This window comes from Marinococcus luteus (assembly GCF_900106595.1).
Taxonomy (GTDB): Bacteria; Bacillota; Bacilli; order Bacillales; family Marinococcaceae; genus Marinococcus; species Marinococcus luteus.
This window is the reverse complement of sequence record NZ_FNNC01000001.1, coordinates 974,753-1,032,423: the sequence shown is the minus strand read 5'-3', so window position 1 is coordinate 1,032,423 and position 57,671 is coordinate 974,753. Positions and strand designations below refer to the sequence as shown.

Annotated in this window: 57 protein-coding genes, 1 other RNA gene and 1 other annotated feature (2 of these 59 running past the window's edge); of the genes, 44 read left to right on the top strand and 14 right to left on the bottom strand. The window is 48.0% G+C overall.

The window, feature by feature from the left end:
* Positions 1–513, bottom strand: the 5' portion of a protein-coding gene (locus BLV22_RS05195; RefSeq protein WP_091612132.1) for an NAD(P)-dependent oxidoreductase. It extends 111 nt beyond the left edge of the window; only the first 513 of its 624 coding nucleotides appear in the window; it begins with the start codon at positions 511–513; the stop codon falls past the left edge of the window.
* Positions 514–617: 104 nt separating this feature from the next.
* Between BLV22_RS05195 and BLV22_RS05190 the strand changes: the two genes are divergently transcribed.
* From BLV22_RS05190 to BLV22_RS05155, 8 genes are all read left to right on the top strand, one after another.
* The gene (locus BLV22_RS05190) at positions 618–2,417 is read left to right on the top strand and encodes an AMP-binding protein (protein ID WP_091612129.1); all 1,800 of its coding nucleotides are present in this window, start codon (positions 618–620) and stop codon (positions 2,415–2,417) included.
* A 38-nt stretch (positions 2,418–2,455) separates the two neighbouring features.
* Positions 2,456–3,595, top strand: a complete 1,140-nt coding sequence (locus tag BLV22_RS05185) for a DUF445 domain-containing protein (RefSeq protein WP_091612126.1) — start codon at positions 2,456–2,458, stop codon at positions 3,593–3,595.
* Between the two features lie 93 nt (positions 3,596–3,688).
* Complete coding sequence (locus tag BLV22_RS05180; protein ID WP_091612124.1) at positions 3,689–4,054, top strand: YlbF/YmcA family competence regulator; 366 nt, start codon at positions 3,689–3,691, stop codon at positions 4,052–4,054.
* 133 nt (positions 4,055–4,187) lie between these two features.
* Complete coding sequence (locus BLV22_RS05175; RefSeq protein ID WP_091612121.1) at positions 4,188–4,844, top strand: lytic transglycosylase domain-containing protein; 657 nt, start codon at positions 4,188–4,190, stop codon at positions 4,842–4,844.
* A gap of 1 nt (position 4,845) precedes the next feature.
* Complete coding sequence (locus BLV22_RS05170) at positions 4,846–5,115, top strand: hypothetical protein (RefSeq protein WP_091612118.1); 270 nt, start codon at positions 4,846–4,848, stop codon at positions 5,113–5,115.
* A 35-nt stretch (positions 5,116–5,150) separates the two neighbouring features.
* On the top strand, positions 5,151–5,915 hold the full coding sequence (yidC, locus tag BLV22_RS05165) for a membrane protein insertase YidC (RefSeq protein WP_245724009.1): 765 nt from the start codon (positions 5,151–5,153) through the stop codon (positions 5,913–5,915).
* A 159-nt stretch (positions 5,916–6,074) separates the two neighbouring features.
* Positions 6,075–6,764, top strand: coding sequence for a response regulator transcription factor (locus BLV22_RS05160; RefSeq protein WP_091612113.1), 690 nt, complete (start codon positions 6,075–6,077; stop codon positions 6,762–6,764).
* Entirely contained in the window at positions 6,761–8,140 is a 1,380-nt protein-coding gene (locus BLV22_RS05155; RefSeq protein WP_091612110.1) for a sensor histidine kinase, read from the top strand. Before BLV22_RS05160 ends, BLV22_RS05155 begins: the two co-directional genes overlap by 4 nt.
* A gap of 27 nt (positions 8,141–8,167) precedes the next feature.
* On the opposite strand, the gene BLV22_RS05150 is transcribed toward BLV22_RS05155, so the two are convergent.
* Both BLV22_RS05150 and BLV22_RS05145 read right to left on the bottom strand, forming a co-directional pair.
* Entirely contained in the window at positions 8,168–9,091 is a 924-nt protein-coding gene (locus tag BLV22_RS05150; RefSeq protein WP_091612108.1) for a peptidylprolyl isomerase, read from the bottom strand.
* 135 nt (positions 9,092–9,226) lie between these two features.
* On the bottom strand, positions 9,227–9,412 hold the full coding sequence (locus BLV22_RS05145; protein WP_022793771.1) for a hypothetical protein: 186 nt from the start codon (positions 9,410–9,412) through the stop codon (positions 9,227–9,229).
* A 162-nt stretch (positions 9,413–9,574) separates the two neighbouring features.
* Here BLV22_RS05145 and BLV22_RS05140 point away from each other — a divergent pair, with 162 nt between their 5' ends.
* The gene (locus tag BLV22_RS05140) at positions 9,575–10,144 is read left to right on the top strand and encodes a YpmS family protein (protein ID WP_176967655.1); all 570 of its coding nucleotides are present in this window, start codon (positions 9,575–9,577) and stop codon (positions 10,142–10,144) included.
* 40 nt (positions 10,145–10,184) lie between these two features.
* On the opposite strand, the gene BLV22_RS05135 is transcribed toward BLV22_RS05140, so the two are convergent.
* The 5 genes from BLV22_RS05135 to BLV22_RS05115 all read right to left on the bottom strand — a co-directional run bounded on the left by BLV22_RS05135 (position 10,185) and on the right by BLV22_RS05115 (position 13,605).
* The gene (locus BLV22_RS05135) at positions 10,185–10,733 is read right to left on the bottom strand and encodes a DUF3267 domain-containing protein (RefSeq protein WP_091612103.1); all 549 of its coding nucleotides are present in this window, start codon (positions 10,731–10,733) and stop codon (positions 10,185–10,187) included.
* A 184-nt stretch (positions 10,734–10,917) separates the two neighbouring features.
* Positions 10,918–11,481, bottom strand: a complete 564-nt coding sequence (locus tag BLV22_RS05130) for an HTH-type transcriptional regulator Hpr (protein WP_091612100.1) — start codon at positions 11,479–11,481, stop codon at positions 10,918–10,920.
* A gap of 39 nt (positions 11,482–11,520) precedes the next feature.
* Positions 11,521–11,880: a hypothetical protein gene (locus BLV22_RS05125; protein WP_022793775.1), complete on the bottom strand. Its 360-nt coding sequence runs from the start codon at positions 11,878–11,880 to the stop codon at positions 11,521–11,523.
* Positions 11,881–12,056: 176 nt separating this feature from the next.
* Positions 12,057–13,142 (bottom strand): 3-phosphoserine/phosphohydroxythreonine transaminase, encoded by a 1,086-nt coding sequence (gene serC, locus BLV22_RS05120; protein ID WP_091612097.1) that lies wholly within the window; start codon positions 13,140–13,142, stop codon positions 12,057–12,059.
* A 34-nt stretch (positions 13,143–13,176) separates the two neighbouring features.
* Entirely contained in the window at positions 13,177–13,605 is a 429-nt protein-coding gene (locus BLV22_RS05115; RefSeq protein WP_091612094.1) for an HIT family protein, read from the bottom strand.
* Between the two features lie 176 nt (positions 13,606–13,781).
* Here BLV22_RS05115 and BLV22_RS05110 point away from each other — a divergent pair, with 176 nt between their 5' ends.
* Positions 13,782–14,528: an ABC transporter ATP-binding protein gene (locus tag BLV22_RS05110; RefSeq protein WP_091612091.1), complete on the top strand. Its 747-nt coding sequence runs from the start codon at positions 13,782–13,784 to the stop codon at positions 14,526–14,528.
* A complete protein-coding gene (locus BLV22_RS05105) occupies positions 14,525–15,736 on the top strand; it encodes an ABC transporter permease (protein ID WP_091612087.1) in 1,212 nt (403 codons plus the stop codon). Before BLV22_RS05110 ends, BLV22_RS05105 begins: the two co-directional genes overlap by 4 nt.
* A 44-nt stretch (positions 15,737–15,780) precedes the next feature.
* On the opposite strand, the gene BLV22_RS05100 is transcribed toward BLV22_RS05105, so the two are convergent.
* Positions 15,781–16,959, bottom strand: a complete 1,179-nt coding sequence (locus BLV22_RS05100) for a M20 family metallopeptidase (RefSeq protein ID WP_281241094.1) — start codon at positions 16,957–16,959, stop codon at positions 15,781–15,783.
* Positions 16,960–17,170: 211 nt separating this feature from the next.
* On the opposite strand from BLV22_RS05100, the gene liaF reads away from it, so the two are divergent.
* The 4 genes from liaF to hemH all read left to right on the top strand — a co-directional run bounded on the left by liaF (position 17,171) and on the right by hemH (position 22,345).
* Positions 17,171–17,962 (top strand): cell wall-active antibiotics response protein LiaF, encoded by a 792-nt coding sequence (liaF, locus tag BLV22_RS05095; RefSeq protein ID WP_091612085.1) that lies wholly within the window; start codon positions 17,171–17,173, stop codon positions 17,960–17,962.
* 68 nt (positions 17,963–18,030) lie between these two features.
* A complete protein-coding gene (locus tag BLV22_RS05090; RefSeq protein WP_091612082.1) occupies positions 18,031–20,187 on the top strand; it encodes a transglycosylase domain-containing protein in 2,157 nt (718 codons plus the stop codon).
* Positions 20,188–20,363: 176 nt separating this feature from the next.
* Positions 20,364–21,416, top strand: coding sequence for a uroporphyrinogen decarboxylase (gene hemE, locus BLV22_RS05085; RefSeq protein WP_091612080.1), 1,053 nt, complete (start codon positions 20,364–20,366; stop codon positions 21,414–21,416).
* Positions 21,413–22,345, top strand: a complete 933-nt coding sequence (hemH, locus tag BLV22_RS05080) for a ferrochelatase (RefSeq protein ID WP_091612077.1) — start codon at positions 21,413–21,415, stop codon at positions 22,343–22,345. The genes hemE and hemH overlap by 4 nt, the downstream gene beginning before the upstream one ends.
* A 45-nt stretch (positions 22,346–22,390) precedes the next feature.
* Here the strand turns inward: hemH and BLV22_RS05075 are convergent, their stop codons facing one another.
* Positions 22,391–23,344 (bottom strand): agmatinase family protein, encoded by a 954-nt coding sequence (locus tag BLV22_RS05075; RefSeq protein WP_091612075.1) that lies wholly within the window; start codon positions 23,342–23,344, stop codon positions 22,391–22,393.
* A gap of 188 nt (positions 23,345–23,532) precedes the next feature.
* Between BLV22_RS05075 and BLV22_RS05070 the strand changes: the two genes are divergently transcribed.
* From BLV22_RS05070 to pheA, 4 genes are read left to right on the top strand one after another with little or no spacing between them, the layout of a single operon-like run.
* Complete coding sequence (locus tag BLV22_RS05070; RefSeq protein ID WP_091612072.1) at positions 23,533–24,075, top strand: Spo0B C-terminal domain-containing protein; 543 nt, start codon at positions 23,533–23,535, stop codon at positions 24,073–24,075.
* 22 nt (positions 24,076–24,097) lie between these two features.
* Positions 24,098–25,387 carry a GTPase ObgE gene (gene obgE / locus BLV22_RS05065; RefSeq protein ID WP_022793787.1) on the top strand — a complete coding sequence of 430 codons (1,290 nt, stop codon included), beginning with the start codon at positions 24,098–24,100 and terminating at the stop codon, positions 25,385–25,387.
* 55 nt (positions 25,388–25,442) lie between these two features.
* Positions 25,443–25,883 carry an ACT domain-containing protein gene (locus BLV22_RS05060; RefSeq protein WP_269845155.1) on the top strand — a complete coding sequence of 147 codons (441 nt, stop codon included), beginning with the start codon at positions 25,443–25,445 and terminating at the stop codon, positions 25,881–25,883.
* A gap of 28 nt (positions 25,884–25,911) precedes the next feature.
* Positions 25,912–26,802, top strand: a complete 891-nt coding sequence (gene pheA / locus BLV22_RS05055) for a prephenate dehydratase (protein ID WP_091612070.1) — start codon at positions 25,912–25,914, stop codon at positions 26,800–26,802.
* Here the strand turns inward: pheA and BLV22_RS05050 are convergent.
* Positions 26,799–27,356, bottom strand: a complete 558-nt coding sequence (locus tag BLV22_RS05050; RefSeq protein WP_091612068.1) for a transcription repressor NadR — start codon at positions 27,354–27,356, stop codon at positions 26,799–26,801. The genes pheA and BLV22_RS05050 overlap by 4 nt on opposite strands.
* 122 nt (positions 27,357–27,478) lie before the next feature.
* Between BLV22_RS05050 and BLV22_RS05045 the strand changes: the two genes are divergently transcribed.
* The 16 genes from BLV22_RS05045 (at position 27,479) to aspS (ending at position 45,145) form a co-directional block, all read left to right on the top strand.
* Entirely contained in the window at positions 27,479–28,237 is a 759-nt protein-coding gene (locus tag BLV22_RS05045; RefSeq protein WP_091612065.1) for a YebC/PmpR family DNA-binding transcriptional regulator, read from the top strand.
* 141 nt (positions 28,238–28,378) lie between these two features.
* Positions 28,379–28,987 (top strand): Holliday junction branch migration protein RuvA, encoded by a 609-nt coding sequence (ruvA, locus tag BLV22_RS05040; protein WP_091612063.1) that lies wholly within the window; start codon positions 28,379–28,381, stop codon positions 28,985–28,987.
* Positions 28,988–29,011: 24 nt separating this feature from the next.
* Complete coding sequence (gene ruvB / locus BLV22_RS05035; RefSeq protein ID WP_091612060.1) at positions 29,012–30,019, top strand: Holliday junction branch migration DNA helicase RuvB; 1,008 nt, start codon at positions 29,012–29,014, stop codon at positions 30,017–30,019.
* A 116-nt stretch (positions 30,020–30,135) separates the two neighbouring features.
* Positions 30,136–31,179: a tRNA preQ1(34) S-adenosylmethionine ribosyltransferase-isomerase QueA gene (queA, locus tag BLV22_RS05030; protein ID WP_091612058.1), complete on the top strand. Its 1,044-nt coding sequence runs from the start codon at positions 30,136–30,138 to the stop codon at positions 31,177–31,179.
* Entirely contained in the window at positions 31,176–32,315 is a 1,140-nt protein-coding gene (gene tgt / locus BLV22_RS05025) for a tRNA guanosine(34) transglycosylase Tgt (protein ID WP_091612055.1), read from the top strand. The genes queA and tgt overlap by 4 nt, the downstream gene beginning before the upstream one ends.
* A 32-nt stretch (positions 32,316–32,347) precedes the next feature.
* Positions 32,348–32,599: a preprotein translocase subunit YajC gene (gene yajC, locus BLV22_RS05020; protein ID WP_261763944.1), complete on the top strand. Its 252-nt coding sequence runs from the start codon at positions 32,348–32,350 to the stop codon at positions 32,597–32,599.
* 110 nt (positions 32,600–32,709) lie between these two features.
* The gene (locus BLV22_RS05015; RefSeq protein ID WP_091612053.1) at positions 32,710–33,030 is read left to right on the top strand and encodes a post-transcriptional regulator; all 321 of its coding nucleotides are present in this window, start codon (positions 32,710–32,712) and stop codon (positions 33,028–33,030) included.
* Between the two features lie 155 nt (positions 33,031–33,185).
* Positions 33,186–34,487: a protein translocase subunit SecD gene (secD, locus tag BLV22_RS15010; protein WP_176967654.1), complete on the top strand. Its 1,302-nt coding sequence runs from the start codon at positions 33,186–33,188 to the stop codon at positions 34,485–34,487.
* Complete coding sequence (gene secF, locus BLV22_RS15005) at positions 34,477–35,427, top strand: protein translocase subunit SecF (RefSeq protein ID WP_176967653.1); 951 nt, start codon at positions 34,477–34,479, stop codon at positions 35,425–35,427. Before secD ends, secF begins: the two co-directional genes overlap by 11 nt.
* A 100-nt stretch (positions 35,428–35,527) precedes the next feature.
* A complete protein-coding gene (locus tag BLV22_RS05005; RefSeq protein WP_091612050.1) occupies positions 35,528–35,848 on the top strand; it encodes a LapA family protein in 321 nt (106 codons plus the stop codon).
* A gap of 162 nt (positions 35,849–36,010) precedes the next feature.
* Positions 36,011–38,368, top strand: a complete 2,358-nt coding sequence (recJ, locus tag BLV22_RS05000; RefSeq protein ID WP_091612047.1) for a single-stranded-DNA-specific exonuclease RecJ — start codon at positions 36,011–36,013, stop codon at positions 38,366–38,368.
* Positions 38,358–38,879, top strand: coding sequence for an adenine phosphoribosyltransferase (locus BLV22_RS04995; RefSeq protein ID WP_091612044.1), 522 nt, complete (start codon positions 38,358–38,360; stop codon positions 38,877–38,879). Before recJ ends, BLV22_RS04995 begins: the two co-directional genes overlap by 11 nt.
* 200 nt (positions 38,880–39,079) lie before the next feature.
* Entirely contained in the window at positions 39,080–41,260 is a 2,181-nt protein-coding gene (locus BLV22_RS04990; RefSeq protein WP_091612041.1) for a RelA/SpoT family protein, read from the top strand.
* A gap of 29 nt (positions 41,261–41,289) precedes the next feature.
* Positions 41,290–41,748: a D-aminoacyl-tRNA deacylase gene (gene dtd, locus BLV22_RS04985; RefSeq protein ID WP_091612038.1), complete on the top strand. Its 459-nt coding sequence runs from the start codon at positions 41,290–41,292 to the stop codon at positions 41,746–41,748.
* 43 nt (positions 41,749–41,791) lie between these two features.
* Positions 41,792–42,017: a binding site (T-box leader), on the top strand.
* Between the two features lie 60 nt (positions 42,018–42,077).
* Positions 42,078–43,361: a histidine--tRNA ligase gene (hisS, locus tag BLV22_RS04980; protein ID WP_091612036.1), complete on the top strand. Its 1,284-nt coding sequence runs from the start codon at positions 42,078–42,080 to the stop codon at positions 43,359–43,361.
* Complete coding sequence (aspS, locus tag BLV22_RS04975; protein ID WP_091612033.1) at positions 43,358–45,145, top strand: aspartate--tRNA ligase; 1,788 nt, start codon at positions 43,358–43,360, stop codon at positions 45,143–45,145. The genes hisS and aspS overlap by 4 nt, the downstream gene beginning before the upstream one ends.
* 4 nt (positions 45,146–45,149) lie before the next feature.
* Here the strand turns inward: aspS and BLV22_RS04970 are convergent, their stop codons facing one another.
* Positions 45,150–45,446, bottom strand: a complete 297-nt coding sequence (locus tag BLV22_RS04970) for a hypothetical protein (protein ID WP_091612030.1) — start codon at positions 45,444–45,446, stop codon at positions 45,150–45,152.
* 97 nt (positions 45,447–45,543) lie between these two features.
* On the opposite strand from BLV22_RS04970, the gene ssrS reads away from it, so the two are divergent.
* Positions 45,544–45,726, top strand: a non-coding RNA gene (gene ssrS / locus BLV22_RS04965) — 6S RNA.
* A 122-nt stretch (positions 45,727–45,848) separates the two neighbouring features.
* Entirely contained in the window at positions 45,849–48,032 is a 2,184-nt protein-coding gene (locus BLV22_RS04960) for an ATP-binding protein (RefSeq protein ID WP_176967652.1), read from the top strand.
* Positions 48,033–48,098: 66 nt separating this feature from the next.
* Here the strand turns inward: BLV22_RS04960 and BLV22_RS04955 are convergent, their stop codons facing one another.
* Positions 48,099–49,382 (bottom strand): replication-associated recombination protein A, encoded by a 1,284-nt coding sequence (locus BLV22_RS04955; protein ID WP_091612025.1) that lies wholly within the window; start codon positions 49,380–49,382, stop codon positions 48,099–48,101.
* 220 nt (positions 49,383–49,602) lie between these two features.
* Here BLV22_RS04955 and cymR point away from each other — a divergent pair, with 220 nt between their 5' ends.
* Positions 49,603–50,022, top strand: coding sequence for a cysteine metabolism transcriptional regulator CymR (gene cymR / locus BLV22_RS04950; protein WP_027847299.1), 420 nt, complete (start codon positions 49,603–49,605; stop codon positions 50,020–50,022).
* Between the two features lie 93 nt (positions 50,023–50,115).
* The gene (locus BLV22_RS04945; RefSeq protein ID WP_091612022.1) at positions 50,116–50,838 is read left to right on the top strand and encodes a hypothetical protein; all 723 of its coding nucleotides are present in this window, start codon (positions 50,116–50,118) and stop codon (positions 50,836–50,838) included.
* A 34-nt stretch (positions 50,839–50,872) separates the two neighbouring features.
* On the opposite strand, the gene BLV22_RS04940 is transcribed toward BLV22_RS04945, so the two are convergent.
* Positions 50,873–51,472, bottom strand: coding sequence for a hypothetical protein (locus BLV22_RS04940; RefSeq protein ID WP_091612019.1), 600 nt, complete (start codon positions 51,470–51,472; stop codon positions 50,873–50,875).
* Positions 51,473–51,634: 162 nt separating this feature from the next.
* On the opposite strand from BLV22_RS04940, the gene BLV22_RS04935 reads away from it, so the two are divergent.
* The 5 genes from BLV22_RS04935 to alaS form a co-directional block, all read left to right on the top strand.
* Positions 51,635–52,789, top strand: a complete 1,155-nt coding sequence (locus tag BLV22_RS04935) for a cysteine desulfurase family protein (RefSeq protein WP_091612016.1) — start codon at positions 51,635–51,637, stop codon at positions 52,787–52,789.
* Entirely contained in the window at positions 52,786–53,883 is a 1,098-nt protein-coding gene (mnmA, locus tag BLV22_RS04930) for a tRNA 2-thiouridine(34) synthase MnmA (RefSeq protein ID WP_091612013.1), read from the top strand. Before BLV22_RS04935 ends, mnmA begins: the two co-directional genes overlap by 4 nt.
* A 100-nt stretch (positions 53,884–53,983) precedes the next feature.
* Complete coding sequence (locus BLV22_RS04925; RefSeq protein ID WP_091612010.1) at positions 53,984–54,646, top strand: tetratricopeptide repeat protein; 663 nt, start codon at positions 53,984–53,986, stop codon at positions 54,644–54,646.
* Positions 54,647–54,655: 9 nt separating this feature from the next.
* Positions 54,656–56,950, top strand: a complete 2,295-nt coding sequence (gene recD2 / locus BLV22_RS04920) for an SF1B family DNA helicase RecD2 (protein ID WP_091612006.1) — start codon at positions 54,656–54,658, stop codon at positions 56,948–56,950.
* A 305-nt stretch (positions 56,951–57,255) separates the two neighbouring features.
* Positions 57,256–57,671 carry the beginning of an alanine--tRNA ligase gene (gene alaS, locus BLV22_RS04915; RefSeq protein ID WP_091612002.1) on the top strand. Its footprint extends 2,227 nt past the window's final position, so the window shows 416 of its 2,643 coding nt (coding positions 1–416); its start codon is at positions 57,256–57,258; the stop codon falls past the right edge of the window.

The window sequence follows — 57,671 nt, the reverse complement described above, 5'->3', positions numbered from 1 at the left end:
ATAGTCAGTTTCATAGCGCCAGGAAGCAGTATTTTCCCCATCCGGCAGAAAAGTCGGGCAGACAACGGTCCAGCAATAGGACGTTTCCTTAATGTATTCATAGGCTGCCTTATGGTCTTCGGCGGCCGTAGTGCTCCGGCGTTTGGATTCTGAAGACTCAAACCGGTAAAGATGCGGTTCTGTCCGCGACTGAAGAATTCCGGCAGTGCCTACGGTAATTAAACGGGTGATGCTGAGGTCGTTCATTTCTTTTAACAATAGCGGGGTGAAGCTGCTTAACACGTTCTGCTTGTCAGTGCCCAACGCACTGACGACCGCATCCGCGCCCTGCAGTGTTTTTCTCATTTTCGCCTGATCAAGGGCATCACCGTGTATCTTCTCTGCAGAAGCTGGCAGGCTGTCTGCTTTTTCCGGTGAGCGGACAAGCATTTTTAATTCGTGTCCGGCAGCGTCAGCCATGGACGCAAATTGGGAGCCGGTGCGGCCGGTTCCGCCAAATAAAGCTATTTTCATTTGAAGCACTCCTTTTTGTTTCACATATCTAAAAGCTATGTAAAAATAGATATACACCCCTATTCCCATTCTATAAAAGGAAAAACGTCGGGAGGCTATGAGAAATGCAGTGGACTATATGGGAACCACCTATTGTTCAATGGAGAACTAATGCGCTTTATCACTGGACTAAAGCACTTGGACTGAGCGATACAGAAGAATTGAAAAAACATGCCGCAATCGATGTTTCCTGGTTTTGGCAGCAGGCGTCTAAACGACTTGAAACCCGATGGTTCAAACGGTATAAAGACGTTGTAGAGCTTTCGCACGGAAGACGAAAAGCTGGCTGGTTTTACAAAGGAAAAATGAACGCTGCGGAGCAGCTGATAAATAAATCAAAAGAAGTGATGGAGCAGACGGCTTTCATAGATGAAAGCGGGGAATGGACATATGAGAGGCTGGCCAAAGAAGTGCAGGAAGCGGCAGGAAAACTGAGAAAAGCGGGTATACACAACGGCGGACGGGCAGCTGTGCTGGCCGGGATCGATAAACAGTCGGCGGTGGTTTACATGGCACTGATGTATATCGGTGCTGCAGTCTGCCCGTACAGCCCACGCTGGACAACCGCAGCTGAGGAAGCGGTTCATGCGCATTTCCAGCCGGAATGGTTCATTGTTGGTGCGGGGCGTTCGGCAGCTGAAGCTGAGGAAAAGTATAACATGGAACCTGCACAAATCATTCAATTGGGCGGGGAGCCGTCCTCAAGACATAAACAATGGGCAGACATGCCCGCCGGAAAGTCAAAGGAGAGGCCTGAAAAAACAAATGGCGCTGATCCTGCACTTATTCTCTTTAGTAACAGCCCGGGAGAGCCTGGGCAGGGATATGTCCTCAGCCACGCCAGTTTGTTTATAAAATCAGGAACAGAAATTGGTTTAGTGTGGGACGTGCGTCCGAAAGACCGCGTATGGTGGCTCGCCCGGGAATGGGGATTCGAGCAGCTGTTTGTCATGATTGGAACGCTTGCAAATAACGGACAATACTGCCTGTGTTCATGGAATGAACAGAGCGCTGACGCTGGCAGTACGATTGAAGCCTGCGGAATTACACATATCGGCGTTGATTCGCTGTCAGCACAGGCGGCTTCCTCTCAGACACAAAGTAAATGGAAGGAGTACCATCTCCATTCGCTGCGCTACGTACTGACCTGGGAAGCAGATTGGATGCGGGGAGACCTGCAGTGGGTGATAGATGTATTAACCCGGGGAAGAATTCCGCTTTTAAAAGCCTTTGGGGGCGCACACGCCTCTGGAATGATTACTGCAGATCTGCCGGACCGTAGAGTGCATCCTGAAAAATACAACAGCCGTCTTCCAGGGATGGTAATGGATACGTGGGACACCGAAGGATATGCAGTGCGTCACACGCCCGGCAGAGTAGTGGTGAAAAAACCCTGGCCGAATAGCCTGGAGGTAATGGTTGATGGACAGGTACAATATAACAGCTTGCCGTGGTCCTGGTGGAAAGAAGTATGGGCCGGCGACGGATTTTTTATTGATGACGGAGAAGGGTATACGTATGCAGGGGAGTATTCTGACATTAATAAGGTGGAAGAGCAGAATGTTTCTCTGCTGCCGCTTGAAAAATGGCTCGAGGGTATGGACTCGGTGGAGACGGCGCTTTTGCGCTGGAATGGAGGAAGTGCAGAAGCGATTATCGCGCCTGCTGAAGGATGGAGCGGGACCATAGGCTGGAAGCAGGATCTTTCGGAAAAGTGGCTCGAAGCGCAAAATTTTCCCCTGAAAAGCATACAAATAGTTTCAACACACCCGGATAATGTGAATAAAAGAATGTGGAGAAACGCATTTAAACGCGGGAAATTTATCATAGAACGCGAAGAATTTATTTTTACCGCAGAGAAATAACGTTTAACTAATAGAAGACTGCCAAAGGAGCAATCACCATGAACGCAGTTATTACAATTATCATTATGATCGCTATTGGGGCAGCCATCGGGGGAGTAACGAATTCGCTTGCAATACGAATGCTGTTCAGGCCGTATAAGCCAGTGTACATAGGCTCTGTACGGGTGCCGTTCACCCCGGGGCTGATCCCAAAAAGACGTAATGAGCTCGCCGGGCAGCTCGGACGGGTCGTGACAGACCACCTGTTGACCCCGGAAGGCCTGCAGGCAAAAATCCGCAGTGACATGTTTTCCCACCAGCTGAATGATTGGGTAACATTAGAAATGAAGGAATATCTTTATTCTGAGAAAAGCTTATCCGATTATGTGGAGAAATGGACAGGTCTGAGCGATGTCCGCGGTTTTCTCCGCGAAACTTTAAGAGAAACGCTCGACATAAAATGGGAAGAAGCTAAGCACCGTCATGCTGATACTCCGATTAAAGAGCTTCTTCCCCCCGGTGCGGTCCGTCAATCGGAAGTGATGACCAAAGAGCTTACACAGTTAATAATGGTGAAGGCCGGTGATTATTTTCGGTCAAGGGCAGGGAAAGAGCAGTTGGCGCTTTTACTCGAGCGTTTTTTAGAAGGAAAAGGATCGATGATGAACTTTTTTGGTACTATGATCGGGAATGACCGGCTCGTTGACCGTATTCAACCAGAGGTGATCCGTTTTTTTGAAGACCCTGGAACGGAAAAAATGATTTCCGGCCTGCTGCAGCAGGAGCGAAAAGCGCTGTTTGAAAAACCGGCAGCGGCCGCTTTTGCCTACGTGGATTCCCGGGCAGCGGTGGATTACATTGTGGAAACGGTTGATAAACATGTACCGGTGATGGAGAGGCTCGAGCAGCCTTTGAAGGAATGGGCCCCCGCATATGAGGCGAAATTGCTGGAGGAATGGGTTCCAAAAGCAGTGAAAAAAGGCCAGGGCTCCATTGCGAAAAGGCTTCCGAATCTGTTTGAACAGCTTCATCTTCATGATGTAGTTAAAGAGCAGGTGGACACGTTTTCGACAGACCGGATGGAAGCTATGCTGCTTACGATTTCCGGAAGGGAGTTTAAACTGATCACATATCTGGGGGCACTGATTGGCGGTTTTGTAGGCTGTGTACAGGGAATAGTCGTGTTGTGGATAGTGTGAATAAAAAAATGCCATTGATTCTTCCGGAATGGATGAATTCTGCCGGCGGTTCATGTTATGCTCATACAGACAATCTTAAAGGAGGACTTATATATGTCCAATATTCATGACAAGGCTTACGAATTATCGAGTGCACTTCGTGACAGCGAAGAATTTCAACAACTTAAAGAGCTTCATAACGAAGTAGAGCAGGACGAAGTCGCAAAGCGTATGCTTGATAACTTCCGCAATGTACAGCTTGAACTGCAGCAGAAACAAATGCAGGGAGAGCAGCCTTCGGAAGAAGAAATTACCCAGGCTCAAAAACAGTTTGAAATGGTGCAGCAGCACGAAGTTATTTCGAAGCTGATGCAGCAGGAGCAGCAGCTCAGCACAGTCATTTCTGACTTGAATAAAATTATTACGGAGCCGCTTGAAGATCTCTACGGTGTACCGGAAGAGAATAACGGCCAGCAGTAATAACAAAAACTTTCCTCGCCATGAGGAAAGTTTTTTATTTGCCTTCCCATTATAGATTCTGGCTGAAACGTGCTACAATAAACATGGCGGTATTCGTCTTTAGCCACGAGTTATGTTAACAGGAGGGGACGCTGTGCGCCCGCAGACCAAGCGTTATCGATATGTTTACTTAATTACAGCAGTGACGGCTCTACTCACAGCAGCTATTGTTTTTATCGCATCATCGGTGCAGGACGGGAGCACACCGACATACAATTCCCAGGAAGACTTTGCAGAAAATGAAGTACCAAAAGAATATATTTCTGTTTACAAACAGGCGGGAGAAGATTATGATATTCCGTGGACCCTCTTAGCAGCGGTCCACCGGGTGGAAACTGTTTTTTCCACGATGGAAACACTGGAAAGCCCGGTTGGAGCGATAGGACATATGCAGTTTATGCCATGCACATTTGTAGGGTGGAATTATCCAGGTTGCGGTGGAAATGGCAGTACTGATATACCGGAGCGGGAATTAACCGATCCGGAAACAATTAATGAATACGGAGGCTACGGTGTTGATGCTGACGGCGATGGCAGAGCCGATCCGTATGCTCTTGAAGATGCCGTGTATTCGGCGGCAAACTTTCTTGCATCTAACGGAGCAGCGGGCGGCGAGGTACGGCCGGCAATATATCAATATAACCAGGCGGACTGGTATGTAGACGATATTCTTAATTACTACAACACATATGATGAAGAAGTGGAACTGGTGAGTCTTGAAGAAAATCATTTAGCAGAGGAGGGGGGATAAGTTGTTTTTTATTGAAACGTTTGCAGAAATAAACTGGGTGGAATGGCTCCTCCTTGTCAGCGTGCTCATTACTACGCTTTGGATCGTCAGCCAGCATCTTACGAGCACGAATGCTTATTCCCTCCATCATGAGGAAGCCAATGTCTGCTATGAAGATTACAGCCGGGTGCCGGAGATGGCTGCTCTTCGCTTTGTTACTGTACAAAAGAAGATACCGGACCGCTCAGACAGCAGGCATGATGATGAAGACTCTTCTTATTTTTCATCATAATTTGGAAGCATGAAAAATAAGAAGGAGTGAATGTAGTGAATAGTAAATGGAAATTAATAGCAATGCTGGGTGTTTTAATGCTGGTGCTCGCCGGTTGTGGCGGCGAACAGGAAGCTATATCGGCAGACAGTGAAGGAATTTGGGATCGTTTCTTTGTATACCCGTTTTCGTGGCTTTTAATCACGCTTGCCCAATTTTTTAATGGTGATTACGGCCTTTCAATCATTGCAGTAACGATCATTATCCGTATTGTACTTCTTCCACTGTTCTTAAAGCAGCAGAACAGTGCGATCGCCATGAAGCGGCTTCAGCCGAGAATGAAAGAGCTTCAGGAAAAATACAGCTCTAAAAACCAGGCGGAAGCACAGAAGCTTCAGCAGGAAATGATGAAGCTGTACCGGGATGAAGGCGTAAACCCAATGATGGGGTGTCTGCCTATTCTTCTGCAGATGCCGATTTTAATGGCCTTTTACTTTGCCATTCAGCGGACAGAAGAACTCGCAGCCCACAGCTTCCTATGGGTAGACCTTGGAGAACCGGATCCATTTTTTATTTTCCCAATCCTCGCTGGGCTGATGATGTTTTTGCAGACAAAAATCACGGCGAAGGATATGCCTGAAAACATGAGGCCGATTATGATGCTGATGCCGGTGATGATGATTGTAGCCGGAATCTTTCTGCCATCTGCCCTTTCTCTTTACTGGGCGACAGGCGGTGTGTTTATGATTTTCCAAACCCTCGTGTTCACAAAGCGCAAAGAAAAAATGGAACAGAGCCAGCAGGAAAAAACAACAACGTAACTATGAAAGAAAGCCGCCTGCAGGTAAGCAGTGCGGCTTTCTTTATAGAAACATTGATGTATAAATACCGTCTAACACAGAGGAAAGTGGAAACTGAGTAATAATACTGCTACGATAATAGCAGATGAATACGTATCTTCAGAGGAAGGAACGAGATAAATGACGACTGCATATACAATTTATTTAGTGGAAGATGAAGAAAATCTTTCTGGAGTATTGAAGCCTTACATGGAGAAGGAAGGGTGGGAAGTGACCGTCTTTGATAACGGTACGGACGCGCTGGAGGCCAAAGAAGAGCCGCCGCACCTGTGGGTGCTCGATATTATGCTGCCGGGGACGGACGGTTACCAGATATTAAAGGAAATTCGTTCTTCAAAAAAAGGAGAAGTACCGGTGATTTTTATTTCCGCGAGAGATCAGGATCTTGACCGGGTGCTCGGTCTTGAAATGGGAAGCGATGACTACTTGGCGAAACCATTTCTCCCACAGGAATTGATCATCCGAGCCAAAAAGCTTCTTTCCCGGGTGTATGGTGAAGCGCAGACCGAAACAAAAAAAACAGAAGTAAACAATTATTATATCGATCCGGAAGCACGCACAGTGACGGATGCTGAAAATAATGAGGACCATATCGAGCTGACTACAAAAGAGATGGACTTGATCCTGCTTTTGACCGAAGAGGTAGGCAAAGCCTTGTCGAGAGAAGATATCATTGAGCATGTGTGGGGAGAAAACTATTTCGGCTCCGAGCGGGCTGTAGATGACGTTGTGCGGAGAGTCCGGAAGAAAATGCCCAGAATTCATCTGGAGACTCTGTATGGATACGGATATCGTGTTCTGCCGTCATGATGAAAGTGAATTTAACTCAGCGCATTTGGCTCTCTTTTATTGCCATTATTGTTCTGGTCGGTCTGACAGTCATTATCGTATATCCTATTTCTATCCGGGGAACGCTGACGGAAGAAACCTACCGGATTATCGAAGAAGAACAGGCGCAGCTCGTTAATCCGCTGAGTGATTATTTCACACCCCCGGAGTCAGACGATCTGGATTTCATTGAAAGACGGGAAGCAGAGCGTTCAGTGGGGCACGTTTTTGTCACAGAAAACGAAACGGTCAGCGGGGAACCGCGCCCCCCGGCCGAGGTGGAAAAAGAAATGCTTGAAAATGCCGGCAATCAAAATGCGGAACGGGAGAGGTATGAGCTTACTTTTAATGATGCTACGCTGTTTTATGTGATCACAAAAGTAGAGTCGGACGGAGAAGAAGCGTTCCAGATTTCCTACATGTGGGATACGTATAGAGACACAATGGTGAACCGTTTATGGACCCGCCTTGTGTACATACTGCTCATTACAAGCGTTGTAAGCCTGCTGCCGGCAATCTGGCTTAAACGCTACTTGCGGCAGCCGCTGCGGGTACTCGGCAACCGCTTTGAGCAGATTGCAGAAAGGAATTGGCGGGAGCCTTTTAATTGGAAAGGGGACCAGGACTTTCAGAAGCTGTCGGAGCAGTTTGAACGGATGCGCCAAAATTTAATCCGTTATGATAATTCACAAAAAACATTTATCCAGCACGCCTCCCACGAGCTTAAAACACCCATTATGGTGGTTAAATCCTATGCTCAATCCGTCAAAGATGGCATTCTGCCTAAAAAGGATATGGAAAAAACAATGGATGTCATTATTGATGAAGCGAACCGTATGGATAAAAGGGTCAGGGATATGCTGTATTACACGAAACTTGATTCGCTGAAAACAGAGGCGATTGAATATGAAGAAATCATATTCGGCAAACTCGCTTATGCGATTGAAGAACGTTTCCGTCTGCAGCGCAGCGATATCCGTTTTTACATTGAAGGGGCAAGCGTACGTATGTATGCGGACGCTGAGCATATGCGGGTGCTGCTTGAAAATTTAGTGGAAAATGCCTTGCGCTACGCAGAAGACAGTATTTGGATTAAAGCAGAAAAGTATCCGGACGGCCGGGTGGAAATTACTGTTGAAAATAACGGAGAAAACATTAATGAAGAAGAGCTTGAATATATTTTTACGCCGTTCAGAAAAGGAAATAAGGGGCAATTCGGGCTTGGTCTTGCGATTGTAAGCCAAATTGCTGAACTGCACGAAGCGTCAAAAGAAGCGGCCAACACGGATACAGGAGTTCGATTTACGATTATACTCCCGGCAGAAAATGAAATAGAAACGCAAAAAACCGAGGCGTAACCGCCCCGGTTTTTTTATACAAAAATGTCAGCTGCCTGAACTTTCTTCACTGGCTTCAGTGTATGTCTGGACCCAGTCCTCGTAGTCTTCGTTTTCGACGTTGATGTCAGCGTTCTGCATAAGTTCATTCAGCACCTGTTGTCCGTCCTGCTGCTCTTCAGCTTCAAGAGCCTGTTTGATCTCGTCTTTTAATTCCTTATAGCTTTCTTTTTTGCCGGTGACATTAATAATGTGGAAGCCGTGCTCGGTTTCGACAGGCTCTTCGGAGATGGAGTCCGTATCCATGTTAAAGGCAGCTTCCTCGAAAGCCTCCGTCATTTCACCTTTACCAAAATAACCAAGCTCTCCGTCGCTTTCACCAGAAGCAGTATCGATAGACTTTTCTTTTGCAATCTCAGCAAATTCTGCGCCGCCTTCGAGTTCTTTGATTATTTCGTCTGCCTCTTCTTCACTTTCAACAAGAATATGGCTTGCTTCGACCTGCATAAGATCGTCTTTATTTTTTTCGTAGTAATTTTTCATTTCTTCTTCGGTTACGTCCACATCCTGGGAGCCGAGTTCATCAACCACGAGCTGAGGCTTTACATACTGCTCCTTGAAAGCTTTAACGCTCTCCACCTGAACGCCCATATGTTCCTGTATAGTTTGAAGGAACTGGTCGTTATCGTCTATCCCGTACTGCTCTTTCATAGACTTGAATTCCTGAGTCACCTGTTTATCTGAAATATCGAGATCCTCGGCTTTATCATTTAATACTTTTTGCTGCACAAGATTGTTTAAGGCACTTTCTCCGTAGTTGTCCTTTAAATCATCCATCAAATCCTGCTCAGATATACTTTCGCCGTTCACTTCAACAATCGCGTCGTCTCCTGCTGCGCTGCCTTCATTGCTGCAGGATGCAAGCAGAAGAGCTCCGCTGATCCCTGCGATTGTAAAAATATATTTTTTCATTTCTCCAGCTCCCTATGTATGTTCATGGCACCCTGATATTATACCATATTAAAAAGTTTAAAAATGTCGATTAATGTAAAAAATCTCATGTAAAAAATCCTATTGTAAAATACAATAGGATCGAAATTCTCAGCTTCAGGCTGCCAAAAGAAGTTCAACATACGATGAAATCAACAGGATAGTCACAAGTATGTTGATAGTGTTAAAGACCTTCGGCTGTTTTTCGTCCGGGACTTCCCGCTGGGTTACAAACTTATTGGTCATGGAGTTCATGATGAACAGGTAAGCAACAGCGAATACAATAAAGAAAAGAATAAACATAAAATTCCCCCATTCCTAACGATACTACCATAACAAATCATAAAGCAAAAAGATAGGCAGAACCCGGAGGAGCAAAGAAAAAAGATATTATATCTATAACGTTTTTGCCGAACATGATATAGTGAAAAAGCAGTTGTTACAAGAAAAAAGGAGTGGATCTGCTTGACGCGGAACATATGGAAAATTTTATTCATTCTGCTATTAGTCATCAACGTTATTATCATCGGTGCTGTAGTCTTCTGGTGGGCTTCTCTGGACCAGGAGGGCGGATCCACCGAAACAGAACCGCAGACCTCTGAAGAGGAAGAGTTTCAACCGTATTTTACCGGGGAGACAAATTCTGCTCAGGTAAATAATATTTTAGAAGCAGAAATGGAAAACGAAAGAGCCGACTTAGTGGTGGAAGACGGCCAGTTTAAAATTATTTCTGCGCTTGAGCTTCTCGGTCGTGAAATTGATATTGAGCTGAGTTTTGTGCCGGAGGCTTTAGATAACGGAAATGTCGAACTGCAGAAGGATGATTTCTCCATTGCGGGGCTTCCGCTGCCGGGGCCGGAAGTGTTAACGGTCGTGCAGAATCAGTCGGAATTTCCGGAGTTTGTCCAGATTAATCCGGAAGAAGAAACGATCAGAATACGCCTTGATCAGTGGAGTGAAGATGAAGAGTATACTGTGCGGGCAGAGAGAGTCAACCTGGAGGAAGACAATATTGTCTTTGTCGTAGGCAGATAAAAAAGAACCCGGGGCCAAATGGCTCCGGGTTCTTTTTTACTTAAGAAGGCTGCTTCAATACAATATCCATGCCGTCAAGCTTTCGTTCCACTGTACAGTGTTTTGGAGCTCTTACCAGCTGGCGGATAAAAGCAAAATCATGAAGAGCCATGCCGCTGTTTAATGAAAAAATAATAAGAAAGTAATGCATATAGCCGGGCATGAGTACGGCACCTGCAATACTTGCGGTCCCAAGAATTATAAACGGGTTGAGCATAGCGGTAACGTACATATTTCTCGATACTGGTTTACTGAAGCTGTATTTAATCACAGGAAGCTGTTTCCTGCGGTCTCTGTCAAATTTCCAGGTTGTGGCGATACCAATCATCCAAAGTGGTACGGCGTGCAAAATAGAATGCAGAGGGTAGATCATAAGCATTATTAAAAGAAGAACTTCCAGGCCGATACCTTTCAGCTGTGTTTCCGGCTGAAGTGAACTAAAGATTAAAAAAGTAAACATAAAAGTTAAAAAGGAAAATCCTACCGACATGATTGTCATTTTTGTTGTGTTGTTTTCTTTTCGTAGATTTACTGATTTCCAGCAATTCATGCGACGGCCTCCTCTCTCTCCAAACCCCAACTTTGAATAATGTAATACCAACAGAAGAAAAAATCAATAGGGTTATAAAAAAAATATATAGAACGAAATTTCTAACAATTCGTTCTACAGGAGAGAAAAGAAGCCAATACGCTGATGCAGGAATCCTGAGCAGAGCAGGTGGACTATAAAAGGTTTATTTGGCAGATCTGTCCGCTGGAAGCAGGGTTCCGTCTTTATCCATAAAGTCATTTTCAAAAGACTGGAGGGACTCTTCAAACAAATGCATAAATTCTTCTCCGTAAATGTAGCGTACGATAGTCATAAGTTCAGAAAACTCGGGAAACTTTCCATACAGCTCTTTGATGGGAAGGGCTCCTTCAGAAACTTGAAACGTTTCCTTTTCGTAAGACTCGAGGATGGAGAGAAGCAGGTTTTCGCCGTCTTCTGTCAGCTCGATATACGTATTGCGCTTATCATTCGTTTTCTTTGAAAATTTTAGCAGGCTGCGGTCTTCCAGCTTTTTCGAAAAATTAAATGCTGTTGAGACATGCATAACCCCGAACTTCGCAATCCCGGAAACAGAAGCGCCCTCTAATTGGTGCGCGACCCAGAGAATTTGAAATTCATTAATATTTAAATTATAAGGCTTAACCCATTCCTGCCAATCTTTTTCCACTGATTTCCATAATGCTTTAGACAGCTGTGCAGCACGGAGGCTGAATAGTATCGACTGCTTGGCATCAAATGAAGAGTCCAATTAAAGAACCCCCTCTCTTATAAGCTGGGTCGTCAGTGACTAGGAACGTCTGGTTTCTTTTTTGATCTGCTTATTTAATTGAGAAATGGAATCAGAAATTTCTTTTACCTGTTCCTGAATGGAGGCAACCTCGGGTTCAACTTCCTGCTTGTACCGCTTGTAGGTTTTTTTCATTTCTTTGGTCAGCACATCGAATGCCTGGAAACCTTCTGTAGCAGCATACTGCCAGTCTTCCATGGCTGATTTATTTGTTGAGGATTTCAAGCCGGGGCGATTCCATTCCGAGTGCTTAATGGAATGGCGTACGGCAGGACCGGAAGCAGGTGTAGTAAAAAGTATAATTAAACTGCTAGCTAACGACCCTGTGAATATACCGGCAAAAAGAGATTTCAAATCCATCCGCCTCATTCCTTCCTTGAAATACATTTTTAATATATTATTCTTTAATAGTAGTATAGGCGAATTCGGGGAAAAAATAAAGAATTTCAAACCATTTCGGGTACCTCGAACGAAGAGAGTCCTATAAATTTTTATTTTATAAAAATAATCAGCGGATAATTCCGCTGATTAAAAACCTACTGATGATTTTTTTGAAAGGTAAGCATAAAGTCCTGAAGAGCCTGGCAGCTCTCTTTGGAAACAGCATTATAAATGGAAGCGCGGCATCCGCCGACAGAACGGTGGCCGTTTAATCCGACAAAGCCCGCCTGCTTGGCTTCGGCTAAAAATTGTTTATTCAATTCTTCAGTAGGAAGATTAAAAGTGACGTTCATGGAGGATCGGCTGTCTGTTTCAGCATGACCCCGGTAAAACCCGCCGCTGCCGTCAATAGTGTCATACAGCATAGCTGCTTTTTCCTTATTGCGCTGCTGCATGCCAAGGACGCCTCCGCGTTCTTCCACCCAGCCGAGTACTTCATTCAGAAGGTAAACAGCAAATGTCGGAGGGGTATGGAAAAGCGAGTTTTTTTCCGCATGGGTGTCATAGCGGAGCATGGTCGGGGTGTGCCCGGGAGCCTGGCTGACCCATTCTTTTTTGACGATAACGACAGTGACGCCGGACGGACCAAGATTTTTTTGGGCCCCCGCGTAAATCGCTCCAAACGATGAGACCGGAACCGGACGGCTTAAAATGTCGCTCGACATATCGGCGACTACCGGGGAAAGCCAGTTATAATCGAGCTCCTGCCACTGCGTGCCAAAAATAGTATTATTTGTGGTAATGTGTACGTATTTGTCCCGGCTGTCGAGCTGAAGGGCGTCAACATCGGGAATATGGGTGAAATTTTGATCTTTTGCCGAAGCCCCTACCCGGGTCTGGCCGATCATCTGCGCTTCTTTTAACGCTTTTTCCGACCAGGAGCCTGTTAAAATATAGTTAGCCGTTTCTCCGGATTGGAGCACGTTCATCGGAAGCATTGAAAACTGCAGACTCGCTCCTCCCTGCAGAAGCAGTACTTCATAATCCTCCGGAATATCGAGCAGAGTCCGGAGCCTTTCCTGGGCCTGGTTATGCACTTGCTCGTAATCAGTACTCCGGTGGCTGAGCTCCATGACGCTCATGCCCGTATGGTTGAAATCAAGCATTTCCTTCTGGGCTTTTTCCAGAACTTCGTCCGGCAGAGCAGCCGGACCTGCGTTAAAATTATATGCGCGTGACATATGATCTCTCCTTTAGCCATCCATATTTATTTTTCTATAAATGATCGGCAATCCCTTTAGCCATATCGGCTAAATCAGCGCTTGTGTACTGTTCGTTGTTATCGGTAAATGTAAAAGAGAACCCATCGTTTTCGGTATAACGTGGAATGAAATGAAGATGATAATGAAAAACGGATTGCGAGGCCACGCTGTTATTGTTGTTTAGAAGGTTCATACCGGCTGGTTGAAAGGCTTCTTTTATAGCGTTCGCAATCTCGGGGGCTTTTTTAAAAAGAGCCGCTGCAGTTTCGGGACGGAGTTCGTAAATGTTTTCCTGATGGTCCTTTGGGATTAAGAGGGTATGGCCCTTCGTGGTCTGTCCCAGATCCATAAATGCCAGAAGGTCGTCATCCTCATAGACGACAGAAGCAGGAATTTCCCCAGCTGCTATCTTGCAGAAAATGCAGTCATCATTGTGTGCCATAGTGTTGATCTCCTTTCTAAACGTGAGTATATCTACTATCCTATTATACGTAGTTACAGTTTAGAGTTAAATGGAAATGTAAGAAGAAATGAATTCCGTGCAAAAATATACAAAATACGGTGAAACTGTGTAGAATATAAAAAGACTGTATTTTACTTAGCTGAAGGAGCGTTTGTATGACAGCATTACTTACTATCGATCATATTACCGGCGGGTACAATATCCATAAGCCGGTGCTCCATGACCTAAAATTTGACGTGGGCCCCGGGGAAATTGTCGGCTTAATCGGATTGAATGGCGCCGGGAAAAGCACGACGATCAAGCATGTGCTCGGACTAATGGAGCCGGTAAAGGGCGAAATTTATATTAATGATAAAACCATTCATGAGGATGCAGAAGCTTACCGGAAACAGCTGGCATACATTCCTGAATCACCTATATTATACGAAGAAATGACGCTCTGGGAGCATCTGCGCCTGACAGCAATGGCCTACGGGGTACCCGAAGGCGTCTGGGAAGACCGAAGTGAAAAGCTGATGGAAACCTATCAGATGAGTCGGCGGAAAAACTGGTTTCCCAATCATTTTTCTAAAGGAATGAGACAGAAGGTGATGATCATGTGCGCCTTTTTGGTAGAGCCGAAGCTGTACGTCGTCGATGAACCGTTTGTCGGGCTTGACCCGGTAGCCATTAAATCACTGCTCGATATGATGGTGGAAATGAAAGAAAACGGAGCGGGAATTTTAATGTCCACACATATTCTGGCTACCGCAGAACGCTATTGTGACCGCTTTGTGCTGCTGCATGAAGGGCGTGTCGCTTTGAAAGGAACCATGAAGGAAATCCAGGAGCAGGCGGGAATGCCTGGAGCGAACCTTGATGATTTGTATATCGAAGTGACTAAAGGAGAAATCACGTCATGACCGGGCAATGGTGGAACGAGCGGGCAGGAGCCTTCTGGGGGAAGGCCGGCCGTTACCTGCGGTTAATCGGGAACAGCGGGTTTATGTTTGCCCTGTATATTCTCCTGTTTGCCGGAGCAGTGTTTTACCCGGCTTTTCTGGACTGGCTCCCGCAGTCTCCATGGGTGGTGGTTGCTCTCTGGCTGATTTTTTCTGTATTAACGCTTCGCGGGCCGATCCGGCCGTTTGTTCAGTCCGGAGACCTTGTATTTCTGCTCCCGCTTGAAAAGCGGATGGTACCATTCTTCAAAAAATCCATCCGTTACTCAGCGGCTCTGCAGGGCGTGGAAGTGCTTACCGTGTATATCGTTCTTGGCCCGGTTATTCAGGAACGTACCGCGGCCGGGGGCGCTGGTTATATCGGCATGCTGCTGCTTTTGCTCGTAATAACCTTTTTAACGACATTTATTAAATGGGAAGAATGGAAATGGCACAATCATACTCATCGTTACATATCCACAGCGGTACGCTGGGTCTGGCCGGCTCTTTTAATGCTCGCTGCCTGGTGGGGGAGCATTTTTCTGGCCGGCGCCGGTCTCCTTGGATTGATCGGGCACTGGCAGCTGGTAAAGAGGCGTTCTGCTTCCATGCTGCTGCGCTGGGAAGTGCTTCTCGAAGCAGAAAACCACCAGCTGGCTAAATTTTACCGGTTTGTTCAGTCTTTTGCGGAAGTGCCCCATATTGAAGTGAAAATTAAACGCCGGCGCTGGCTGGCATCACTTGTGGACAAGTTTTCCCATAAGCAGGAAAATACGTATTTGTATTTGTACGGCAAAGCTTTTGTTCGTTCAGGGGAATATGCGGGTATGTTTATGCGTCTGCTTGTAGTCTGCGGACTGATCATGTACGCTTTTGCTCCGGAATGGATGCGACTTGGGATTGGCGGATTGTTTCTTTATATGACCGCTGTACAGCTCCAGGCTCTCAAAAGCCACTATGCCACCATTGACTGGCCGGATCTGTATCCTGTACCTGCGAAGTGGAAAGAACAGGCATTTATTACGTTTACGAGGGCACTTTTGATGGTACAGGGAGCGGGAATCGTTCTGCTTCACGCCTGGATCGGGCAGTCGCTTTTGGTAACGGCAGCACTTATTTTATTTGTGGCGCTGCTTCTTCTGTATTATCCCCGGTGGGTTACCCGGAGAAAGCAAAAAGAGATGGTATAAAAGACGAAAGGCCCCCTTTCTCCTGACGGAAAGGGGGCCTTTAATTATGAAGAAGTGCCGGGGTATTCCAAAACGGCTCTTCCGATGACCTGGGCTGCGGTGAGCATAGCCCGTTCATCAATATCGAATTTCGAATGGTGGTGCGGATACGTCGTTTCCCACTCCGGATGGCCGGCTCCTGTGAAGAAATATGTTCCTTTCACATGCTGGAGGTAATGCGCATAATCCTCTCCGGCCATCGACGGACTCATATACTCTGTCTTCTGTACCGACTCCGTTTTTTCAGCGCATTCAGCAATAAACTGGGCTTCATTACGGTGGTTGTCTACCGGGGGATAGCCGCGCAAATATTCATAGTCTGCTTCGGCTCCGGCGGCTTCACAGGTGCCGTGGACAATTTTTCCGATTTCTTCTTCGAACACGTCCCGCACGTTTTCATCAAAGCAGCGGGTAGTACCGGTAAGCTTCGCGCTGTCGGCAATTACGTTAAAGGCGTTGGCAGCTTCAAAAGAGCCGACGGAGAGCACTCCGGAATGAAGCGGGTCGAGGCGGCGGCTGACAATCTGCTGCAAACTGGTGACAACCTGGGAGCCGATCACGATGGCGTCTTTGGTAAGGTGCGGCTGGGCACCGTGTCCGCCCTTGCCGCGAATCGTAATATGAAAACGGTCTGAAGCAGCCATCATTGGACCTTCGCAGTACTGCACAGTTCCGTAGGGAACCGTCGCCCATAGGTGCGTGCCGAAGATGACGTCCACCCCTTCAAGGCAGCCGTCCTGAATCATCTCAATCGCTCCGCCGGGAGCATATTCTTCCGCGTGCTGGTGGATGAAAACAATGGTGCCGCTTAAGCTGTGCTTTTCTTCCTGAAGGGCTTTAGCAAGGACAAGCAGATACGCAGTATGGCCGTCATGCCCGCAGGCATGCATCACGCCGTCAATCTTTGAAGCGAAAGGAAGACCGGTGTTTTCCTGGATGGGCAGAGCGTCAAAATCCGCCCGGAGAGCGATAACGGGACCGGGTTTTTCACCGCGGAGAACGGCGGTGACACCGCGCCCGCCTACATTGGTACGTACCTCATGCCCCAGCTGCCGATGGTAATCGGCTATGTAGGCTGGTGTCTTTTCTTCCTCAAAGGAAAGCTCGGGGTACTGGTGCAGATACCTGCGAATCTCGACCATTTCCGGGTAAAGCTCTTCTAATCTGCTGAATAAATTATCCACAAAGGTTCACATCCTTTATTGAAACGTAATGAAACAGAAGGAAATTAGGTATGTCTCCATTTAGTAGTAGCGTATAATAGATACATAAGCTGTATAGTATTTTCTTATCATACATGATCCTTTCCCGAAAATAAAATAAGGAAATCTGGAACGGGCAGGCAGCCTGCTGCGTATATTTATAAAATAAACAGAAGAAGGGCGGAAAGAAAGGATGAGCCAAAGAACCGGTTTTTTAGGACTGGGTATTATTATAGCCGGAGTAAGTATTGTATCTTCTCAGCTTGGTTTTGACGCGAGTTTATTCATATGGCCTATCATAGCATTAAGCCTTGCCTGCTTTTTTGTTTACCAGCGGAACTACTGGCTCAGTGCTATGTTTGTCGGTCTCGCTCTGTTGCATGTATCCAACCGGGCGGATGTGCCTTTTATATTTACAGCGGTGATCACTGTGCTCTTCCTTGCGGGTGTTATTCTGTTTTATTTCTGGTGGAGCAGCTCCCGCAGAGAAATAGATATCGATAAAGACTTGAATACGTCTGAAGAAAAAAGCCGGAACAAAAGAAGCGCCTCCTACGCCCATGAGGTGCGCCGGGCCGGGCAGGAACGGGAGATTCCGGCACAGCATCGCTTTTTGGCAGGGCAGTGTGTGTATATAAAGAAACCTTTCAGAATTCGTGAAGCTGCCGTCCAGTACGGAGCGGGCGAAGTGATTATCGATTTTTCGAAAGCTAAAACGGAGGAAGAGACAGTGCCTGTACGAATCAGGGGCATGGCCGGGAGCATTAAGCTTTTTGTTCCGGAAAACTGGGACGTTAATGTTGACGCTAAAACGCTTGTTGGCGAAACGAAGGTGCTCGGCTATAAGGAAGAGGGCCTGAAGGCAGCGATGAAGGTCGAGCATAAGGCGAAAGAGCAGACACAGGTAACATTAAATATCGAGGCAGAGCTTGTCGTCGGCAGCATTCAGGTGAAGTATGCAAAACATCCCGCTGCTTCCGTGTAACTTAACGAAATGTCTGCCGACTAAAGCAGGGTGGAATATTTGTGTAAAAAGCGAGGGTGGCAGAGCTCATGAATAAACGAAAATGGGGAAAACGGCTGCTGATAGCTGCAGCGGCTTTTCTTCTGATTCTTGGCATATATTTATCCTCCGTGGTCATCGGCGCTGCTGCGATCAGTGAAAAGCAGCTGACGATGAATGAAACAACAACAATAGTTGATGACAGCGGGGAACAGCTAGCGGAGCTGTATTCAGAGGACAGGGAAGTTATCGAGGAAGAACAGATACCGGATCATGTAAAAGAAGCATTTATTTCCATTGAAGATATTAGGTTTTATGACCACCGCGGCATTGACCCGAGAGCGATTGCGCGTGCGCTGTACCGTGATATTTTAGCCGGTGGAATTGTGGAGGGCGGAAGTACGATTACCCAGCAGCTGGCGAAGAATGCTTTTCTCTCGAGTGACCAGACCTTCTTGCGTAAAACGAAGGAAGTGCTGATTGCTATGGGACTTGAAAAGAAATTCTCCAAGGATGAAGTAATGGGATACTATTTAAACCAGATTTACTTCGGTCACGGAGCTTACGGAATCCAGTCTGCCTCCCAGCAGTATTTCGGTAAAGACGCTTCCGAATTGAACGTTGAAGAAGGCGCTATGCTTGCGGCTATGGTAAAAGGGCCGAGCAATTATTCACCGGTGGATGAGCCGGAGGAGGCCAAAGAACGAAGAGATACTGTTATCGCTATTATGGAACGTGAAGGGTACATATCAGAAGAAGAAAAAGCGGCAGCAACTTCTGCGTCTATCCCTTCCGCGCTTCAGGAGCAGCAGACCCATCCGGAATACTACACGTATGTGGATATGCTCATGAAAGAAGCTCAGGAAAAATACAACATTGAACCTGAAGAAATTTACAAAGGCGGCTATACGATCCAGGTGCCGATGAACGAAGACATGCAAGAAGCTTCATACAGCCTGATGCAGGAAGAGACGTATTATCCGGACGGATCGGAGGATGCGGAGAGTGCCTTCTTTATGATGGATCACAGCAGCGGCGGAGTTGTCGCAGTGCAGGGCGGCCGGGATTACGAACGCCAGGGGATGAACCGGGCGGAAGTGCAGCGGCAGCCTGGGTCTGCGTTTAAGCCGCTGGCTGTATACGCACCTGCGCTCGAATCCGGAGAATATGAGCCCTATTCAATGCTTCAGGATGAACAAATGGATTACGATGGCTATTCTCCGAAAAATAACAGCGGGGAATATCAGGGCGAAGTGACAATGAGCGAAGCGCTGGAGCAGTCTATCAATACATCAGCAGTATGGCTCTATGACAAGCTTGACCGCAGCACAACGAATGATTTTTTAGAGGAAACAGGTATCGATCCGCAGGGGAACGGACTGGCGACGGCTCTTGGCGGTCTTGAAAACGGGGTTACCCCGGTACAGTTAACAGAAGCATATACGACGTTTTCAAATAACGGAACGAAAACAGAGCCGTACTTTATTACAAACATCAAAGACCGTAACGGAAATATTATTGTGGAAAATGAAAGAAAAGAGCAGAAAGTGATGGACCCGCAGAATGCATGGTACATGACCCGTATGCTCGAAAATGTAGTGGAAAACGGAACAGCATCAGCCGGAAGCACCTCCTACGATTTAGCCGGCAAAACAGGAACCACTTCATTTGAAGCGGTCGAAGACGGGGCGAGAGATGCCTGGTTCGCCGGCTACACACCGCAGTGGACCGGCACGCTCTGGATGGGGTATGATCAGACAACCGAAGACAATTATTTAACCGGCGGCAGTTCCCATGCGGTGGAACTGTTTAAATCCATTTTAAACGAGACGCCTGCTGGAAACAGCGCTGTAGAATTTGAAAAGCCCGAAGGCGTACGTGATTTGGAAGAGCCTGTGGAGCTTCCGGAAATTGATTCGCTTGAAGGGGATCTGACATTTGCCGGTGATGGCTTCTTAAACGTGGAACTTACGTGGGAAGCGTCTGAAGACGACCGCGTTAATTACACGATTTACGAAGTGACGGACGGAGAACGTGAAGAGATCGACCAGGTCCGCGGACAGGGAAGCTACACGATCCAAAATGCAAACCCATTTAATTTAAGAGAGTATATTGTCGTCCCTTCCTACGAACCGACCAACCAGGAAGGCGAGGAGTCGAACACGGCAGAGGTACAGGCCCGTTCTATTTTTGGAATAGGAGGGTAACAGAGACTTAGAGGCAGCCTTGGCGGGCTGCCTTATTTGCGCTTTACATTCATGAATTTTTTATGAATGTTGTCGAAATGCACTATACATGACAGGAGCGGTCAAGTTATGGTAAAAACAGAAAAGGTGATTGTGCGAACTTGAGTGGTGAGCAGGCAGAGAGGAAGTGCCCAAAAATGAAAGAAACCTTATACAATAATACTTTTTTAGAAGCAGCAGGAGGAAACTATACGGAACACGTGCCGGTATGGTACATGCGGCAGGCAGGAAGGTCACAGCCTGAATACCGTAAATTAAAAGAGAAATATTCGCTGGTGGAAATTACTCATGACCCCGAACTGTGTGCATATGTAACCCGCCTGCCGGTGGAACAGTATCAAAACGATGCGGCTATTTTATATAAAGACATTATGACACCGCTGCCGTCTATCGGCGTAGATGTAGAAATAAAACCGGGCATCGGTCCGGTGATTGACCGCCCGATTGAAACGCTGGCCGATGTAAAGCGGCTTGGAACGCTTGATCCGGAAAAGGATATCGACTATGTGCTTGAAACAATCAAGCTTCTGCGTCAGCAGCTGAATGTGCCGTTAATCAGCTTTAGCGGTGCCCCGTTTACCCTTGCGAGCTATATGATTGAAGGCGGCCCGTCGAAAAACTACCACCGGACGAAAAGCTTTATGTACTCGCAGCCGGACGCCTGGTTTGCATTGATGGATACACTTGGCGACATGGTGATTCGGTACGCCGGTGCCCAGATACAGGCCGGTGCCCAGGCTATTCAAATCTTTGACTCCTGGGTTGGTGCTTTAAACGCCGCCGATTACCGGCAGTACGTAAAGCCTGTTATGAGCAGAATTCTTGCGGCTTTAGAAGAAAAGAATGTGCCGGTGTCCATGTTCGGTGTCGGTGCCGGCCATCTGCTTGAAGACTGGAACGAGCTGCCGCTCTCCATTATTGGACTGGACTGGCGGACCTCAATTCTTGAAGCAAGAAACCGGGGTGTCACCAAAACGCTTCAGGGCAACCTGGATCCGAGCTTACTGCTTGCTCCGTGGCCGGAAATAGAGAAAAGAGCTGCTGCTATTATTGATGAAGGCATTCAGCATCCCGGATTTATTTTTAATTTGGGGCACGGCGTATTCCCGGATGTGAAGCCAGATACGCTGAAACGTTTAACAGCCTTCGTTCATGAATATTCGAAAGAACAGTTGGAGGGAAAACGATGAAAAAGAAAACCGGCCTTCTGGTGATGGCTTACGGAACTCCGAGAAGCCTCGACGAAGTAGAAAGCTATTACACTCATATCCGGCGTGGAAACAAACCGTCCGAAGAAGCTTTGGAGGATCTTGTCTCCCGTTATAAAGCAATTGGCGGGGTGTCCCCGCTTGCAAAAATCACGGAGGATCAGGCCTATGGCCTGGGCGAGGTGATGAACGAACGTCACCCGGAACGGGAATTTCACGTTTATATCGGTTTAAAGCATATTGACCCGTTTATCGAGGATGCTGTTGCTGAAATGAAAGAGGACGGCATCGAAGAGGCGTACAGCATCGTCCTGGCGCCGCATTTTTCGACATTCAGCGTAAAGTCTTATAATGGACGGGCCCAGGAAGAATCCTCCCGTATCAAGGGACCGACGATTCACAGCGTAGAAAGCTGGTACGACCAGCCGAAGTTTCTGCACTACTGGGCGGAACGGGTGCGTACCATGCTCGACGGGCTTGATGAAGCGAAAACATGTGTTATTTTTTCTGCTCACAGCCTGCCGGAAAAAATCATCGCCAAAGGAGACCCGTATCCGGAACAGCTGAAAGAAACCGCCCAATGGATCGCAGAGCGTGCCAATGTCCAGCACTACGATATCGGCTGGCAGAGTGAAGGGAACACCCCGGATCCATGGCTCGGACCGGATGTGCAGGATTTAACGAAGGATCTGCACCATCAATATGGTTATGAGTCATTCGTCTACTGTCCGGTTGGATTTGTAGCCGATCATCTCGAAGTGTTGTTTGATAATGATGTTGAATGTAAAGACGCCTGCGACAGTGTAGGAGCGGCATACCACCGGCCGGAAATGCCAAACAGCCAGCGTGAATTTCTGGAGGCGCTCGGCGACGCGATTGATGCTTTAGTGGAACAGAAGGTTTCCTCATAATATAAAAAGGCGTCCTTTCAGACGAAAGGGCGCCTCTTTGTATTGTTATGCTTTTCCTTCCTGTTTTAATTTGCCGGCAAGTACATAGAGCACAGCCAGTGTGACAAAGTGAGAGGAAAAATCATTTTGGTCCTGATGCGGGTAGACTTCGACAAAATCCATGCCGCAGACTCCGTGTATACCGAATTCATGAATGAGGGTCAGCAGCTGCTCAGGGTGGAGGCCGTTGGCATCCGCCGGGCCGCCCGGATTGTAGGCATAATCTAAAATGTCGCTGCAGATACTTAAATATACTTCGTCGGTCCCCTCAGAAGCGATGTCATAGACTTCCTTGGCAAATGCTTTTAAATCCGGAGCATTGCGTATTTTATCAATAGTAATCGTAACAGCACCGGCTTCTTTGGCGGACCTGCCATTGACGGCTTTGTTGCGCGGGCCGTGAATGCCGAGATGCACGAGGCTTTCATTTCTCACTTGTTCATATTCATACAGGCGTGCAAACGGGGAACCGCGCCCGAACTCGTCGCCCATCGATTCGTCGTTATTGTCAAAGTGGGCATCGATATGGATGATGCCGATTTTTTTTCCGGTAGTTTCACCAAGCGCCCGCACGACCGGGTATGTGATGCCGTGGTCGCCTCCGAGGCCGACAGGAAAAGTGCCGGAGACCCATAAAGAAGAAGCGAATGACTGTATTGTTTCCATCGTGGCCGGGACGTCAGCCGGCGTGGTGGAAACGTCACCGGCATCTGCGAGGCTGTAGTGGCTGAGTACATCGATGTCGTCAAGCTCAGGCAGATAGCCGCTGTAGCGCTCGGAGCACTGGCGGATCACCTTTGGCCCAAGCTCGCAGCCTGTATACGCTCCCCAGGTTACCGCTCCCTCCCATGGCACGCCGTAAATAGTGGCCTGGTAGTTTGCTGCTTTCGATAAATCCTTTGCTACTGAAGAAGCGTGAAGGAAGGTCGGTGTATTTCCGTAAATGAGTGGTCGATTCATATGTGAGCACCCTCTCTGTGTATGATTTTCAATGTATAGGGAGTGAAGAAGTGTACTTGCCCGGATACGTTTACCACGTGACATGTGATACAATAAAGTGTACCATATGTGAGTAGTTTTGCGTTCGAAGCAGTGGAACAAACTGTACGGCAGCGGCAGCGCAGTGAAGTGGAAAGGCGGTAGCTCCTATGAAGGCTGAAGAGAAATTGGACGTATTGAAGCATTCCCGTCATGACTGGATGAATGTCCTGCAGCTTCTGAAAACACACGCTGCGCTTGGTAAAGTGGAAGAGCTTCAGAAAGTGATCGAAAAAACGACCTTTAAAGCTTCCCATGAAGCCAAGCTGTCAAATGTACAGGCGCCGGCGTTCGCTCTTGAGCTGATCACGTTCCATTGGCAGGAACACTGGTTTTCCATTGATTTTGAGGTGGAGGATTCGTTCAGTGCCGAGCTGGACGATCAAAAATGGACTGATTTTTTTCAAGGCCTGGCAGCACGCATTGACGAACAGGCCGAGCGAACGAGAAATAACCATCTCGAGATTTCCATCAACCAGAACGATGGGGGGCTTCCGTGTCTGGAGCTCGATTTTGAAGGTGAGTTAAAGAGTCCCGGTAGGCTTGAACAGTGGATACAAAAAGAGTCCGTAATGATAGATATGATTGAGTATATAGAAGTAAGCACAGAACACCTATATTGCGTCATTGTCGATCAAACAGGCGGTCAGTAAGAATACTAATGAGGTGAAAGAGTTGTTTGTAGATCACGTAAATTTATATGTAAAAGGCGGCGATGGCGGAGATGGCATGGTCGCCTTTCGTCGGGAAAAGTACGTCCCGGACGGCGGACCGGCCGGAGGTGACGGAGGCAGAGGCGCAGATGTCGTTTTTGAAGTGGATGAAGGACTTAGAACATTGATGGACTTCCGGTATCAGCGCCACTTTAAGGCAAAGCGCGGGGACAACGGAAGATCCAAAAACCAGCATGGCAGAGGCGGCGAAGATTTAATTGTCCGTGTACCGCCAGGCACTATTATCCGCGACCGCAGCTCCGAGGTCATGATTGCGGATTTGACAGAGCACAAACAACGGGTGGTCGTGGCAAAAGGCGGACGGGGCGGCCGTGGAAACACACGATTTGCTTCCCCTTCCAACCCGGCTCCGGAAATCAGCGAAAAAGGCGAGCCGGCGGAGGAAAAAGATATTCAGCTTGAGCTGAAGGTGCTGGCAGATGTTGGTCTCGTCGGTTTTCCGAGCGTTGGTAAATCCACGCTGTTGTCTATTGTATCAGCGGCGCGGCCAAAGATTGCCGATTATCCATTTACTACACTAAAGCCGAACCTCGGCGTTGTGGATGCAGGAGAAGGAAAAAGCTTTGTGATGGCGGACCTGCCGGGACTTATTGCCGGAGCCCATGAAGGCGTTGGACTCGGAGCCCAATTTTTACGTCATATTGAACGGACACGGGTGCTTGTGCATATCGTGGATATGGCCGGCGAGCTCGAAGGCCGGGACCCGTTTGAGGATTTTCAGCAGATCAATGCAGAACTGCGGGAGCACAACCTTCGGCTGCTTGAACGTCCGATGGTAGTAATGGCTAACAAGATGGACATGCCGGGCACAGAGGAACAGCTTGAAGAGTTTAAAAAGAAGCTCCCGGAAGGTATTGAAGTATTTCCTGTATCTACACTTCGAAAGCAGGGGATTCAGCCGCTTCTGCAAAGAGTGGCGGATCTGGTGGAAACGACCCCTGCCTTTCATTTGTATGATGAAGAGGACCAGGAAGAGAAAGTGGTGTACACGCTTGATGAAAAAGAAGCTCCGTTTTATATCGGCCGTGCCGACGACGGTGCTTATGTACTGTACGGACCGGACATCGAAAAACACTATAGAATGGCGGACCTCTCCCACGAAGATTCGATGCAGCGCTTTTCAAGGAAAATGCGCAATATGGGTGTCGATGAAGCACTGCGTGAACGCGGAGCTAAGCACGGAGATACAGTAAGGCTGCTGGACTTTGAGTTTGAATTTGTTGATGGGTAAGCAGTCAGTATAAATCAGAGTATAAAAGAGTGTGGTGAAAGCAGTGGCAGACAGAATTGATCATTTCTATCTTGTACGGGAAGATCTGTTGACAGATGCAATGCAGAAAACGTTGGAAGCAAAAGCACTGCTCGAAAGCGGGAAGGTGCACAAGGTGGCGGAAGCGGTACAGCATGTGGATCTGAGCCGCAGCGCATTTTACAAATACCGGGATGCTATTTTCCCGTTCCATACGATGATACAGGAGCAGATTATTACATTATCAATCCAGCTCGCCGATCGTTCCGGCTCCCTGTCGGAGCTGCTGCGCATTGTAGCAGAAGCGAATTCAAATGTGCTGACTATTAATCAGACGATCCCGCTGCAGGGGCGGGCAAACATCACGTTAACTGTTGATACGTCGGCGCTCAGTCTGGAAATCCGTGACTTTGTACGCAAAATCCAGGGAATGGAATTTGTGGAAAAGGCTGAAATAGTCGGGTCCGGATCGCTGTAAAGAGTAGAAACGTAAAGGAGTGGAAAGAGTGAAGCGAGTGGGATATCTTGGCCCGAGGGGCACTTTTACAGAAATGGCGGCCCGGGTGCTTTTTCATGAGCAGGTACTTGAGCCCTTTGATACGATTGCAGAAGGGATGAAGCTGACGGAACAGCAGGAGATAGATATTGCTGTTGTACCGCTTGAAAATGCGATCGAAGGATCGGTGAATGTGACCCTGGACTATTTGATTCATAAACATGAACTGCCGATTATTGGGGAAGTGACTGTGCCGATTGAGCAGCACCTGCTGGCTCTTCCGGGAGAAAAAGAGCAATGGGAGCAGGCGGAATTTGTGCATTCACACCCGCACGCCATCGCCCAGTGCCATGAATTTTTAAGCCGGTGGATGCCGGAGACGAAAGCGCAGTTTACAAATTCCACCAGTGCCGCTGCAAAAAAGCTGAGTGAAGGTACTGCCGAAGGTGTGGTTATCGCGACCAGGCTTGCTGCGAAGCAGTATGGCCTGGAGATTGTGAAGGAGAACATTCATGACTATACGAACAACCATACCCGCTTTGTGGTGCTTGCAGGCAGTGAGGACCGGGCGGAAAGTCTTTTGGAGGAACAGAAAGTAACGGAGAGGACGACGATGGTCATTACGCTGCCCTCCGACTATCCGGGTGCTTTGCATCAAGTACTTGCAGCTTTTTCATGGCGGAAATTAAATTTAACAAAAATTGAATCCCGTCCAATGAAGACCGGGATTGGAAATTACTTTTTTGTTATGGACGTGGAACAGCCGGAGGATGATATTTTGATTCCAGGCGTTATTGCGGAGCTTGAAGCCCTCGGCTTCGGGGTCCGGGTCCTCGGGCATTATCCGTGCTTTGAACCCTCTGCGGCCGAGGCGAAAGTAGACAGCCGGACAACAGGCTAATTGTCCTCATTGATCAGGTAGGCATGATTTTTTAAAGCTTCAAGCAGAACATTGAACTGGGCGTGCGAAGGAATTTCAATGGTGTGAAGATGAACGCCGGCGGTCAGCTCTGAGAGCATGGAAGCATTTGTGTTTTTCATATTCTCGATAAAGCGGTCCGCGTCGATCCTGCTTTCAATCATTAAGGATGCGGTAATATCTCCGTAGACGGGATGCTCGACGGAAACATCAATAACTTTCCCCCCGTGATCTACAATCAAGTACAGTTCCTTTAGGGTGCTGTCCGGATCGGAAGGATGGGAGACGGCTACGCGCTTTCTTACTTTCTGGCCCGTGTCCTTATTTTTTATAATAATGTAGCCCTGGGATGTAGCGAGAATAGGATGTCCCTGAGCTTTCAGTAAAGACATGTCCTGGACGATAACCTGGCGGCTGACGCTCGCCCTTGAAGCAAGAGAGCTTCCGGTCAGCGGCCGGGTGGACATTTCCAGCCATTCGAGCAGTTGACTGCGCCGGTCGGCTCCGAGCATTTTTTTCGAAGAATGATTAGGCATGATAATACCTCACTTTGTAGGGTGCTACTCTATATCATAGCGGTAATGTGTTTTTATTGTAAATTAAAAACTGCCGCCATTTTATTCTATATCAGGCGGTGAAGACAGGAAGGAGAAACGTCATGGCAGGACATTCGAAATGGAACAATATTAAGCGTCGCAAAGAAGCTCAGGATTCCAAACGGGCAAAGATATTCACGAAATTGTCGAAGGAAATTTTCGCCGCTGTCCGGGAGGCAGGAGATGATCCCGACCAGAATCTTCGTTTGCGTATGGCGATCACAAAAGCGCGGGCAGCGAATATCCCAAATGAAAATATTACGCGGACCATCAAAAAAGCAAAAGGACAAGGCGCGGAACTGCAGTATGAAGAAATGACGTACGAAGGGTACGGCCCTGGCGGAGCAGCTGTAATGGTAAAAACGTTAACTGACAATAAAAACCGCACAGTGGCGGATATTCGCGCCGCTTTTAATAAAAACGGAGGAAACCTCGGAGAGAATGGCTGCGTCTCGTTTCTTTTCAATAAAGAAGGCTTTCTGGCCGTAGACCGTGAAAATGTTGAAGCTGATGAAGACACGTTCATGCTTGAAGCGGTGGAAGCTGGGGCTAATGATATGGAGTACGATGACCACGGCTTTTATATTTACACTGAGCCCGATGATTTCGAAGCTGTAAAAGGAGCTATGGAGCATACGTATCATTTTTCCACGGCAGAGGTTACCATGATTCCGGAAACGAAAACCCATTTAGAAGATGAGCATGCCCGGAAAATGCTCAAATTGATCGACACGCTTGAAGATAATGATGATGTGCAGAGCGTGTACCATAACTTTGAAGCAGAAGAAGAGCAGATGGAACGTCTGGAAGTTTCCTCGTAAACCTTTCACCCCGCCGGTGGAAGGTTTTTAACGCGAAGGCGTTTGACAGACTGGTCGAATAGTCATTTTTCAACGGGGGCGATCTTTGCTATGATATAGGAAAGCATGTTCGCATTTCAATAAGGCAAGGAGAGGACCACAGTGATCGAATTCGTAAAGGGACGCGTGGATCATATAAAAGGAGACACGATCACGATTGAAAACAACGGGATCGGCTATTTAATCTATTGCTCCAATCCTTTTGTATTTAACGGCCAGCAGCCAGATGAAGAAACAGTAGTATATACATATCAGTATGTAAAAGAGGACGTGAATCGTCTGTACGGCTTTCGTTCAAGAAAAGAGCGCGAGCTGTTTGAACAGCTGCTGCAGGTTTCGGGAATAGGGCCGAAAGGCGCTCAGGCGATTCTTGCCTCCGGGGACCCGGGGCAGGTCGTAGGAGCTATTGAAAACGAAGACGAAGCGTTTTTAACGAAATTCCCGGGGGTCGGTAAAAAAACAGCAAAGCAGATGATTATCGACCTGAAAGGAAAACTGACCGGCGTTTATGATGCGGTAACAGTTGCGGGAGCGCCGGTGTCCCTGCTTGACGAGCAGCAGCCGGGCGGAGACCTCGAGGAAGCGCTTGAAGCGCTGACGGCTCTTGGCTACGGAGAAAAAGAAATCAAAAAAGTGCGCCCACATTTGGAGAAAGAACAGCTGAGTGCAGATGAATATGTAAGAAAAGCCCTGCAGTGGATGCTCACATAGCAGAAAACGGAGGAGGAAAAATTCTTGGAAGATAGAATTGTTTCTCAGGAAGCAGAATCAGGAGAAGATTTGGTGGAACAAAGCATTCGTCCGGACCGGCTCCGGGAATATATCGGACAGCGGAAAGTAAAGGAAAACCTGGAAGTGTTTATTGAAGCGGCGAAGCTTCGGGAAGAGCCGCTTGACCATACATTGCTTTACGGACCGCCCGGCCTTGGGAAAACGACGCTTGCCATGATTATTGCACGTGAGATGGATGTAAACATCCGGACGACGAGCGGCCCTGCTATTGAAAGGCCCGGAGATCTGGCCGCGGTCATGACAGCTCTCGAGCCCGGTGACGTACTTTTTATCGATGAGATACACCGGCTCCCCCGGGCGGTGGAGGAAGTCCTCTACCCGGCTATGGAGGATTTTTGCATCGATATCGTGATTGGCAAGGACAGCTCTGCGCGTTCTGTCCGCCTTGATCTTCCCCCGTTCACGCTGATTGGCGCCACTACGAGAGCGGGCCTGCTCTCCGCACCGCTCAGAGATCGTTTCGGAGTGCATGCGCGCCTGGAATACTACGTGGAGGAGGACCTGGCTGAAATTGTCCGGCGGTCGGGAGATTTATTCCAGCTCAATATTGATAAAGGGGCAGCCTACGAGCTGGCCAGAAGATCCCGCGGGACGCCCCGGGTAGTGAACCGGCTGCTGCGACGAGTGCGTGATTTTGCGCAGGTGCAGGGGGACGGAAGTATCACGATGGAGCTGGCGAATCATGCACTCGAACGGCTGCAGGTGGATAAGCTCGGCCTTGACCACATCGACCATAAATACCTGCTCGGCTTAATTGAAACCTTCCGGGGAGGCCCGGCCGGCGTGGAGGCGATAGCGGCAAAGATCGGCGAGGAGGCTCACACGCTTGAAGACGTGTATGAGCCGTATCTGATGCAGATTGGATTTTTGCAGCGGACGCCACGAGGAAGAAAAGCGGCTCCGCTTGCGTACGAGCATTTTGGTTATCCGTATCAGGAAGATAATACATGAGCCGTGTTTAAGGAGCCAGCACTTTGCGGTGCTGGATTTCTTTCGTGCAAAAATCAGTAAATTCTTATATAATAGCTTTTGGTTTTACGTGATTGAACGAATAGGAAGGGTTAGCCATGAATATAAATGAATTTGATTTTGAACTGCCCGAGGAGCTGATCGCGCAGCAGCCGCTGAAAGAACGGGATCAGTCTCGGCTGCTTGTGATGAATACGAAGGAAGAAACAATTGCGCACGAACAGTTTCATCAGATTGAAGATTATCTTGAGGCCGGGGACTGTTTAGTGCTAAACAACACAAAAGTATGGCCGGCGAGGCTCATCGGTGAAAAAAAAGAAACCGGTGCAGGCATTGAAGTACTGCTGCTCCAGCAGGAGGGCGACAAGTGGGAGACGCTTGTGAAGCCGGCGAAACGAGTGAAGCCGGGGACCGTAGTCACCTTCGGGGACGGCCGTTTGACCGCAGAATGCACAAAGGTGCTTGAACACGGGGGCCGGGAAATGGTATTCACCTATGACGGTATTTTTCTTGAGATTCTCCAGGAGCTTGGCGAAATGCCCCTTCCTCCTTATATCAAAGAAAAACTTGAAGACCAGGACCGCTACCAGACCGTATATGCCGAGCATTACGGCTCCGCTGCAGCGCCTACGGCAGGGCTTCACTTTACGACAGCCCTGCTTGAACGACTGAAAGCAAAAGGAGTTCGTACGGCGCATTTGACGCTGCATGTCGGACTCGGGACGTTTCGCCCGGTATCTGCCGAAACGGTAGAAGAGCATGATATGCATGCGGAATTTTATCATCTTCCACAGGAAACAGCCGAAATTTTAAATGAAACGAAATCGGCGGGTAAACGTATAATTGCAGTGGGGACGACGTCAGCGCGTACGCTCGAAACCGTGGCAGGCAAACAGGAAAATAAATTTATGGAAGCAAGAGGCTGGACGGATATTTTCATTTATCCCGGATACACATTCCAGGGGATTGATGCACTTTTAACAAATTTCCATCTGCCAAAGTCTACACTGGTGATGCTTGTGAGCGCTCTTGCCGGGAAAGAATTTCTTTTCCGGGCATACGGGGAAGCCATACGCGAAAGGTACCGTTTTTTTAGTTTTGGAGATGCAATGCTTATACACTCGGGAGGAAATAACGAATGACCGCAGTAACATACGAACATATTAAGACGTGCCGGCAGTCAGGAGCACGGCTCGGCAAAGTGCACACACCGCATGGGTCGTTTGACACTCCTGCCTTTATGCCGGTGGGGACGCTTGCCACCGTGAAAACATTGAGCCCGGAGGAACTGGAGTCGATGGGCGCAGGAATGATTTTAAGCAACACGTATCATTTATGGATACGGCCCGGCGAAGATATTGTGGAAGAAGCCGGCGGCCTGCATAAATTCATGAACTGGAATAAGCCAATTCTCACCGATTCCGGAGGGTTTCAGGTCTTCAGCCTGAGCAAGCTTCGGGATATTAAAGAAGAAGGCGTTCATTTCCGGAACCATATTTCCGGAGCCAAATTATTTCTCTCCCCGGAAAAAGCGATGCAGATTCAAAACTCTCTTGGTGCCGACGTGATGATGGCATTTGACGAGTGTCCGCCCTATCCAGCCGAGGAAGAATACATGAAAGCATCTGTTGAACGTACGACCAGATGGGCTGAGCGGTGTCTTGAGGCACATACCCGTCCAAAGGATCAGGCATTATTTGGAATCGTGCAGGGCGGAGATTACCGGCATTTGCGCGAAAAATCTGCAAAAGAGTTGATTTCAATGGACTTTCCGGGTTACGCTATAGGCGGATTATCTGTTGGAGAGCCGAAGGAAACGATGAACCGAGTGCTGGAATATACGACCCCGCTTCTCCCTCAAAACAAACCACGCTATTTGATGGGAGTCGGGTCGGCAGATGCGTTAATTGATGGATCTATCCGAGGGATAGATATGTTTGATTGCGTTCTTCCAACAAGAATCGGCCGAAACGGAACGTGTATGACAAGCAAAGGCAGACTGGTCGTAAGAAACGCTTCAAATGCCAGAGACTTTCGCCCGATAGATGAGGCATGCGGGTGCTATACCTGCCGTAATTACTCAAGGGCTTACATCCGGCATCTGATCAAAAGTGAAGAAACGTTTGGCGTCCGGCTTACTTCGTACCATAACTTATATTTTCTACTGTCTTTAATGCAGCAAGTACGCGAGGCTATCCAGCAAGATCGTCTGCTCGATTTTCGGGAAACTTTTTTTGAACAATACGGCTTTAACCGTCCGGATGCTAAAAATTTCTAGATCGGAAAGCTAAAGGGACAAGGGGTGAAACAGTGAGTACAATTATCGTATTGGTTTTGATGTTTCTCATATTCTATTTCCTTTTGATTCGTCCGCAGCAAAAGCAGCAGAAGCGGATTAAGGAAATGCATGCAAACCTGCAGAAGGGTGACCATATCGTTACTATTGGCGGTATACACGGCACTATTGATGCTATTGATGAAAACAAAATCATCGTGGACGTGGACGGCAGCATGAAATTGACGTTTGACCGGAACGCGGTCCGCGAAACAGTAAATGAATAGTTTGTACAGAATTCCCGTTTATGAATAAACGGGAATTTTTTCATCCTGTGAAAAAAGTATGTTTGCCACATCTTCATGGTTCAGTATAATGAAAAGGAGGAGGTGTTCTGATGGAAAAAGTCTGGGAAGAATGGAAGACGGTTGTTTATCCGGCACTTGAGAGCAAAGTGAAGGAGTTTGAAACACTGGGATACAAAAACATACATATAGATGAAATCTGGGAAATGAGCGTAAGCCAAATGAAAAAACGTAAGGCTGACCCGGCATTACATACAATTGTGCAAACGATTCTGCATATGAAAATGCACGATTACATGCAGCAGAAAACGATCGAATCGTACAAAAAGATTGAACAAAAGAAAAACTATGATGAAGCTCTGGAGGAAATACTGGCCCAGGTGAGCGGCAATGTAGCAGAAAAGGTCGATTGACATTTAATTCTGCGCATACGTATAATTGCTCTTGTTTGAGAAACATTGAACGGATAAAGGAGAGAAGGACCAGACGGCACGCTCCGCTCTGGTTTATTTATGGGAGCAGAAGTATCATATAACGGCGGATCGAAGCACGGGAGGATGAACCTGGAATGGTGAAGAAATCAAGGATTGTTTATTTCTTTTTAATTATTTTTGCGCTGGCGGCATTAATGATCCCAACGTCGGAAAAAATTGTGAACGGTATCGACCTCGGGCTTGATCTTCAGGGCGGTTTTGAAGTGCTCTATGAAGTAGAGCCTCAGGAAGAAGGACAGGAAATTACAGATGAAACTTTGCAGAACACGGTAGCTGCGCTGACGCAGCGGGTAGACATTTTGGGTGTATCCGAGCCGAATATTACCATTGAAGGTGAGGACCGTATACGTGTACAGCTCGCTGGTGTTGAAGATCAGCAGTCCGCACGGGAGCTGCTTTCTACAGAAGCGAACCTGAGCATTAGGGACGTAGACGACAACGAACGGTTATCCGGAAGTGACATTCAGGAAAACAGTGCTTCGGTGAACTTTGACGATTCAAACAACCCAATCGTCACGGTTTCCTTAAGAGACGGGGACCAGTTTGGCGAGGTGACGGAAAATATTATTAATGAATACCAGCCTCCAGACAACCGGCTGGTCATCTGGCTGGATTACGAAGAAGGGGATTCCTACGAAGAAGAAGCAACGAAGGAGGATCCGAAGTTTATTTCTGCTCCGGCAGTAGATGAGCCGCTGTATACACAGGACATTCAGATTGAAGGCGACTTTAGTGTCGAAGAAGCAGAAAACATTGCAGACATTTTAAATTCAGGATCGCTGCCGGTAGACCTCGAAGAAGTGTATTCGAATTCGGTCGGTGCTTCATTGGGTGAGCAGGCAATGGATAAAACCATTTTTGCGACGATTATCGGTGTCGGGCTGATTTTCTTATTCATGCTCGTATTCTACCGTTTTACTGGCTTTATCGCTGTGTTGACACTCAGTACTTACATCTATTTTGTGTTGGCAGTATTTAACTTTATCCAGGGCGTATTGACGCTGCCAGGGATAGCGGCGCTTGTTCTTGGGGTAGGTATGGCTGTTGATGCGAATATTATTACGTATGAACGGATTAAAGAAGAGATAAAATATGGCAGATCCATTTTATCGGCGTACCGTTCAGGAGCAAGAAGATCTCTCGGTACAATTATCGACGCGAACGTCACAACCCTGATTGCTGCCGGGGTGCTTTTCTACTTCGGAACAAGCTCGGTGCAGGGCTTTGCCTTGATGCTGATCGTGAGCATACTGGTAAGCTTCATTACGGCAGTGCTTGGTACAAGACTGCTTCTCGGCCTGTGGGTGAACAGCCGGATCTTTAATAAAAAACCGAAAGTGTTTGGCGTAAAGGAGCGTGACATCCATGAACCTTAATAACAGCAGGAAGATCTTAAAACGGGTGATTCCTTTCGTCAAATTCCGGAATGTTTTTTTCCTGATTACTCTCGCGTACATTCTTGCCGGAGGCATACTTTTGTCCACGATCGGCTTAAACCTTGGCATCGATTTTCAGAGCGGGTCAAGAGTAGAGGTTTCCGCAGATGAGCCGTTGACCGAAGAACAGGTACGCTCGGATTTTGAAGAGGTGGAGGGGAATTTGGAGCCGGATGATATTACGCTTGGCGGAGATAATAATACAATTGCTTCCGCACGCTTTATCGGAGAGCTTTCCCAGGAGGAAATAGCTGCCGTGCAAACGTATTTTGAAGAAGAATACGGAAGCGTTCCAAATACGGGAACTGTCTCTCCGCAGGTCGGCCAGGAGCTCGCACAGAATGCATTTATATCTGTGCTGATTGCTTCGCTCGGACTGATAATTTATATTACGATCCGCTTTCAGTTTTTATACGGAGTTGCCTCGATTATTGCCCTTCTTCACGATGCCTTCTTTATTATTGGCTTTTTCAGCCTGTTGCAGGTGGAAGTGAATGTGCCGTTTATTGCAGCGGTTCTAACAATTGTAGGTTATTCCATTAACGATACGATTGTGACGTTTGACCGGATCCGGGAAAACATGCCGCCGGCAGAAGAAATTGAATCGTTTGAAGACCTCGCAGAAGTAGTGGATGTCAGCCTGAATCAGACGCTCACGCGCTCTATCAATACTGTACTGACAGTAGTATTTGCGGCAGCGGCACTGTTTATTTTCGGAGGCGAAGGGATACGGTCATTTTCTCTGGCCCTGCTTGTCGGCCTGGTCGCTGGAACGTATTCCTCCATTTTCCTGGCTGCCCAGCTGTGGGTGATCTGGAACTGGAAAAAAATTAAACGGGACCGTGAAAAGGCGCCGGCAGAAGAAGAACCGGAACCATGAAAAGAAAGCTTCCCTTTTTGAAAGGGAGGCTTTTTATGGTTATTTTTGCAATTATACGGGTATAATAAAGGAGAACACAGATTGTGAAAGGAGTGAAAAAATGAAAGCACAAACAGGTTTAATCATGGGACTGATTTTAGCACTTATTATCGCTGTTTTTGCCGTGATTAATGTAAATAGTGTAGAAGTAAATTTATTGTTTGGCACAGGGGAATGGCCTCTGATTATTGTCATTTTGGTTTCTGTACTACTTGGGGCTATGGTGGCAGGATTTCTCAGCATGTTCCGTATCTATAAGCTGAAAGCAGAAGTGCGTCGTCTCCGGAAAGCTACGGACGATCACAGTGCTTCTGTCGGCTCAAGAACAACAGGCACCACGCACGAAAACGATGATAAAGGAAAATCCAGCCGTTCATCATAAATACAGTAATTTTCGCTTCTTTTCCCGTCGTTGGGAAGGGAAGCTTTTTTGCGAGGCGGCATACAGATAAAATAGCTTTTATCCCGTAAGTATTTTCGATACAATAGTGAATGCAGACAATGAACATTTGAAACGCTAAAGCAAGAAAAGAGGAAGAGATATATGCTGCAGTCACGAACAAGATGGCATCAGCCCGAGGTGGACGAACGTCTTGCAGAACAGCTTAAAAAGGAGCTGAACGTAAGTGTAATATCTGCGCGGCTTCTTGCTGCAAGAGGATTTGAATCAGCAGAGAAAGTCCGGCAGATGATTCATAATGACTGGTCTATTGTACATAATCCGTATTTGCTTGATGGAATGGAAGAAGCCGTCCGCCGTATTCAGCAGGCGGTTGAGAATAAAGAACGGATTCTCGTGTTCGGAGATTACGATGCGGATGGAGTGTCGAGCACAACTATCATGATCCGGCTCTTAACCGAGCTCGGAGCTTCATTTGGCTGGTATATTCCTAACCGGTTTACGGAAGGATACGGCCCGAATGTCCCGGCTTTTCAGTCGGCTCATGATGAAGGAGCTTCACTCATTATTACCGTGGATACGGGCATCGCAGCGGTTAATGAAATCCAGACTGCCAATGATTTAGGTATGGATGTTATTATTACCGACCACCACGAACCGCCCCCGGAGCTGCCGCCTGCATATGCGATCATTAACCCGAAGAAACCGGGATGTACGTATCCGTTTAAGGAACTTGCCGGGGTCGGGGTTGCTTATAAGTTAGCACATGCTCTTCTCCCCGAGGAGCCTGTTCACTGGCTCGATATTGTCACACTTGGCACGATCAGTGACCTTGTGCCGCTCATGGAGGAAAACCGGCTGTTCGTGCAGCGGGGACTCGCCCTTTTAACGAACAGTAAACTCCCCGGCATTCAGGCGTTAAAGCGAATATGCAGCATTGAAGGGGAACAGCTTGAAGAAGATCATGTCGGCTTTGCAATGGGACCGCGTTTGAATGCCGCGGGCCGTATGGAAGAAGCGGATCCTGCTGTACATCTTCTGACTGCAGCTACGCTCGACGAAGCAGAATCGTGGGCGGAAATGATCGATGACTTGAATAATGAACGCAAATCGCTTGTTGAAAGTATGACCAAAGAAGCGGTGGAAGAAGTAGAAACGAACTTTCCTGTAGAAGACAATCCATTCATTATCGTGGCAGGGGAAGGATGGAACGCCGGCGTAATCGGCATCGTGGCGAGTCGTCTGGTGGAGAGATACTACCGACCGGTAATCGTTATGAGTGTTGATGCAGCAAGTGGGGAAGCCAAAGGCTCGGCAAGAAGCATCGAAGGCTTCGATATGTTCCAAGAGCTTTCGAAAAACCGAGACGTGCTCCAAAAATTTGGAGGGCATCCAATGGCGGCAGGCATGTCTTTGGATCCTGCAGAGATCGATACCCTGAGAACCCGCATGGTCAGCCAGGCAAAGGAAACGCTGAGCAGCGAACTGCTGGTTCCGGCGACGCATATTGACGTCCATGTTTCGGTAAGTGATATTACGATTGAGGCGGTCGAAGACCTGCGAAACCTTGCCCCGTTTGGCGTCGGTAATCCAAAGCCGGTTTTCCGGATTGAAAAAACGGTTCTCGAATCTGTGAAAACGATAGGTGCATCGAAAAATCACTTAAAGATGGCACTCGCTGCCGGTGGGAAAAAACTGGATTGTGTCGGGTTTCATCTCGGGTATTTATCGGAAAGCCTGACAGAAAATGAAGAAGTCTCCGTCGTTGGGGAACTGAGCATCAATGAATGGAACGGCTTCCGCAAGCCGCAGTTATTTTTAAGGGACGCGAAGGTGGAGCAGATTCAAATATTTGACCGCAGAAAAGAAAAACGGGTGACGTTTGCGGACAATACAGACACGGCAGTCCTGGCTTTTACAGAAGAGCAGCAAAAAGAGCTGGCTGCATCTGCCGGACATGCTGCCATTCTTAATGGGGCCGATACGGACGGCCGGGCACATCACGCCGCCAATGTAGTGATAGCGGATATGCCCCCCTCTCTCGATACGCTCAAGCAGGCGCTTGCGGTCTTCCCGCAGGCAGCGAATATTTATGTGTACTTTCAGGGAAGAGAAAAAGCGTATTTTCATTCGATGCCCTCAAGAGAGCAGTTTAAATGGTATTACGCTTTTCTGAAAAAGCGCGGTTCGTTTGATCTGAACAGCCAGGGAAGGAAACTGGCCGAGCATAAACAGTGGAAAACGGAAGATCTGTTTTTTATGAGCCAAGTGTTTTTTGAATTAGGTTTTGTTAAAATGAAAGATGCAGTTGTCTCGGCAGAAGAAAAGCCTGCGAAAAAGGATTTAACTGACTCCTCTTCCTACCAGGAAAAAATGGAGGCGAGAAATGTTGAGCAGGAATTGATGTTTACTCCGTTTCCGCAATTAAAAAAACGGCTCCTTTCCTGGCTGCCGGAAGAAACTATATTAGATGTAAGGAAGAAGGTAAACCATGGACTTTAAAGATTACATAACAGTGATCGAAGATTATCCTGAAAAGGGAATCCGGTTTAAAGATATTACAACTCTTATGCAGAACGGGCCTGTGTACCGGCAGGCCATCGACAATATGATCGAATTTGCCGACAAGCATGACGTTGATGTAATTGTCGGACCGGAAGCGAGAGGGTTTGTGGTCGGCTGCCCGGTGGCTTATGCAATGGAAAAAGCATTTGTGCCGATCCGCAAAGAAGGCAAGCTGCCACGGGAAACCATTACGGAAGATTACGGCCTGGAATACGGGGAAGCAAGTCTGTCGATTCATACAGACGCCATTAAGCCCGGCCAGCGGGTGCTTATCACCGATGATCTGCTTGCTACTGGTGGTACCGTAAAAGCTACTGTGCAGCTGGTTGAAAAGCTTGGGGGAGTAGTGGCAGGTCTCGCCTTCTTTATCGAGCTTTCCTATCTGGATGCAAGAAACAATAAAGAATTGAATGACTATAATGTCTATTCTTTAGTCACGTTTGATTAATACGGATATTTGTCTTAAGCCCCCTGCCAACCAGTGGTTCGGGGGTTATTATTATACCTGGAGGAGCCTGCGGCGGAAAAAAGGCCTGAGGCTTGAAATTAGAGTCAATTAGCGTTATATTTCTTCATATTCAGATGTTTATGTCCGGTAGGTGTACCGTGTATCTATTATAAGGTGGAAAGGCGAATAAGGGTGATTCCATGACGATTGATGAAGTAATGGAAAAAGCGGGCGTTTATTTATCCGAAGCGAATGTCGCTTTTTTGGATAAGGCTTATCATTATGCAGAAAAAGCCCATCAGGAACAATACCGGAAGTCAGGCGAGCCTTATATCCTGCACCCTATTCAGGTAGCCGGTATTCTAATAGAACTGCAATTGGATCCTGACACGATCGCGGCTGCTTTTATGCATGATGTGGTTGAAGACACAGAAGTGACCGTCGAAGATCTCGAACGGGAATTTAACAGCGAAGTTGCTATGCTTGTAGACGGTGTCACGAAGCTGAAAAAAATCAAATACAAATCGAAGGAACAGCAGCAGGCCGAAAACCACCGCAAGATGGTGGTTGCAATGGCCAAGGACATCCGGGTGATCCTGATTAAGCTTGCAGACCGCCTGCACAACATGCGGACCCTGAAGCATCTTCCACCGGAAAAACAGCGCCGCATTTCTAATGAAACATTGGAAATTTTTGCCCCGCTTGCTCATCGATTAGGTATTTCCACAATCAAATGGGAGCTTGAGGATACGGCGCTCCGTTACCTCGAGCCCCAGCAGTATTACCGCATTGTGAATTTGATGAAACAAAAGCGCGCCGAACGGGAAGAATACATTGACCAGGTGATTGATAACATTCAGGAAAACGTGAATGATTTAAAAATCAATGCCGAAATGTACGGGCGGCCGAAGCATATCTACAGCATTTACCGAAAAATGGTGAAGGATAAAAAGCAGTTTAATGAAATTTATGACCTGCTGGCTGTACGTATTATTGTGGACAGTATTAAGGACTGCTACGCCGTGCTTGGAATTATTCACACCTGCTGGAAGCCGATGCCGGGCCGTTTCAAGGACTATATCGCCATGCCGAAGGCGAATATGTATCAGTCTCTTCATACGACCGTCATCGGGCCGAACGGCGAGCCTCTCGAGGTACAGATCCGCTCGAGGGAAATGCACCGTATCGCTGAATTTGGTGTGGCAGCTCACTGGGCGTATAAGGAAGGCAAGGACGCGCAGAACAAACAGTCCCTTGAAGACAAGCTCACCTGGTTCCGTGAAATTCTGGAATGGCAGGACGATACGCCGGACGCCCAGGAGTTTATGGAATCGCTCAAGATCGACTTATTTTCCGATATGGTGTTTGTGTTTACGCCAAAGGGCGATGTCATTGAGCTTCCGCGTGGATCAGTCCCGATTGATTTTGCCTATCGGATTCATACGGAGATCGGCAACAGGTCGATTGGGGCAAAGGTAAATGGCAAAATGGTGCCGCTTGATCATGAACTGACGACCGGTGATATTGTAGAAATGCTTACGTCCAAGCATTCCTACGGTCCAAGCCAGGATTGGCTGAAGCTGACGAAAAGCTCTCATGCCAAAAATAAAATCAAGCAGTTTTTCAAAAAAGAACGGCGTGAAGAAAATATTCAAAAAGGCCGTGAAATGGTGGAGCGCGAGCTGCGGGCGCAAAACTACGAGCCTAAAGAGATATTAAACGAAGAAAACCGGCAGGAAACAGCCGACAAATTCAGCTTTTCCAATGACGAAGATATGTTTGCGGCAGTAGGGTATAACGGTGTCAGTCCGAAGCAGATTGTCACAAGGCTGACCGACCGGGCCCGCCAGGAGCAGGAACAGGCCGCTGAACAAAAGTCTGTGGCTGAAGCTGTCAAAGACGTACAGCCGTCAACGCCAACGAGAAAGACCGGTGCCGGAGTGAGAGTTAAAGGTGTCGATAATCTGCTCGTGCGTCTGTCGCGATGCTGTAACCCGGTTCCGGGCGATGACATTGTAGGCTTTATTACGAAAGGCCGGGGCGTTTCCGTGCACCGGAGCGACTGTCCAAATATTAAAAACGAAGATTCGGAACCGCGTCTATTATCTGTTGAGTGGGAAGGCGCGGCTGAGAAATCGAAAAACTATAATGTGGATATTGAAGTGACCGGTTATGACCGGCGCGGGCTTTTAAACGCTGTGCTGCAGGCGGTGACTGAAACGAAAACCAATATGAGCGCTGTCAGCGGCAAAGCAGATAAAAACAAAATGGCTATTATTCATGTAACAGTAAATATCAGCAATACCGATCATCTGCGCCGGGTCGTGGATAAAATTAAGGGGCTCCCTGATATTTATTCCGTGCGGCGGGTGATGCATTAACGATTGCAGGAGAGAAAGGGTCGTTCAGCGTGAAAGTGGTACTGCAGAGAAGCAAAGAGGCGGCGTGCCGTGTCGGGGATGAAGTAACTGGAGAAATATCTTCAGGACTGGTGCTTTTTGTAGGCATTCACGGAGAGGACACTGAAAAGGACCTGGCGTGGATGGCAGAGAAGGTTAGCAATCTCCGCGTGTTTGAGGACGAAGCGGGGAAAATGAACCGATCTGTGCTCGACGAAGGTGCCCGCGTATTATCTATTCCCCAGTTTACGCTTTACGGCAATACGCAGAAAGGGCGCCGCCCAAACTTTATGGAAGCGGCGGCGCCGGATAAGGCCAAAGCGTATTATCTCCAGTTTAACGAACTTCTCGCACAGCAAAGCGTTCACGTGGAAACAGGTGTGTTCGGTGCGGATATGGATATATCTCTTACGAATAACGGACCGGTGACCCTCATACTGGATTCCCCGAAAAGCCAGGGAAATGGTTGACAATCCCCGGGAAGATTCGTAAGATTGTTTTACAGAAGAACAGCTAAATCCGATGATAAAGAAAGTAAACAGCGCGGCAGACTGCCAGAGAAGAAGGACCTGAGGCTGGAAGTCCTTCTCTTTCTCCCCTGTTGAAAGACACTTTGTAGGTTTTATTTCGAATGCTGCCGAGCAGCCGGTAGGAATAAACGTGCGCCTTCGTTACAGGCATGAAGTGGAAACGAGTGTCGTTTCAATTAGGGTGGCAACGCGGATCAACCGTCCCTCATGATTCATGAGGGTCGGTTTTTTTATGTGGAAAAGCTGAACAGATAAAGGGAGGAACGAGCATGGCTTATCGAATTCCAAGAGGGACCCAGGATATACTTCCGGGCGAATCGGAAAAGTGGCAGTTTATTGAACAAAAAATAGACGATATCTGCAGCCGGTTTAACTACAGTGAAATAAGAACCCCCGTTTTTGAACAAACCGAGCTGTTTGCACGGGGAGTGGGGGATTCCACGGATATCGTGCAAAAAGAAATGTATACGTTCGAAGACAAAGGCGGAAGACAGCTCACGCTCCGTCCGGAAAACACGGCTTCCATTGTGCGCTCCTATGTGGAAAACAAAATGTACGGATGGGCCGGTCAGCCGGTGAAGCTGTATTACACCGGACCGATGTTCCGCTATGAGCGCCCGCAGTCCGGACGCATGAGGCAGTTTGTGCAATTCGGTGTGGAGGCAATCGGGAGCGCGGATCCTGCGATTGACGCAGAAGTTATAGGGCTTGCCATGCAGTTTTATGAAGAAATGAATCTCAAGGGCCTTAAGCTGGTTGTCAACAGCCTTGGGGACAAGGAGAGCCGGACGGCCCATCGTGAGGCGCTTGTTTCTCATTTTGAGCCCCGGATCGGAGAATTCTGCAGTGACTGCCAGGAGCGCCTGCACACCAATCCGCTTCGGATTCTTGACTGCAAAAAGGATAAAGACCACCCGCTGATGGCGGATGCGCCTTCTATTCTTGATCACTTAAATGAAGAGTCAAGCAGCTATTTCAACCAGGTTAAAACAATGCTTGATGAAATGGGCATTACTTACGAAGTGGATGCGAACCTTGTGCGCGGCCTGGATTATTACACCCACACAGCCTTCGAAATTATGATTGAAGGAGAAGGGTTTGGCGCGATTACAACGCTTATGGGCGGCGGCCGCTACAATGGCCTGATTGAGGATATTGGCGGACCGGACACACCTGGCATCGGATTTGCGCTTAGCATTGAGCGGCTGCTGATGGCACTCAATACCCAGAACGTAGAGCTCCCGGCAGAAAAAAACCTGGACTGCTACATTGTGGCAATGGGAGAGGAAGCCAAAAAGCGATCCGTCTCCCTGGTGCATGAGCTCCGGAGGGCAGGCGTCAAAGCCGATAAGGATTACATGGACCGTAAAACAAAAGCCCAGTTTAAAGCAGCGGACCGTACAAACAGCACCTTCACCGTCGTCATTGGCGACGATGAGCTGGAAGCAGAAGCAGTTAACATTAAAAATATGGAGACCGGCGCGCAGGAAGAAGTGCCGCTGTCGGCATTTATTACTACTATGCAGGAACGTACAGGGAGGAAAGAACAATGATAGGACGGACGCATCATTGCGGAGACATCCAGGAAGCGCTGATAGGCGAAAAAGTAAGATTGAAAGGCTGGGCCCAGACCCGCCGGGACTTAGGCCAGGTGGTCTTTATTGATCTCAGGGACCGTTCGGGGATCGTACAAGTGGTGGCGACTCCCGAACAGTCCGAGGAAGCACTGAACGCAGCGGAAAGGGTCCGCAGCGAATATGTGCTCGACGTAGAAGGAATTGTTGTGCAGCGCGATGAAGAAACGTACAATGAAAAAATTCCGACCGGAAAGGTGGAAGTCCGTGTCGATAAGCTTTCGATTATGAATGCTTCGAAGCCGCTGCCGTTTCAAATTGAAGCAGATACTAATGTTTCTGAAGACGTAAGGCTCCGCTACCGCTATCTTGATCTTCGGCGCCCGGATATGCAGGAGACGTTCAAGCTCCGTCACCAGACCACAAAGTTCATCCGCCGTTTTCTCGATGACCGTGACTTTTTCGATATGGAAACGCCGATGCTCACCAAAAGCACGCCTGAAGGGGCAAGAGACTATCTGGTGCCAAGCCGGGTCCATCCCGGGGAGTTTTATGCTCTGCCGCAGTCCCCGCAGCTGTTCAAACAGCTTTTAATGGTCTCGGGATTTGAGCGTTATTATCAGATTGTGCGCTGTTTCCGGGATGAGGACCTCCGGGCCGACCGGCAGCCGGAATTTACCCAGGTGGACATTGAAACAGCCTTTCTGGATACAGAGGACCTTTTCTCCATGATGGAAACAATGATGGCCGGGCTGTTGAAGGAAACGCGCGGGGTCGATATTGAAACACCATTCCCGCGTATGACGTATTATGAAGCGATGAACCGCTACGGATCCGATAAGCCGGAAACCAGGTTTGGCATGGAGCTTGTGGAGCTGACCTATGTTTTAAAAAACAGTGATTTTAAAGTATTCAAAAATGCTGCGGCTTCAGGGGGCATCATTAAAGGGCTGAACGTCAAAGGCGTTGCTAACCAGATGTCCCGTAAAGAAATTGACGATCTGGCGGAATTTGTGGCTGCTTACGGGGCGAAAGGTCTTGCCTGGCTGAAGGTAGAGGAAAATGAACTGAAAGGCCCGGTTGCGAAATTCTTAAGCGATGAAGAAACAGCGTCGCTCAGGGAAGCAATGGGGGCAGAAGCAGAAGATCTGCTGTTCTTTGGAGCAGACAGCCATCAGGTGGTCTGGGATTCTCTTGGTGCTCTGCGCCTGAAATTCGGAAAAGAGCTCGATATGATTGACCGCAGCACGTTTAATTTCCTCTGGGTGACAGAATTTCCGTTGATGGAATATAACAAGGACGACGACCGTTATGTAGCGATGCACCACCCGTTTACACGGCCGGTGGAGGACGATGCCCACCTGCTTGAAACAAAGCCGGAAGATATCAGGGCGGAGGCTTACGACCTCGTGTTGAATGGCTATGAAATTGGCGGGGGATCGCAGCGTATTTATGAAAAAGACCTGCAGGAGAGAATGTTTACGGCTCTTGGATTTAATAAGGAAGAAGCGAAAGAACAGTTCGATTTTCTTATGGAAGCCTTTGATTACGGCGCACCGCCGCACGGCGGCATAGCATTTGGTCTTGACCGGATCGTCATGATCCTCGCAGGCAGAAATAATCTGAGAGATACAATTGCCTTCCCGAAGACGGCGAGTGCCACCGATCCATTAACCCAGGCGCCGGGGAAAGTAAGCAGCAGACAGCTTGAGGAACTGCATCTTAAGCTTGATGTTTTTGAAAAAGAGGATGAAGACGAATAGAAAACTATAAATGGTCAAGCTGATGAAACTGCTCAACAAAACCAGCGGGGTCTGAATTGATCTGAAAAGTGCGGACGCCCTGAATCGTATGAATGTAAAGAAAGCCTATTTTTCCAGGTTCATAGCGGTATGAAACGTCGAGCACTTCCTTGAGAGGATAAGAGATCTCCAAGTTGTGGCCATAGGCGATACGGTCTTCTTTTAAACAAAGAGGAATTTCCACAGGGACCCTTTTTTTCTGGAAATCTTCAATTACGTGTTCCGTATACGTGGCATTAAGCCTGGCTAGTGTTTCTGTCATCATCTGCTCCTTTTAAGGCTCTATGCACCTTGGAATGATATAGTAACGTTCTTGACCGAATTATACGAAAGTGCTAATATATAATCAAACAATGTGAAGAGTCCTGAGGTGTTCGTGAAGCACTGATCGTTTTGAGCCAACACTTTCACATTGGGAGCCTGTCGTCTTGTTCTGGAGTACAAGCCTCAATGTTTGGGGAAGTATGAACGAACAAGCAAGGCACCCACCTGCCATGAGCAGGTTCAAAAACAAGTTCGTTTGACGGCACATTGGGACTCTTCCTGTTTTACTTAAATTGTTATGCATCCTCCGGCGCGTGAACAGTGCACCGGAGGTTTTTTACATAACCCGGCGAAACTGGTGAATTGTCACGGCAGTAAGAGAAACGCAGGTGAACAAACATTGAGAAAACTCCGCTCTAAGCTTCTGGTAATCACCTTAATCATAACAGCGCTCCCACTGTTAATTTTTGGTGTGGTTTTGTTCGAATCGCAGCGTTCAGAAATGGAAGCCCAACTTGAGGGTTCTTTATTTTCGTTATCCAATAATTTGTCATTAACGATGGAGAGCGTTCTTTCGGAACGAATGAATGACCTGGATATGATGACGATGAACCCCGTTTTGCAGGATGAGAATGCAGCGCCTTCCGACATAAGAAATGAACTCGAACAAATGGTGGAAGCGGAAAACTTATACATGGGCATTGTTTACATAGATACGAATGGAGATATTGTTACGTCCACCCGGGATGAAGTGATAGGCAAAAACGTTTCCGACCGCATATGGTACCAGAAAGCACGAGAGGGAAATCCGACGCTTGAAGAAGCATTTATAGATCCAATTTTAAAGCAGCCGATTATTCCTCTGGCAGGGCCGGTGGAAAATGATGCAGGAAATGTGATGGCTGTAATTTCCCCCTCGATTAATGAAAATGCGCTGTGGGAAGTACTCTGGCAGCGCCTGAATAAAATGGGGGAGCATGAACGTTTTTCCGGCCAGGCCTTTGTCGTTAATAATGAAGGAGAATACATCGCATACCCGAACTCGGGCTATGTGCTTGAGGAAAGCTTTCTTGAAGAACAGGGGATAAAAGAGAATTCTATTGAAGAACTGATCGCGGGGCAGGAGGATCAGCTGATCGAGCACGGAAATGATGTTTCCGTAGTTACCCCGGTGGAGAACGTAGGGAGCCTGGCAAATGAATGGTACGTCGGCTACACAGTGCCAAAAAGCGGATTCTATGCGAATCTCCGCCAGCTCGTCTACAGCTACCTGTTTGTTTTCAGCATTGTCTTAATCATTACGGTGTTTGCCGTTTTTAAGCTGTCCAAATACATTGTGCATCCTGTCGAGCGTCTTGCAGAAGCGACAAGCCGATTTGCAATAGGCAAAAAGGTATTTCCGCTGCAGACCAATGCCTATGAAGAAGTGGATGTGCTGACCAATACATTTAATCATATGTCAGAACAGCTTGAAGAGAGAGAGCGGGGACACCGCCAATCCACGATGATTCTGGAGACAACAGATAACGGGGTAATAGCTGTCTCAAGAGATTTCATGAATATTACTACGTTTAACGCAATGTGCGAAAAGCTGTTTGGACTCGACCGGAAAGAGGCACTTGGTCACTCCGTGCAGCAGGTAATGAAAAAATCTGAAGACTTCCGGATGTTCGCCCGGGAAATAGAAGAACACCGTCTGAATGACAGCCAGCTTGAGATGAAAGAAATCGAAGTACCGATCAATGGAAAAAACCGGACCTTTCTGGTGAATATGACAATTCTCCCTCCGTTGGACGCTCAGGAGTCCTCTGAGGGCATTGTACTTATATTTAACGATATTACAGAAAAGAAAGACATGGAAAATGAGCTTGTCCGAAGCGAAAAGCTGAAAATGGTAGGGCAGCTGTCTGCAGGGTTTGCGCATGAAATCAGGAATCCACTCACCACCATCAAAGGATTCGTGCAGCTGTTCCGCCAGTCGGCGAAGAAAGAAAAAGATATTCAGCATTACGATTTAGTGCTGAACGAAATTGACCGGATGAACAGCATTGTGGAAGATTTGCTGGGCCTTGCCAGACCTACCAGTTCCGGAGATGAACACGGTATTCAGGTGAACAGCCTGCTTGAAGAACTGCTCGAGCTTTACAGTCAGCAGGCTGTAAAAAACAAAACATTTATTTATACGAATTTTGATGAGCTTCCGGAAATAATCGGGGATCGCAAGAAATTATCCCAGGTGTTTGTGAATCTGATCAAAAATGGCCTGGAAGCGATGCCGGAGGGAGGCGTGCTGCGGGTGGAAACATCCATGCACTGGACCGGAGAGCCGTATTTTGAAGTGAAAATAAAGGATACTGGGAGCGGTATGAGTGAAGAACAGCTGCAGAAAATCGGAAATCCTTTTTACACGACCAAATCTAATGGAACCGGTCTCGGACTGATGACTGTGTTTCAAATTGTGGAAGATTTTAAAGGAACGCTGGAGGTCGATTCCGCTCCTGGCAGCGGAACCGAATTTAACGTGCGGCTCCCGGCGCAGCTGGCCGGGGAAACGATGAGCAGTGACAGCCAAAATGCAAATTAAAGACGCCTTAAGTGGAGGCGTCTTTTTTGTGTAAACCCCGCTTCGACAGGCAGCATCGCAGGGAGCTTATGTTTTCTTCTTTGCTGGTTTAATCTGGTGGTACACGTCCGCCAGGGCTTTTTCAAATTTGCTGTTGTTTTTCGGCTCGTAATACTGCTCGTTTTTGAGCTTGTCCGGCAGGTACTGCTGCGGCACCCATCCTCGTTCGTCGTTGTGCGGGTACTCGTACTCGTTGCCGCGCCCAAGGGCCCCGGCTCCTTTGTAATGTGAATCCCGGAGGTGGGCGGGGATGGCCGGCGTGCCTGCTTTCAGCATCGCCTCACGGGCTGCGTCAAGCGCTTTATAAGCGCTGTTTGATTTTGGGGAAAGGCAGAGCTCTATGACGGCATCTGCGAGCGGTATTCTTCCTTCCGGAAAGCCGAGCCGTTCGGCGGCTTCAACAGCAGCAAGGGCTCTCGGACCGGCCTGGGGGTTTGCAAGCCCGATGTCCTCATAGGCGGTGACGATAAGCCGGCGGCCGATGCTGATTAAGTCCCCTGCTTCAATTAAGCGGGCCAGATAATGAAGCGCGGCGTCAGGGTCACTGCCCCGAATGGATTTTTGGAAGGCGGAGAGCACATCGTAATGGTGATCGCCGTCTTTGTCATGAGTGAAGCGCTTCTGTTGAATGCATTCTTCAGCGACCCTCTGAGTAATGCGGATGATGCCGTCGTCATCCGGCTTCGTGCTGAGGACGGCAAGCTCAAGCGCATTAAGCGCAGCACGAACATCGCCGCCGCCCGCTTCGGCTAGATGCGTGTGTGCCTCCCCGGTTATTTCTGTCCGGTACGCGCCCATCCCATTCTGCGGATCACGAAGACTTCGCTCGATCAGCTGCTTCATTTCCGGTATGGAAAGCGGCAGCACCTCAAATATATGTGTGCGGCTGCGTATTGCCGGGTTAATAGCATGGTAGGGATTGGCGGTAGTTGCGCCAATCATAATGATCAATCCGCTCTCAAGGTAGGGGAGCAGAAAATCTTGTTTCGTTTTATCGAGCCGGTGCACTTCATCCATTATGACAATCAGCTGGTCTGACATTTTGGCTTCCTGCACGGCGAGTTCCATGTCTTTTTTATTGTTCATAACGGCGTTCATTTTTTTATAGGCAATATCTGTACTTCCAGCGATGGCAGAGGCAATCGATGTTTTTCCTGTGCCCGGGGGACCGTACAAAATCATGGAGGAAAGCTTTTTTGTTTCCACCATGCGCGCAATCATTTTGCCCTCCCCGAGAATATGCTCCTGACCGGCGACTTCTTCGATAGAGCCAGGACGCATCCGGTAGGCAAGAGGCTGTTTGGATGACATGGAGTTTCTCCTTTCGTAAACACTTCACGTTGAAATTGTATCATGTTTTCTCATTTATGAGGATGAACAGCGGACTGCAGGTATGATATACTACTATTAATTCCAACTGTTTTTATCAGCATTAGAAATGGGCAGCCAGGTGACAAAGCAACCAATCAATCAGCAGGATCTTTGAAGACGTAACAGGTACTGACAGGCCTGAGAGGAAGGGATGACGGCATTGAAAATTTCAACTAAAGGCAGATATGGATTGACGATTATGATGGCGCTTGCGAGAAAGCATGGGAGCGGGCCTACGTCCTTAAAATCAATCGCACGGGACCATAACCTTTCCGAGCATTATTTGGAGCAGCTGATTGCCCCGCTTCGAAACGCAAGCCTCGTGAAAAGCGTAAGGGGAGCCTACGGCGGCTATATGCTTTCTAAAGAACCGGCTGACATTACAGCGGGTGATATTATTCGTGTCCTTGAAGGTCCGATCAGCCCGGTCGAAGTCCTCGATGACGAAGAGCCGGCTAAACGGGACTTGTGGCTAAAAATCCGGGATGCTGTGAAGGATGTCCTTGACAGTACTACGCTTGATTATCTGGCGGAGTATCAGGGCGACGAAGAACAGGAAAATTATATGTTTTATATTTAATTCCTGAAGGTATGAAAAGTATAAATGCGAAATCTCCACGCCGCATCCGGCATGGAGATTTTTTTATGAAAAAATTTTCAGGAGGGGATGGCCGTGGCCGTAGAAAATATTATCGTCGTTGTAATATTTTTATTTATCCAGCTATTCGCAGATAAACTAATATCATCCGAAAAAATTGGGCGTTTCAGCTGGCTGTCATTTTCCGGAGGGGTAGCCGTCGCGTTTATTTTTGTGTACATACTTCCGTATCTGCATGATGAACAAAGCAAATATGGGGAAAGCTCTTTTCGGGGTCTGACGTTTGAGTCGGAATTTTACCTGCTCAGCCTGGTCGGACTTATCATTTACTTTGTGATTCACAATATTGCGGTTCGGGCCTATTATTCTACGAGCAGGGGAGAAGGGCAGTTTTTCTGGATTCAAATTGCTTTTTTTGCCCTGTATAACAGTATGGTTGCCTACACAGTATTCGGGTCCGATGTTCAGGGGCTGCAAACAGTCTTTTACGGGGTGGCAATTGGGCTTCATTTTATGGCTATCTCGCATGATCTGCACAGGGAAGATGCGGGCCGTTATAAGCGGGGGAGGTATTATCTGGCAGGGGGTATTTTATTTGGCTGGATATTTGCCATTGTGTTTACGCTGCCGGAAATTGTTCTGGCCATTACGTTTGCGGTCATTGCAGGCGCCATGATATTTAATGTGTTGAAAAAAGAAATGCCGACAGAGGAATCGGCTCATCTGCCGACATTTTTATGGGCAGCATTCATCTATACTGTCATAACAGAAATATTGAAGCTGCTGTTTAATTGGTAAGCGCGGCTGTGTATAAAAAAGCAAACATTTCTAATTAAAGATCATATTTAAGTGCAAGCTCGGCCGCCCGGAGCCGGGTGTCGACCGTCTGATGTTCTTCAAGCATCTCCCTGACCGTTTCAATCGCTTTGCCCTTCAGCACGCCGCCGCTGATAAACGCTACATCAAAAATGATTTCATTCAGCACGTCGAGGTGGTGGGTTAAGTCTGTGATGGTTTTTGGCGAGCGCAGGGAGGCCTGCAGCTCTTTACTGAAATCATTACGGTTGAGCGGTTCTTTGTTAAAAAACCAGCTGACGGTCTTCTGATGGGGATAGCCGAGTCCCTTTTTTTGATTATCGACGTTTGGCACATAAATATACTGCGAGGTGACCGTGCAGAAATATACGTCACGGTTGTTGTCGTCCGGGACAATCACGAGGTCGTCTGTCTTCATTTGGGAAATAAAATTGTACACATTGGTGGCCCCTTCATCCATATCAAAGCGGGCCAGTTCCTTTTTGACCTTTTCGTAGCTGAGGGCGTTCAAGGATTTGCCGATAGGATAACCAATAGCGATAAAATCATATTCTAAAAAATTATGCAGCTGGTTGGTGCCGTTAGGTAAAGGCCGGAGCATCCAAACATTTTTCACTCACACATCCCGCGCTTTCATAAAATAATAGGAAACAAAATACATATTACACGGGAAAAGAAAGAACAGGCAAGGAAATAGACAAAAAAACTCCTATTTGTTAATGTAAAAAATAATGTTATTCCGATTATATGAAATAACTCCATTAGGAGGAGAAAAAATATGCCCGCTATATATGCAGATCATGCGGCCACGACGCCGCTTCATCCAGAAGTGGCTGAAGCTATGATCGATTCTATGAAAGAGCCTGCGGGAAACCCTTCGAGTGTGCATGAGTATGGCCGGGCGGCCAGGAAAAGACTCGACGGGGCCCGCCGTACGGTGGCGTCATCCATAAGTGCAAGTCCAAAAGAGGTTGTATGGACGAGTGGGGGCACAGAAAGCAATAACCTGGCGCTCCGCGGTTTTATGCATGCCAACCAGGAAAAAGGAAAGCACCTGGTGACAAGTGCCATTGAGCACCATGCCGTTTTGCACACGGCCCAGGCGCTTGAAAAAGAAGGCTTTCATGTCACATACGTCCATCCCGATGAACAGGGTGTCGTGTCGGTGGAAAAAATTATGGCAGCAGTGACTGAGGAGACGATACTTGTCTCATTAATGTATGTGAATAATGAAACAGGAGTAGTGCAGCCTGTGCATGAAGCTGCTGAAAAGCTTGCGGAAAAAGAGATTGCCTTCCATACCGATATGGTCCAGGCCTACGGACAGCTCCTGTTTAACGTAAAAGAAACACCGGTGACAATGGCAACAATGACGGCTCATAAAATTAACGGTCCTGCAGGAGCAGGATGTTTATTCGTGCGTCAGGGCGCAAAAATTCGTCCGGAATTAACGGGCGGGGAACAGGAAAGAAAACGCCGGGCTGGTACGGAAAACGTCGCTGCCGTCGAGGGCTTCGCCAAGGCCGCTGAGCTGCAGATAAACAGCCTGGAGGAACGCCGGCAGGAGCTCGAGTCGCTCAGGGCGGCATTTTTAGCCGAGCTTGACCGCAGCGGGGTTTTGTATCAAATTAACGGGAGAGATGCAGAAAAAAGCCCGCATATTTTAAATGTATATTTCCCCGGCATTCAGCTCGAATCATTTCTTGTGCAGATGGATATGGAAGGCATAGCTGTTTCAAGCGGATCGGCATGCACCGCCGGGACTGTAGAACCGTCCCACGTCCTTGAAGCAATGTACGGAAAAGACGCACGTATCTATGAATCCGTCCGGTTCAGCTTTGGGTACGGAAACACCGTGGAGGATATGAAAACCGCGGCTCAGGCGGCGATGAAAATAAGCCGGAAAATGAAGAAAAAGGAGGCTTTGAAATGACCAATGCAGAGACACGGATTGTGGTAGGAATGTCCGGGGGAGTGGACTCTTCCGTTACGGCCGCTCTATTAAAAGAGCAGGGCTATGAAGTAATCGGTATTTTCATGAAAAACTGGGATGACACAGATGAATCCGGGATGTGTACGGCGACTGAAGACTACGAAGACGTAATTGCAGTATGCAACCAATTGGATATACCCTACTACGCTGTGAATTTTGAAAAAGAATACTGGGACCGGGTCTTTACGTATTTTCTGGAAGAATACAAAGCCGGACGCACACCGAATCCTGATGTGATGTGCAATAAAGAAATTAAGTTCCGTGCATTTATCGACCATGCGTTTAATCTCGGGGCCGACTACGTTGCGACCGGGCATTATGCACGCGTCGACCATACTGAGGGCGGGACGTATCTTCTGCGTGGAGTGGACAACAACAAAGACCAGACGTATTTTTTAAATCAGTTAAGCGAAGAACAGCTGAGCCGAGTGCTGTTTCCACTCGGAGAGTACGATAAATCTGAAGTCCGGAAAATGGCGGAAGACCGGGGTCTTGAAACGGCTGGAAAAAAAGACAGCACCGGGATCTGCTTTATCGGAGAGCGTAATTTCAAGGATTTCCTGCAGGAGTATCTTCCAGCCCAGCCGGGCAACATGGAGAGTCCTGAAGGAGAAGTGAAGGGCCGTCACGACGGGCTGATGTACTACACGCTCGGCCAGCGCCAGGGGCTTGGTATCGGCGGCTCGGGCGAACCGTGGTTTGTCGTGGACAAAGACATGGAACGTAACGTTCTGATTGTCGGGCAGGGCGGTAATCATAAGCGATTGTATTCAGAGCAGCTGACCGCCTCTGAACCTAACTGGATTCATGAGCCGGAAGCCTTTCCTTTTTCATGTACCGCGAAATTCCGGTACCGTCAGAAAGACCAGGGCGTTACCGTCCATCAGAAAACAGATGGAGAACTGCTCGTAGAGTTTGATGAACCGCAGCGGGCGGTTACTCCGGGACAGGCGGTTGTCTTTTATGACGGTGATGTGTGCCTTGGAGGTGCAACAATAGAAGAAGCGATGATGAAGGAAAGCGTTGTAACGTAACGTTTTCCTTTTTCTTGGTTCATACTGTGCGCTGGTAAGGCTTTTCAATCACCCGGGATCGTGAAATAATACAGAAACAAGACTTGAAAAGGATGATAGTATGGATAAAAATCAGCAGGCAATGGAGCATCTACAAAACGGGGATTTTGAAGAAGCAGCAAGGCTTTTGAACGAACAGATGGAAGCGGAGCCGAATGACCCTGTCGCTTACATAAACTTTGGCAATCTGCTTGCCGAAGCAGGTGAAGATGATAAAGCCATCCGTTTTTTCACAAAAGCACTTCAGATAGATGAAACGGCCGCCACAGCCTATTACGGAGCTGGCAACGTACTATACAACCGGGAAGAGTATGCTGAGGCCATTACGATGTACAAAGGAGCCCAGCAGCAGGGACTTGAAGACTCGAGTCTGTTTTTCATGCTCGGACTGAGCTACCTGCAGTCCGACCGTCTTCCGTATGCGATTGCTAACTTCAAGCGCTCCGTGGAGCTCGACGAATCGGACTCCGAAGCCAGATATTATTACGCACTGTCGCTCGCCCAGCAGGAGGAAGTCGACCAGGCTGAAGCAGAATTTAAAAAAGTGGTGGATCAGGACCCCGACCATGCCGATGCCTACTATAATCTGGGTGTGGCTGCTTTGTTTAATGAACGGGCGGAAGAAGCGCTCAGCTTCTTTGAGAAAGCACTTGAAGCAGAGCCTGAACATGCATTGGCAGAGAACGGCAGACAGCAGGTTCAACAGCTGCTCAGCGAAAAGTGAGGTTGTGCTATGGAGAATGGACAAGATGAACAGGAACTGCTCGAACCCTATGTCCTCGGAACGGTTCAGCACGTTATATTCCGGAATGAAGAAAACGGCTACACAGTAGCGAAAGTGAAAATTAAAGAATCGATACCTGCCTTTGAAGAAAGCACAACGACCATCGTCGGCATTCTGCCAACAGTGGAGGCAAATGAACGGTATCGTTTTAACGGTGAGATTAAACAGCATCCGCGGTTTGGCACCCAGTATCAGGTCATCTCTTATCAAAAGGAAATACCGACCGAACGCTCAGCGTTAATTGACTATTTATCGAGTGACCGTTTCCCGTACATCGGGCCAAAAACAGCAGAAAAATTGGTCGACCGCTTCGGGGCCAGGGTGATTGACGAAGTGCTCGAACGCCCGGAAGCCCTCGAGAAAATTCCCGGACTGAATGAAGAGAAACGCAGACAAATCCGCACCGCTATGCTTGAAAATCAGGGCATGGAGCATGCTATGACGCTTCTTGTGCGCTACGGATTCGGTACGGATCTTGGCGTAAAAATATACAACCAATACCGTGAGCGGACCCTCGATATTATTCAGCATGATCCCTACCAGCTCGTCTGGGACGTGGACGGGGTCGGCTTTACAAAAGCAGACCGGCTCGGAGAAAACACCGGCATACAAAAAAATGACCCAAGCCGTCTGAAAGCGGGAGTACTGTTTGAGCTGTATGAACGGACGATGCAGGACGGGCATGTGTATATTCCTAAGCAGCAGCTGCTTGACAGCTCGGAGCAGCTGCTTGCAGACCCCGCTGTTACTATTGATCAGCAGGAGCTGAAGCTTGTCCTGCAGGAACTGGTAAACGAAGAACGGGTGCAGATTGACGACGACCGGGTTTATATTGCCTCTTTGTATTTTGCGGAAAAAGGGTTTTCAGGCAGGGTGCACAAGCTGCAGGAAGAAGCGGAAGAAAAAGAATATTCCCAGGCGGATCTGCTTCAGGCTCTCGGGGAAGTGGAAGAAAAATTTGATATTGAGTATGCTGAGCAGCAGAAAGAAGCGATCCAGACGGCTATGGAAGAGCCGGTAATGCTGCTTACAGGCGGGCCGGGGACCGGTAAAACCACGATCATCCGGGCCATTGTGGAAGTGTACGCATCGCTCTATGATGTTTCTCTGGACCCTTCCGAATATTCGGGCAAGAAGCCCTTCCCTGTACTGCTTGCTGCCCCGACCGGCCGGGCGGCGAAACGGATGAAGGAATCCACCGGCCTGCGGGCGGTGACGATTCATAAGCTGCTCGGATTTAGCGGGGAAGGAGAAAACGAGCTGTTTGAAAAGGATGAGTACGAGCCCCTTGAAGGGGAGCTGCTGATTGTCGATGAAGTGTCTATGGTGGACATGTGGCTGGCCAATCAGCTGATCCGGGCGGTTCCGAAAGGAATGAAGGTCGTGTTCGTTGGCGATGAGGACCAGCTTCCTTCGGTAGGACCGGGCCAGGTGCTTGGAGATCTGCTTGAAGCCGGTACTATACCGACCGTGAGTTTATCGGTTGTGTACAGGCAGACGAATCAGTCCTCGATTGTAGAGCTGGCCCACGCGATGAAGGAAGGGGGACTGCCGGAGGATTTTGAACAGCCGTTTGAAGACCGGCGTTTTTTCCCGTGCACGAAAGGGCAGGTGGCCGACGTGGTGGAGAAGACGTGTGCCGGTGCCATTCGCAAAGGCTACGATCCGATGGATATTCAGGTGCTTGCCCCGATGTACCGCGGTGAGGCAGGAATCCACGCCTTGAATGAACGGCTGCAGGAAATGTTTAACCCCCGGACGCCTCAAAAACGGAGTGTAACCTTTGGGGACGCTGTTTACCAGAAGGATGATATCGTTCTTCAGCTCGTAAATAACGGCGAAGAAGGTATATACAACGGAGATAAAGGTGTACTCGAAACGGTCTTTGAAGCAAAAGAAACTGTTGATAAAGAAATGCAGATTGTTTTTTCCTTTGACGAAAAGGAAGTCAGCTACACGCGCCAGGATCTTAAACAAATCACTCTTGCCTACTGCACTTCTATTCATAAGGCTCAGGGAAGTGAATTTCCCATCGTAGTCGTACCAATGCTGATGTCCTACCGGCGGATGCTGCGCCGTAATTTGTTGTACACAGCGATAACACGGGCAAAGGACTATTTAATTCTCTGCGGGGAAAAAGAAGCGTTTATGTATGCCGTAAAGCAGGAGTCAAAAAATGAACGCTACTCGTATCTTCGGGAACGCCTGAAGAACCGGGAAGAGGATCCGGATGAGCAGGCTTGACAGAAAATGCGGTTTCCGATATAACTGAAACAGAATAACAAAAACAGTGATGGAACGAGTACGGTGGAAATATTCTCACAGAGACCGGCAGCAGCGGCTGAAACTGCCGGAGAACACCCCGCCCGAACGCTGCTCCGGAGTGCAGGCAAACCCTGCCGGATCATCCACGTTACGGATGCTGAGTTGGCCGTTTTTATATGCGGCAACCAGGGTGGTAACGCGAGCACACTCGTCCCTGTTTTCAGGGGCGGGTTTTTTAATGTGATTTAAACAAAAATGAAAAAAACCACGGGAGGCTGATCAATATGCCAGCATTAACATCTACTGAAGTCCGGCGGCGCTTTTTGGAATTTTTTGAGGAAAAAGGACATACAATTGAGCCGAGCGCCTCGCTCGTTCCGCATGAGGATCCGACGCTTTTATGGATCAACAGCGGAGTAGCTACGATGAAAAAGTACTTTGATGGACGGGTGATTCCTGACAATCCGCGGCTTGCGAACGCGCAAAAGTCCATCCGGACAAACGATATTGAAAACGTTGGAAGAACGACGCGCCATCACACATTTTTCGAAATGCTCGGCAATTTCTCTATTGGTGACTATTTTAAGAAAGAAGCCATCGAATGGGCGTGGGAATTTTTAACGTCGGAGCGCTGGATAGGCTTTGATGAAAACCGGCTGTCGGTTACCGTTCATCCGGAGGATGACGAAGCGTATCAGTA

Coding starts and splice junctions, on each gene's coding strand:
- BLV22_RS05155 (WP_091612110.1), top strand. CDS start 6,761: ATGATGAAAGTGAATTTAACTCAGCGCATTTGGCTCTCTTTTATTGCC.
- BLV22_RS05185 (WP_091612126.1), top strand. CDS start 2,456: ATGAACGCAGTTATTACAATTATCATTATGATCGCTATTGGGGCAGCC.
- BLV22_RS05050 (WP_091612068.1), bottom strand. CDS start 27,356: ATGCCTAATCATTCTTCGAAAAAAATGCTCGGAGCCGACCGGCGCAGT.
- BLV22_RS05180 (WP_091612124.1), top strand. CDS start 3,689: ATGTCCAATATTCATGACAAGGCTTACGAATTATCGAGTGCACTTCGT.
- BLV22_RS05190 (WP_091612129.1), top strand. CDS start 618: ATGCAGTGGACTATATGGGAACCACCTATTGTTCAATGGAGAACTAAT.
- BLV22_RS05045 (WP_091612065.1), top strand. CDS start 27,479: ATGGCAGGACATTCGAAATGGAACAATATTAAGCGTCGCAAAGAAGCT.
- BLV22_RS05160 (WP_091612113.1), top strand. CDS start 6,075: ATGACGACTGCATATACAATTTATTTAGTGGAAGATGAAGAAAATCTT.
- aspS (WP_091612033.1), top strand. CDS start 43,358: ATGATAGGACGGACGCATCATTGCGGAGACATCCAGGAAGCGCTGATA.
- BLV22_RS05015 (WP_091612053.1), top strand. CDS start 32,710: ATGGAAAAAGTCTGGGAAGAATGGAAGACGGTTGTTTATCCGGCACTT.
- BLV22_RS05075 (WP_091612075.1), bottom strand. CDS start 23,344: ATGAATCGACCACTCATTTACGGAAATACACCGACCTTCCTTCACGCT.
- recJ (WP_091612047.1), top strand. CDS start 36,011: ATGCTGCAGTCACGAACAAGATGGCATCAGCCCGAGGTGGACGAACGT.
- BLV22_RS05070 (WP_091612072.1), top strand. CDS start 23,533: ATGAAGGCTGAAGAGAAATTGGACGTATTGAAGCATTCCCGTCATGAC.
- BLV22_RS04970 (WP_091612030.1), bottom strand. CDS start 45,446: ATGACAGAAACACTAGCCAGGCTTAATGCCACGTATACGGAACACGTA.
- BLV22_RS04935 (WP_091612016.1), top strand. CDS start 51,635: ATGCCCGCTATATATGCAGATCATGCGGCCACGACGCCGCTTCATCCA.
- BLV22_RS05125 (WP_022793775.1), bottom strand. CDS start 11,880: ATGGATTTGAAATCTCTTTTTGCCGGTATATTCACAGGGTCGTTAGCT.
- mnmA (WP_091612013.1), top strand. CDS start 52,786: ATGACCAATGCAGAGACACGGATTGTGGTAGGAATGTCCGGGGGAGTG.
- BLV22_RS05145 (WP_022793771.1), bottom strand. CDS start 9,412: ATGTTTATTCTTTTCTTTATTGTATTCGCTGTTGCTTACCTGTTCATC.
- BLV22_RS04995 (WP_091612044.1), top strand. CDS start 38,358: ATGGACTTTAAAGATTACATAACAGTGATCGAAGATTATCCTGAAAAG.
- BLV22_RS04925 (WP_091612010.1), top strand. CDS start 53,984: ATGGATAAAAATCAGCAGGCAATGGAGCATCTACAAAACGGGGATTTT.
- BLV22_RS04955 (WP_091612025.1), bottom strand. CDS start 49,382: ATGTCATCCAAACAGCCTCTTGCCTACCGGATGCGTCCTGGCTCTATC.
- hemE (WP_091612080.1), top strand. CDS start 20,364: ATGAAAGAAACCTTATACAATAATACTTTTTTAGAAGCAGCAGGAGGA.
- secD (WP_176967654.1), top strand. CDS start 33,186: ATGGTGAAGAAATCAAGGATTGTTTATTTCTTTTTAATTATTTTTGCG.
- queA (WP_091612058.1), top strand. CDS start 30,136: ATGAATATAAATGAATTTGATTTTGAACTGCCCGAGGAGCTGATCGCG.
- BLV22_RS05005 (WP_091612050.1), top strand. CDS start 35,528: ATGAAAGCACAAACAGGTTTAATCATGGGACTGATTTTAGCACTTATT.
- serC (WP_091612097.1), bottom strand. CDS start 13,142: ATGTCACGCGCATATAATTTTAACGCAGGTCCGGCTGCTCTGCCGGAC.
- hemH (WP_091612077.1), top strand. CDS start 21,413: ATGAAAAAGAAAACCGGCCTTCTGGTGATGGCTTACGGAACTCCGAGA.
- hisS (WP_091612036.1), top strand. CDS start 42,078: ATGGCTTATCGAATTCCAAGAGGGACCCAGGATATACTTCCGGGCGAA.
- BLV22_RS05105 (WP_091612087.1), top strand. CDS start 14,525: ATGACCGGGCAATGGTGGAACGAGCGGGCAGGAGCCTTCTGGGGGAAG.
- BLV22_RS05115 (WP_091612094.1), bottom strand. CDS start 13,605: ATGGCACACAATGATGACTGCATTTTCTGCAAGATAGCAGCTGGGGAA.
- BLV22_RS04990 (WP_091612041.1), top strand. CDS start 39,080: ATGACGATTGATGAAGTAATGGAAAAAGCGGGCGTTTATTTATCCGAA.
- BLV22_RS05150 (WP_091612108.1), bottom strand. CDS start 9,091: ATGAAAAAATATATTTTTACAATCGCAGGGATCAGCGGAGCTCTTCTG.
- BLV22_RS05110 (WP_091612091.1), top strand. CDS start 13,782: ATGACAGCATTACTTACTATCGATCATATTACCGGCGGGTACAATATC.
- liaF (WP_091612085.1), top strand. CDS start 17,171: ATGAGCCAAAGAACCGGTTTTTTAGGACTGGGTATTATTATAGCCGGA.
- tgt (WP_091612055.1), top strand. CDS start 31,176: ATGACCGCAGTAACATACGAACATATTAAGACGTGCCGGCAGTCAGGA.
- BLV22_RS05135 (WP_091612103.1), bottom strand. CDS start 10,733: ATGAATTGCTGGAAATCAGTAAATCTACGAAAAGAAAACAACACAACA.
- BLV22_RS05090 (WP_091612082.1), top strand. CDS start 18,031: ATGAATAAACGAAAATGGGGAAAACGGCTGCTGATAGCTGCAGCGGCT.
- recD2 (WP_091612006.1), top strand. CDS start 54,656: ATGGAGAATGGACAAGATGAACAGGAACTGCTCGAACCCTATGTCCTC.
- secF (WP_176967653.1), top strand. CDS start 34,477: ATGAACCTTAATAACAGCAGGAAGATCTTAAAACGGGTGATTCCTTTC.